Origin of the sequence: Amycolatopsis sp. NPDC051903, assembly GCF_044452505.1 — a bacterium.
Lineage (GTDB): Bacteria > Actinomycetota > Actinomycetes > Mycobacteriales > Pseudonocardiaceae > Amycolatopsis.
Genome location: NZ_JBITBT010000009.1, coordinates 55,817 through 109,984 on the forward strand (window position 1 = coordinate 55,817; position 54,168 = coordinate 109,984).

The 54,168-nt window shown below is 72.6% G+C and carries 58 protein-coding genes and 1 pseudogene (2 of these 59 only partly in view); 33 read left to right on the forward strand and 26 right to left on the reverse strand.

What is annotated here, in order from left to right; genetic code table 11:
• The 5 genes from ACIA77_RS21305 to ACIA77_RS21325 form a co-directional block, all read left to right on the forward strand.
• Positions 1-1,020, forward strand: the end of a protein-coding gene (locus ACIA77_RS21305) for a bifunctional SulP family inorganic anion transporter/carbonic anhydrase (protein WP_395887649.1). Its footprint begins 1,155 nt before the window's first position; the window shows 1,020 of its 2,175 coding nt (coding positions 1,156-2,175); the start codon falls outside the window, past its left edge; its stop codon occupies positions 1,018-1,020.
• Positions 1,021-1,077: 57 nt separating this feature from the next.
• Positions 1,078-1,797: a dethiobiotin synthase gene (bioD, locus tag ACIA77_RS21310; RefSeq protein ID WP_395887829.1), complete on the forward strand. Its 720-nt coding sequence runs from the start codon at positions 1,078-1,080 to the stop codon at positions 1,795-1,797.
• An 85-nt stretch (positions 1,798-1,882) separates the two neighbouring features.
• On the forward strand, positions 1,883-2,914 hold the full coding sequence (bioB, locus tag ACIA77_RS21315) for a biotin synthase BioB (RefSeq protein WP_395887650.1): 1,032 nt from the start codon (positions 1,883-1,885) through the stop codon (positions 2,912-2,914).
• Positions 2,901-3,107 carry a hypothetical protein gene (locus tag ACIA77_RS21320; RefSeq protein ID WP_395887651.1) on the forward strand — a complete coding sequence of 69 codons (207 nt, stop codon included), beginning with the start codon at positions 2,901-2,903 and terminating at the stop codon, positions 3,105-3,107. Before bioB ends, ACIA77_RS21320 begins: the two co-directional genes overlap by 14 nt.
• A gap of 56 nt (positions 3,108-3,163) precedes the next feature.
• Positions 3,164-3,769 (forward strand): DUF2567 domain-containing protein, encoded by a 606-nt coding sequence (locus ACIA77_RS21325; RefSeq protein ID WP_395887652.1) that lies wholly within the window; start codon positions 3,164-3,166, stop codon positions 3,767-3,769.
• Here the strand turns inward: ACIA77_RS21325 and ACIA77_RS21330 are convergent.
• Both ACIA77_RS21330 and ACIA77_RS21335 read right to left on the reverse strand, forming a co-directional pair.
• Positions 3,766-4,488 carry an LON peptidase substrate-binding domain-containing protein gene (locus tag ACIA77_RS21330; protein WP_395887653.1) on the reverse strand — a complete coding sequence of 241 codons (723 nt, stop codon included), beginning with the start codon at positions 4,486-4,488 and terminating at the stop codon, positions 3,766-3,768. The genes ACIA77_RS21325 and ACIA77_RS21330 overlap by 4 nt on opposite strands.
• A gap of 39 nt (positions 4,489-4,527) precedes the next feature.
• On the reverse strand, positions 4,528-5,163 hold the full coding sequence (locus tag ACIA77_RS21335) for an NUDIX domain-containing protein (protein WP_395887830.1): 636 nt from the start codon (positions 5,161-5,163) through the stop codon (positions 4,528-4,530).
• 113 nt (positions 5,164-5,276) lie between these two features.
• Here ACIA77_RS21335 and nadA point away from each other — a divergent pair, with 113 nt between their 5' ends.
• The 4 genes from nadA to ACIA77_RS21355 all read left to right on the forward strand — a co-directional run bounded on the left by nadA (position 5,277) and on the right by ACIA77_RS21355 (position 10,043).
• A complete protein-coding gene (nadA, locus tag ACIA77_RS21340) occupies positions 5,277-6,287 on the forward strand; it encodes a quinolinate synthase NadA (RefSeq protein ID WP_395887654.1) in 1,011 nt (336 codons plus the stop codon).
• Complete coding sequence (locus tag ACIA77_RS21345) at positions 6,284-7,924, forward strand: L-aspartate oxidase (RefSeq protein ID WP_395887655.1); 1,641 nt, start codon at positions 6,284-6,286, stop codon at positions 7,922-7,924. Before nadA ends, ACIA77_RS21345 begins: the two co-directional genes overlap by 4 nt.
• The gene (gene nadC / locus ACIA77_RS21350; protein WP_395887656.1) at positions 7,921-8,820 is read left to right on the forward strand and encodes a carboxylating nicotinate-nucleotide diphosphorylase; all 900 of its coding nucleotides are present in this window, start codon (positions 7,921-7,923) and stop codon (positions 8,818-8,820) included. Before ACIA77_RS21345 ends, nadC begins: the two co-directional genes overlap by 4 nt.
• Positions 8,821-8,894: 74 nt before the next feature.
• A complete protein-coding gene (locus ACIA77_RS21355) occupies positions 8,895-10,043 on the forward strand; it encodes a S8 family serine peptidase (RefSeq protein ID WP_395887657.1) in 1,149 nt (382 codons plus the stop codon).
• 288 nt (positions 10,044-10,331) lie between these two features.
• On the opposite strand, the gene ACIA77_RS21360 is transcribed toward ACIA77_RS21355, so the two are convergent.
• From ACIA77_RS21360 to ACIA77_RS21385, 6 genes are all read right to left on the reverse strand, one after another.
• Positions 10,332-10,700: a hypothetical protein gene (locus ACIA77_RS21360; RefSeq protein WP_395887658.1), complete on the reverse strand. Its 369-nt coding sequence runs from the start codon at positions 10,698-10,700 to the stop codon at positions 10,332-10,334.
• On the reverse strand, positions 10,697-11,962 hold the full coding sequence (locus ACIA77_RS21365) for an alpha/beta hydrolase (protein ID WP_395887659.1): 1,266 nt from the start codon (positions 11,960-11,962) through the stop codon (positions 10,697-10,699). Before ACIA77_RS21365 ends, ACIA77_RS21360 begins: the two co-directional genes overlap by 4 nt.
• A 16-nt stretch (positions 11,963-11,978) precedes the next feature.
• Positions 11,979-13,280 (reverse strand): WXG100 family type VII secretion target, encoded by a 1,302-nt coding sequence (locus ACIA77_RS21370; protein WP_395887660.1) that lies wholly within the window; start codon positions 13,278-13,280, stop codon positions 11,979-11,981.
• Positions 13,277-13,684 (reverse strand): hypothetical protein, encoded by a 408-nt coding sequence (locus tag ACIA77_RS21375; protein WP_395887661.1) that lies wholly within the window; start codon positions 13,682-13,684, stop codon positions 13,277-13,279. The genes ACIA77_RS21370 and ACIA77_RS21375 overlap by 4 nt, the downstream gene beginning before the upstream one ends.
• A 119-nt stretch (positions 13,685-13,803) precedes the next feature.
• Positions 13,804-14,106: a hypothetical protein gene (locus tag ACIA77_RS21380; RefSeq protein WP_395887662.1), complete on the reverse strand. Its 303-nt coding sequence runs from the start codon at positions 14,104-14,106 to the stop codon at positions 13,804-13,806.
• A gap of 21 nt (positions 14,107-14,127) precedes the next feature.
• Complete coding sequence (locus tag ACIA77_RS21385) at positions 14,128-14,472, reverse strand: WXG100 family type VII secretion target (RefSeq protein WP_395887663.1); 345 nt, start codon at positions 14,470-14,472, stop codon at positions 14,128-14,130.
• A 225-nt stretch (positions 14,473-14,697) separates the two neighbouring features.
• On the opposite strand from ACIA77_RS21385, the gene ACIA77_RS21390 reads away from it, so the two are divergent.
• Complete coding sequence (locus ACIA77_RS21390) at positions 14,698-15,654, forward strand: hypothetical protein (protein WP_395887664.1); 957 nt, start codon at positions 14,698-14,700, stop codon at positions 15,652-15,654.
• A gap of 9 nt (positions 15,655-15,663) precedes the next feature.
• Positions 15,664-17,130 (forward strand): class I adenylate-forming enzyme family protein, encoded by a 1,467-nt coding sequence (locus tag ACIA77_RS21395; RefSeq protein ID WP_395887665.1) that lies wholly within the window; start codon positions 15,664-15,666, stop codon positions 17,128-17,130.
• On the opposite strand, the gene ACIA77_RS21400 is transcribed toward ACIA77_RS21395, so the two are convergent.
• Both ACIA77_RS21400 and ACIA77_RS21405 read right to left on the reverse strand, forming a co-directional pair.
• Entirely contained in the window at positions 17,110-17,604 is a 495-nt protein-coding gene (locus ACIA77_RS21400; RefSeq protein ID WP_395887666.1) for a nucleotidyltransferase domain-containing protein, read from the reverse strand. The genes ACIA77_RS21395 and ACIA77_RS21400 overlap by 21 nt on opposite strands.
• A gap of 141 nt (positions 17,605-17,745) precedes the next feature.
• On the reverse strand, positions 17,746-18,453 hold the full coding sequence (locus ACIA77_RS21405) for a S1 family peptidase (protein ID WP_395887667.1): 708 nt from the start codon (positions 18,451-18,453) through the stop codon (positions 17,746-17,748).
• Between the two features lie 349 nt (positions 18,454-18,802).
• Here ACIA77_RS21405 and ACIA77_RS21410 point away from each other — a divergent pair, with 349 nt between their 5' ends.
• Both ACIA77_RS21410 and ACIA77_RS21415 read left to right on the forward strand, forming a co-directional pair.
• Positions 18,803-19,144 carry a hypothetical protein gene (locus tag ACIA77_RS21410; protein WP_395887668.1) on the forward strand — a complete coding sequence of 114 codons (342 nt, stop codon included), beginning with the start codon at positions 18,803-18,805 and terminating at the stop codon, positions 19,142-19,144.
• Between the two features lie 162 nt (positions 19,145-19,306).
• The gene (locus ACIA77_RS21415) at positions 19,307-19,471 is read left to right on the forward strand and encodes a hypothetical protein (RefSeq protein ID WP_395887669.1); all 165 of its coding nucleotides are present in this window, start codon (positions 19,307-19,309) and stop codon (positions 19,469-19,471) included.
• 6 nt (positions 19,472-19,477) lie between these two features.
• Here the strand turns inward: ACIA77_RS21415 and eccCa are convergent, their stop codons facing one another.
• Complete coding sequence (gene eccCa, locus ACIA77_RS21420) at positions 19,478-23,422, reverse strand: type VII secretion protein EccCa (protein WP_395887670.1); 3,945 nt, start codon at positions 23,420-23,422, stop codon at positions 19,478-19,480.
• A gap of 136 nt (positions 23,423-23,558) precedes the next feature.
• Between eccCa and ACIA77_RS21425 the strand changes: the two genes are divergently transcribed.
• The 6 genes from ACIA77_RS21425 to eccD are packed head-to-tail and all read left to right on the forward strand — an operon-like array spanning position 23,559 to position 29,049.
• Positions 23,559-24,332 (forward strand): WXG100 family type VII secretion target, encoded by a 774-nt coding sequence (locus ACIA77_RS21425; RefSeq protein WP_395887671.1) that lies wholly within the window; start codon positions 23,559-23,561, stop codon positions 24,330-24,332.
• A gap of 28 nt (positions 24,333-24,360) precedes the next feature.
• The gene (locus tag ACIA77_RS21430) at positions 24,361-25,491 is read left to right on the forward strand and encodes a hypothetical protein (protein WP_395887672.1); all 1,131 of its coding nucleotides are present in this window, start codon (positions 24,361-24,363) and stop codon (positions 25,489-25,491) included.
• Positions 25,492-25,494: 3 nt separating this feature from the next.
• Positions 25,495-26,847, forward strand: coding sequence for a WXG100 family type VII secretion target (locus ACIA77_RS21435; protein WP_395887673.1), 1,353 nt, complete (start codon positions 25,495-25,497; stop codon positions 26,845-26,847).
• Positions 26,844-27,350 carry a hypothetical protein gene (locus ACIA77_RS21440; protein ID WP_395887674.1) on the forward strand — a complete coding sequence of 169 codons (507 nt, stop codon included), beginning with the start codon at positions 26,844-26,846 and terminating at the stop codon, positions 27,348-27,350. Before ACIA77_RS21435 ends, ACIA77_RS21440 begins: the two co-directional genes overlap by 4 nt.
• Complete coding sequence (locus ACIA77_RS21445) at positions 27,347-27,670, forward strand: YbaB/EbfC family nucleoid-associated protein (RefSeq protein WP_395887675.1); 324 nt, start codon at positions 27,347-27,349, stop codon at positions 27,668-27,670. Before ACIA77_RS21440 ends, ACIA77_RS21445 begins: the two co-directional genes overlap by 4 nt.
• The gene (eccD, locus tag ACIA77_RS21450) at positions 27,667-29,049 is read left to right on the forward strand and encodes a type VII secretion integral membrane protein EccD (RefSeq protein WP_395887676.1); all 1,383 of its coding nucleotides are present in this window, start codon (positions 27,667-27,669) and stop codon (positions 29,047-29,049) included. Before ACIA77_RS21445 ends, eccD begins: the two co-directional genes overlap by 4 nt.
• Here eccD and ACIA77_RS21455 read toward each other — a convergent pair.
• The 3 genes and pseudogenes from ACIA77_RS21455 to ACIA77_RS21465 all read right to left on the reverse strand — a co-directional run bounded on the left by ACIA77_RS21455 (position 29,046) and on the right by ACIA77_RS21465 (position 31,794).
• Positions 29,046-29,855 (reverse strand): annotated as a pseudogene (locus ACIA77_RS21455) (class I SAM-dependent methyltransferase). The gene eccD and the pseudogene ACIA77_RS21455 overlap by 4 nt on opposite strands.
• Positions 29,843-30,544: a GNAT family N-acetyltransferase gene (locus ACIA77_RS21460; RefSeq protein ID WP_395887677.1), complete on the reverse strand. Its 702-nt coding sequence runs from the start codon at positions 30,542-30,544 to the stop codon at positions 29,843-29,845. Before ACIA77_RS21460 ends, ACIA77_RS21455 begins: the two are co-directional and overlap by 13 nt.
• Before the next feature lie 164 nt (positions 30,545-30,708).
• Positions 30,709-31,794, reverse strand: a complete 1,086-nt coding sequence (locus ACIA77_RS21465) for a type VII secretion protein EccE (RefSeq protein WP_395887678.1) — start codon at positions 31,792-31,794, stop codon at positions 30,709-30,711.
• 160 nt (positions 31,795-31,954) lie between these two features.
• Here ACIA77_RS21465 and eccB point away from each other — a divergent pair, with 160 nt between their 5' ends.
• From eccB to ACIA77_RS21480, 3 genes are read left to right on the forward strand one after another with little or no spacing between them, the layout of a single operon-like run.
• Positions 31,955-33,376, forward strand: a complete 1,422-nt coding sequence (gene eccB / locus ACIA77_RS21470) for a type VII secretion protein EccB (RefSeq protein WP_395887679.1) — start codon at positions 31,955-31,957, stop codon at positions 33,374-33,376.
• A gap of 14 nt (positions 33,377-33,390) precedes the next feature.
• On the forward strand, positions 33,391-34,062 hold the full coding sequence (locus ACIA77_RS21475; RefSeq protein ID WP_395887680.1) for a response regulator: 672 nt from the start codon (positions 33,391-33,393) through the stop codon (positions 34,060-34,062).
• Position 34,063: 1 nt separating this feature from the next.
• On the forward strand, positions 34,064-34,702 hold the full coding sequence (locus ACIA77_RS21480) for a response regulator (RefSeq protein WP_395887681.1): 639 nt from the start codon (positions 34,064-34,066) through the stop codon (positions 34,700-34,702).
• A 21-nt stretch (positions 34,703-34,723) separates the two neighbouring features.
• Here ACIA77_RS21480 and ACIA77_RS21485 read toward each other — a convergent pair whose 3' ends face one another.
• From ACIA77_RS21485 to ACIA77_RS21500, 4 genes are all read right to left on the reverse strand, one after another.
• Positions 34,724-35,818 (reverse strand): hypothetical protein, encoded by a 1,095-nt coding sequence (locus ACIA77_RS21485; RefSeq protein ID WP_395887682.1) that lies wholly within the window; start codon positions 35,816-35,818, stop codon positions 34,724-34,726.
• The gene (locus ACIA77_RS21490) at positions 35,815-36,387 is read right to left on the reverse strand and encodes an RNA polymerase sigma factor (RefSeq protein WP_395887683.1); all 573 of its coding nucleotides are present in this window, start codon (positions 36,385-36,387) and stop codon (positions 35,815-35,817) included. The genes ACIA77_RS21485 and ACIA77_RS21490 overlap by 4 nt, the downstream gene beginning before the upstream one ends.
• Positions 36,384-36,653, reverse strand: a complete 270-nt coding sequence (locus tag ACIA77_RS21495; RefSeq protein WP_395887684.1) for a hypothetical protein — start codon at positions 36,651-36,653, stop codon at positions 36,384-36,386. Before ACIA77_RS21495 ends, ACIA77_RS21490 begins: the two co-directional genes overlap by 4 nt.
• Positions 36,654-36,812: 159 nt before the next feature.
• The gene (locus ACIA77_RS21500) at positions 36,813-37,607 is read right to left on the reverse strand and encodes a carbon-nitrogen hydrolase family protein (protein WP_395887831.1); all 795 of its coding nucleotides are present in this window, start codon (positions 37,605-37,607) and stop codon (positions 36,813-36,815) included.
• An 84-nt stretch (positions 37,608-37,691) separates the two neighbouring features.
• On the opposite strand from ACIA77_RS21500, the gene hisD reads away from it, so the two are divergent.
• Genes hisD through hisB form a run of 3 tightly spaced genes read left to right on the forward strand, consistent with a single transcriptional unit; the run spans position 37,692 to position 40,722 of the window.
• Positions 37,692-39,017: a histidinol dehydrogenase gene (gene hisD, locus ACIA77_RS21505; protein ID WP_395887685.1), complete on the forward strand. Its 1,326-nt coding sequence runs from the start codon at positions 37,692-37,694 to the stop codon at positions 39,015-39,017.
• A complete protein-coding gene (locus ACIA77_RS21510; RefSeq protein WP_395887686.1) occupies positions 39,014-40,126 on the forward strand; it encodes a histidinol-phosphate transaminase in 1,113 nt (370 codons plus the stop codon). Before hisD ends, ACIA77_RS21510 begins: the two co-directional genes overlap by 4 nt.
• Positions 40,123-40,722 (forward strand): imidazoleglycerol-phosphate dehydratase HisB, encoded by a 600-nt coding sequence (gene hisB / locus ACIA77_RS21515; protein WP_395887687.1) that lies wholly within the window; start codon positions 40,123-40,125, stop codon positions 40,720-40,722. Before ACIA77_RS21510 ends, hisB begins: the two co-directional genes overlap by 4 nt.
• A gap of 308 nt (positions 40,723-41,030) precedes the next feature.
• On the opposite strand, the gene ACIA77_RS21520 is transcribed toward hisB, so the two are convergent.
• The gene (locus tag ACIA77_RS21520; protein WP_395887688.1) at positions 41,031-41,768 is read right to left on the reverse strand and encodes an MBL fold metallo-hydrolase; all 738 of its coding nucleotides are present in this window, start codon (positions 41,766-41,768) and stop codon (positions 41,031-41,033) included.
• A 17-nt stretch (positions 41,769-41,785) separates the two neighbouring features.
• Here ACIA77_RS21520 and ACIA77_RS21525 point away from each other — a divergent pair, with 17 nt between their 5' ends.
• The gene (locus ACIA77_RS21525) at positions 41,786-41,944 is read left to right on the forward strand and encodes a hypothetical protein (protein ID WP_395887689.1); all 159 of its coding nucleotides are present in this window, start codon (positions 41,786-41,788) and stop codon (positions 41,942-41,944) included.
• Between the two features lie 21 nt (positions 41,945-41,965).
• Here ACIA77_RS21525 and ACIA77_RS21530 read toward each other — a convergent pair whose 3' ends face one another.
• Positions 41,966-44,134: an MMPL family transporter gene (locus ACIA77_RS21530; RefSeq protein ID WP_395887690.1), complete on the reverse strand. Its 2,169-nt coding sequence runs from the start codon at positions 44,132-44,134 to the stop codon at positions 41,966-41,968.
• A gap of 207 nt (positions 44,135-44,341) precedes the next feature.
• On the opposite strand from ACIA77_RS21530, the gene ACIA77_RS21535 reads away from it, so the two are divergent.
• Positions 44,342-44,917, forward strand: coding sequence for a TetR/AcrR family transcriptional regulator (locus ACIA77_RS21535; protein ID WP_395887691.1), 576 nt, complete (start codon positions 44,342-44,344; stop codon positions 44,915-44,917).
• 8 nt (positions 44,918-44,925) lie between these two features.
• On the opposite strand, the gene ACIA77_RS21540 is transcribed toward ACIA77_RS21535, so the two are convergent.
• Positions 44,926-45,474 carry an RNA 2'-phosphotransferase gene (locus ACIA77_RS21540; protein ID WP_395887692.1) on the reverse strand — a complete coding sequence of 183 codons (549 nt, stop codon included), beginning with the start codon at positions 45,472-45,474 and terminating at the stop codon, positions 44,926-44,928.
• 40 nt (positions 45,475-45,514) lie between these two features.
• Positions 45,515-45,976 (reverse strand): redox-sensitive transcriptional activator SoxR, encoded by a 462-nt coding sequence (gene soxR, locus ACIA77_RS21545; RefSeq protein ID WP_395887693.1) that lies wholly within the window; start codon positions 45,974-45,976, stop codon positions 45,515-45,517.
• Between the two features lie 53 nt (positions 45,977-46,029).
• On the opposite strand from soxR, the gene ACIA77_RS21550 reads away from it, so the two are divergent.
• Positions 46,030-46,716: a thiamine pyrophosphate-dependent enzyme gene (locus ACIA77_RS21550; protein WP_395887694.1), complete on the forward strand. Its 687-nt coding sequence runs from the start codon at positions 46,030-46,032 to the stop codon at positions 46,714-46,716.
• 5 nt (positions 46,717-46,721) lie between these two features.
• The gene (locus ACIA77_RS21555) at positions 46,722-47,612 is read left to right on the forward strand and encodes a transketolase family protein (protein ID WP_395887695.1); all 891 of its coding nucleotides are present in this window, start codon (positions 46,722-46,724) and stop codon (positions 47,610-47,612) included.
• 52 nt (positions 47,613-47,664) lie between these two features.
• Here ACIA77_RS21555 and ACIA77_RS21560 read toward each other — a convergent pair whose 3' ends face one another.
• The gene (locus tag ACIA77_RS21560) at positions 47,665-48,837 is read right to left on the reverse strand and encodes an acyl-CoA dehydrogenase family protein (RefSeq protein ID WP_395887696.1); all 1,173 of its coding nucleotides are present in this window, start codon (positions 48,835-48,837) and stop codon (positions 47,665-47,667) included.
• A gap of 380 nt (positions 48,838-49,217) precedes the next feature.
• Here ACIA77_RS21560 and ACIA77_RS21565 point away from each other — a divergent pair, with 380 nt between their 5' ends.
• From ACIA77_RS21565 to priA, 3 genes are read left to right on the forward strand one after another with little or no spacing between them, the layout of a single operon-like run.
• Positions 49,218-50,090 (forward strand): hypothetical protein, encoded by an 873-nt coding sequence (locus ACIA77_RS21565; protein ID WP_395887697.1) that lies wholly within the window; start codon positions 49,218-49,220, stop codon positions 50,088-50,090.
• Positions 50,091-50,132: 42 nt separating this feature from the next.
• Positions 50,133-50,753 carry an imidazole glycerol phosphate synthase subunit HisH gene (gene hisH, locus ACIA77_RS21570; RefSeq protein WP_395887832.1) on the forward strand — a complete coding sequence of 207 codons (621 nt, stop codon included), beginning with the start codon at positions 50,133-50,135 and terminating at the stop codon, positions 50,751-50,753.
• A 35-nt stretch (positions 50,754-50,788) separates the two neighbouring features.
• Complete coding sequence (gene priA / locus ACIA77_RS21575; protein WP_395887698.1) at positions 50,789-51,520, forward strand: bifunctional 1-(5-phosphoribosyl)-5-((5-phosphoribosylamino)methylideneamino)imidazole-4-carboxamide isomerase/phosphoribosylanthranilate isomerase PriA; 732 nt, start codon at positions 50,789-50,791, stop codon at positions 51,518-51,520.
• Positions 51,521-52,178: 658 nt separating this feature from the next.
• Here priA and ACIA77_RS21580 read toward each other — a convergent pair.
• Genes ACIA77_RS21580 through ACIA77_RS21590 form a run of 3 tightly spaced genes read right to left on the reverse strand, consistent with a single transcriptional unit; the run spans position 52,179 to position 54,047 of the window.
• Positions 52,179-52,571: a PPOX class F420-dependent oxidoreductase gene (locus ACIA77_RS21580; protein ID WP_395887699.1), complete on the reverse strand. Its 393-nt coding sequence runs from the start codon at positions 52,569-52,571 to the stop codon at positions 52,179-52,181.
• 19 nt (positions 52,572-52,590) lie between these two features.
• Complete coding sequence (locus ACIA77_RS21585) at positions 52,591-53,541, reverse strand: hypothetical protein (RefSeq protein ID WP_395887700.1); 951 nt, start codon at positions 53,539-53,541, stop codon at positions 52,591-52,593.
• Positions 53,538-54,047, reverse strand: coding sequence for a SigE family RNA polymerase sigma factor (locus ACIA77_RS21590; RefSeq protein WP_395887701.1), 510 nt, complete (start codon positions 54,045-54,047; stop codon positions 53,538-53,540). The genes ACIA77_RS21585 and ACIA77_RS21590 overlap by 4 nt, the downstream gene beginning before the upstream one ends.
• Before the next feature lie 77 nt (positions 54,048-54,124).
• On the opposite strand from ACIA77_RS21590, the gene ACIA77_RS21595 reads away from it, so the two are divergent.
• Positions 54,125-54,168, forward strand: partial view of a GbsR/MarR family transcriptional regulator gene (locus ACIA77_RS21595; RefSeq protein ID WP_395887703.1) — the start only. It continues 397 nt past the right edge of the window; 44 of the gene's 441 nt are visible here — the first part of the coding sequence; its start codon is at positions 54,125-54,127; the stop codon falls past the right edge of the window.

Sequence of the window (54,168 nt, forward strand, 5' to 3'; positions counted from 1 at the left end):
GTGCTCCTGGTGGTGCGCCGCACCGTCTGGACCGGGGTGCACGCCGAACGCGACGGCGAGCAGTGGCGCGTGGTGATCGAGGGCGTGCTCACGTTCCTGTCCGTGCCGCGCCTGTCGAAGGTGCTCGGCGACGTCCCGGCCGGCTCGACGGTGACGCTCGAGCTCGTGGCCGACTACCTCGACCACGCGGCCTTCGAGAGCCTCTCGAGCTGGCAGCAGGCGCACGAACGGGCCGGTGGCACGGTGGTCGTCGACGAGGTCGGCCACCCGTGGTTCGGCCAGGGCAAGCGGGGCACGCCCACACTGCGGCGCACGGCGGCCGCCCGGGCGGTGCCGCGCTGGCTCGCACCGTGGTCGGTCTGGCAGGCCGCCGACGTCCGCCTGCCGGGCCAGCGCACCCACCGCGGCGCCACGGAGTTCCAGCGCCGCACGGCGCCGTTGCTCCACGACACGCTGCGCGGCCTCGCGGACGGCCAACGCCCGCACACGCTGTTCATCACCTGCGGCGACTCGCGGATCGTGCCGAACCTGATCACCACGTCCGGGCCCGGCGACCTGTTCACCGTGCGCAACATCGGCAACCTCGTGCCGCCCGATCAGGCCGATCCGTCGATGAACGCGGCGGTCGAGTACGCGGTGGGCGTGCTGAACGTGCGCGAGATCGTGGTCTGCGGCCACTCGTCGTGCGGCGCGATGGGCGCGCTCGCCGACGGCCCGCCGGAGGGGACGGCGCTGGCGGGCTGGCTTCGGCACGCCGAGCCGAGCCTGCACCGCCAGGGCGCGGTGGCGCTCGGCGGCGAGGTCCCGGCGCGTGAAGCCGACCGGCTGGCCCTGCACAACGTGCTGCAGCAACTCGACCACCTACGGGCTTATCCGCTGGTCGCGGCGGCCGAAGCCCGGGGTGAGCTGCTGCTGAGCGGCCTGTACTTCGACGTCGGCGCGGCGCAGGTCTACCTGTCCGATCCGGCGGCCGGTGCGTTCGTCGCGGCAGGCAAGCCCGTGGCCCCGCATCGTGGGTGATCCCACCCGGACGTGGTGCGGTCCCGGTGGGGGTGACTAAGTTGATGGCCCGTGACCATGCTGGTGATGACGGGGACCGGGACCGGCGTCGGCAAGACGATCACCACGGCGGCGATCGCGGCGCTGGCGCTCGAGCAGGGGCAGCGCGTCGCCGTGCTCAAACCGGCGCAGACCGGCGTCGCACCCGGCGAGGCCGGTGACCTCGACGACGTCGTGCGGCTGGCCGGCAAGGACGTGACCACCCGCGAGCTGCGCCGCTACCCGGATCCGCTGTCGCCGGAGGCGGCGGCGCGGCGCAGCGGCCTGCCGACGCTCGGCCCCGGCGAGATCGCGGCCGCGGCGGCCGAGCTCGACGCCGGGCACGACCTCACGCTCATCGAGGGTGCCGGTGGCCTGCTGGTCCGCTTCGACACCCAGGGCAGCGGGCTCGCCGAAGTGGCGTGGTCGCTGGGCGCCCCGGTCGTGGTCGTCGCCCAGCCCGGGCTCGGCACGCTCAACGCGACGGCCCTCACCGCTGAAGTAGCCACGCGCCGCGGGCTCAACGTCGTGGGCGTGGTCGTCGGCGCGTGGCCCGCCGAGCCGGACCTCGCGTCCGTGGAGAACCTCCAGGACCTGCCGAACGCGGCAGGGGCACCCCTGCTCGGGGTGCTGCCCGAAGGGCTGGGCGCGGTGGATCGCGATACGTTCGTCGAACGGGCCAGGTCGGGCCTCTCGCCGTGGTTCGGCGGGGAGTTCGACCCCGAGTCGTTCGCGGGGAGCGCGACCGTCGGGAAGTGACGGGAGTCGCACCCCGCGCGGCCCGCGGTGGGGGACGATGGCCGGGCCCGTACCGGAGTCAGGCAGCCGAGGAGAAGGAGACGTCGTGACCGCAGTCCCGGAGAAGCTCGACCAGGACACCGGTGACGTGCTCACCGTCGCCCGCGAACAGGTGCTCGAGCGCGGTGTCGGGCTGTCGGAGGAGCAGGTGCTGGCCGTGCTGCGGCTGCCCGACGAGCGGCTCGCCGAGGCCCTGCAGCTCGCGCACGAGGTGCGCATGCGCTGGTGCGGCCCGGAGGTCGAGGTCGAGGGCATCGTCAGCCTCAAGACCGGCGGCTGCCCGGAGGACTGCCACTTCTGCTCGCAGTCGGGCCGCTTCCCGTCGCCGGTGCGCTCCGCGTGGCTCGACATCCCGGGCCTCGTCAAGGCCGCGCGCCAGACCGCCGAAACGGGCGCCACGGAGTTCTGCATCGTCGCCGCCGTGCGCGGGCCGGACCAGCGGCTGCTCTCGCAGGTCCGCGAGGGCGTCGAGGCGATCCGCGCCGACGGCAACGACATCCAGATCGCGTGCTCGCTCGGCATGCTCACCCAGGAGCAGGTCGACGAACTCGTCGAGATGGGCGTGCACCGCTACAACCACAACCTCGAGACGGCGCGCTCGCACTTCCCGGAGGTCGTGACCACGCACTCGTGGGAAGAGCGCTGGGACACGCTGAAGATGGTCGCCGACGCCGGCATGGAGGTCTGCTGCGGCGGCATCATCGGCATGGGGGAGACGGTGGAGCAGCGCGCGGAGTTCGCGGTGCAGCTCGCCGAGCTGAGCCCGCACGAGGTGCCGATGAACTTCCTCATCCCGCAGCCGGGCACGCCCTACGAGCACTTCGAGATCGTCGAGGGCAAGGATGCGCTGCGCACCGTCGCCGCGTTCCGGCTCGCGATGCCGCGCACGATGCTGCGCTTCGCCGGTGGGCGCGAGCTCACCCTGGGCGACCTCGGCGCGGAGCAGGGCATGCTGGGCGGTATCAACGCGATCATCGTCGGCAACTACCTGACCAACCTCGGCCGGCCCGCCAGCGCGGACCTCAAGATGCTCGACGAGCTCAAGATGCCCGTCAAGGCGCTCAGTGACACCCTCTGACGAACCCGGTTGCTGCGTCCACTGTGGACAGCCGTCGCCCGGCGGTGCCGACCACGCCGCGTGCCACAACCCGCGCACGGCGCTGGAACCGCCGCGGTACTGCGTGTTCTGCGCCCGCCGGATGGTCGTGCAGGTGACGCCCGTCGGCTGGACCGCGCGGTGCAGCCGGCACGGGGAGACCGCCAGTCGTTGACCGCGGGTGCTGACCGGTTACGCTCGGTCCGCACACGCGCAGGGAGGGAGTCCGGGGTGGTCGATTCCGCGGGTAAGGCAGCACACCGGTCGAGCGCCGTGACCGACCCGTGGTCGGTGCCGAACCTGTTCCCGCCCCACCGGGTGCGGCCCAAGGTGGTGGTGAAGGCGGACCTGCTGCCCGCCGTCAGCGTGCTCTCGACGGCCGGCCTGCTCGGCATCCCGCTCGGCTGGCTGTGGTCGCTCATGGCGCCGCCGCAGCACGAACGCGTGGTGACGGCCGACGGCCAGCGCGTGCCGCTGGAGCTGGAGAGCTGGCACCGCTTCGACGACCTCGCCATCTACGGTTTCCTGGCGCTCGCGCTGGGCCTGGTGATCGGCATCGTGGTGTGGCTGCTGCGCGAACGCCGTGGTCCGGTCGTGTTCCTGGCCGCCGCGGGCGGTGCCGCGCTCGCGGGCTGGCTCGGCACGCAGGTCGGCGTGGCCTTCGTGAACGCGAAGTACGCGATCGACGCGCCGCCCGCACTGGGCGCCGTCATCGCGGAAGCGCCGCGCCTGGAGTCCGGCTGGGTGTGGCTGGCGGCGCCGCTGATGACGTCGCTGGTGTACGCGTTGCTGACGGCGTGGAACGGTCGCGAGGACCTCGGGCGCCGGCTCGCTTAGTTCAGGTTCGCCGGTTTCGAGTAGTCCGCGAGCTCCGTCGGGGGCAGCGGCACGGCGCTGAGCGTTTCGAGGAACCAGGCCTCCCGCGTGAGCAGCCGGCAGATGATCCGCAGGCGCCGCAACGGGTGCGTCTCCTCGAGCAGGTGCTGGCGGTCTTCCAGTGGCAGCAGGCAGTCGGCGGCGAGCTGGTACGCGAGCTCGGCGAGGTCTGCTTCCTCGCCGGGGGTCTGCCAGTCGTCGGCGTGCCAGGCGGCCTCGCAATAGCGGCGGTGGGCGGTGCGGGCGACGTCGGCGAGGCGCTGGCCGGTCTCGGCCGCGGCGGCCGGCACCGGGTCGTCCGGCAGCCAATCGACGACGCCGATGAGGTACGGCGCCGACGTGCAGTCGAGCTCACGCAGGCGGAAGCGGCGGGCGGCCTTGGTGACCACGTCGTAGCGGCCGTCGGGCAGGCGCTTCGCCTCGCGCAGCACGGTGCTGCAGCCCACGTCGTACACGTGGTCTAGACCACGAACTTCACGGACGAGCGGCGCCCGCAACGCGACCACGCCGAATTCGCGCCCCGGCACCGTGCCGCCGACGAGGTCGGCGATCAGCTGGCGGTAGCGCGGTTCGAAGATGTGCAGCGGGAGGTGCGTGCCGGGCAGCAGCACAGTCTGCAGCGGGAACAACGGCAGTGTCGCTGTCCCACTGGGGTTCTGCTCTTGTTCCGGCTCGGTCACGCGTCCACCGTACGGGTAGCGGCGCGCGCCCGCAGTCCGTCAACGCCCGGGCGGCGGCTTCAGCACCGCGAAGGGGTCAGTGACCTGCATCCCTTTGCCCGCGAAGGAGAACAGCGCCGCGGGGCGGCCGCCCGCGCGGCCGGGGGAGGCCGTGTGCCCGGTGGGCACGAGCAGTCCGCGGCGGGCCAGCACGCGCTGCAGGTTGGTGGCCGACACTCGGTAACCGAGCGCGGCGGAGTACAGCCCGCGCAGCGCCGAGATCGTGAATTCCTCGGGCGCCAGCGCGAAACCGAGGTTGGTGTAGCTCAGTTTCGAGCGCAGCCGGTCGCGGGCGCGCAGCACGATCGCCTCGTGGTCGAACGCGGTGCGCGGCAACGCGGTCACGTCGTGCCACTGCGTGTCTTCCGGGACCTCGGGGTCGACGTCCGAGGGCACCAGGCCCAGGAACGCCGTGGCCACCACGCGCGGGCCCGGCACGCGCTCGGGTGCGCTGAACACCGCGAGCTGCTCTACGTGCTTGAGCTGGCGCACGTCCACCTTCTCCGCGAGCTGGCGGCGGATGGACGTTTCGACGTCCTCGTCGGGGCGCAGCCGGCCGCCGGGCAGCGACCACCGGCCCAGGTGCGGGTCGAGCGCGCGGCGCCACAGGAGCACTCGCAGTGTGTCCGAGCGCACTTGCAGGACGGCGCACAGAACCTCGTGGGCCAAGGGGGTCTGGGTGTTAAGATGACTCCGCACGGTTTTCGATTATAAGGCGAAAACCCGTCCACGGTCCAGGAGGGCCAGACATGACTTCCACGGTTGAGCAGGACCTGACCCCCTACGGCGGGGTGGCGGCGAACGCGGACTGGGCAGAGGAGGTTCGCGAGCTCGCGCGCAAGCGCGACGCGGTGCTGCTGGCGCACAACTACCAGGTCCCCGAGATCCAGGACATCGCCGACTTCACGGGTGACTCCCTGGCGCTGAGCCGCATCGCGGCGAGCAGCGACGCCTCCACGATCGTCTTCTGCGGCGTGCACTTCATGGCCGAGACGGCGAAGATCCTCGCGCCGGAGAAGACGGTGCTGATCCCCGACGCGCGGGCCGGCTGCTCGCTCGCCGACTCCATCACCGGTGCCGAGCTGCGCGCCTGGAAGGCCGAGCACCCGGGCGCGGTGGTGGTGTCGTACGTGAACACCACAGCCGAGGTGAAGGCCGAGACGGACATCTGCTGCACGTCGTCCAACGCCGTCGACGTGGTGGCTTCGATCCCCGCTGACCAGGAAGTTCTCTTCCTGCCGGACCAGTTCCTGGGTGCGCACGTGAAGCGCACGCTCGGCCGGGAGAACCTGCGCGTGTGGGCCGGCGAGTGCCACGTCCACGCGGGGATCAACGGTGCCGAGCTGGCCGCCCGGGCCGAGGAGAACCCCGAAGCCGACCTGTTCATCCACCCCGAGTGCGGCTGCGCGACGTCGGCCCTCTACCTCGCCGGCGAGGGTGCGGTGGCGCCGGAGCGCGTGAAGATCCTCTCCACCGGCGACATGGTGCACGCGGCGCGCGACACCAAGGCCCGTTCGGTGCTCGTGGCCACGGAGATCGGCATGATCCACCAGCTGCGCAAGGCCGCGCCGGAGATCGACTTCCGCGCCGTGAACGACCGAGCGTCGTGCCGGTACATGAAGATGATCACGCCGGCCGCCCTGCTGCGGAGCCTGCGCGAGGGCGCCGACGAGGTCCACGTGGACGCCGACACGGCCGCCCGGGCGCGCGCTTCGGTGCAGCGGATGATCGAAATCGGGCAGCCCGGCGGCGGCGAATGACCACGCCGGTTAACGCTCCCCAGGCGAAAACTCCGGTGTGGGAAGCCCGCGCGGACCTCGTCGTGGTGGGCAGCGGGGTGGCCGGGCTGACGGCCGCGCTGCGGGCGCAGGAGCTCGGGCTCCACGTGCTCGTGGTGACCAAGGCGGCCGTGTCCGACGGCAACACGCGCTGGGCCCAGGGCGGGGTCGCGGTGGTCCTGGAGAGCGACCACGACCTCGACGATTCCGTCGCGAAGCACGCCGAGGACACCTTCACCGCGGGCGCCGGGCTGTGCGACGAGGACGCGGCGCGGTCGATCCTCGCCGGGGGGCCGGGGGCCGTGGAGTGGCTGCGGGACAGCGGGGCGCAGTTCGACCCGGGCACCGACGGGCTGGCGCGTGCGCGCGAGGGCGGGCACAGCGCGTTCCGCGTGATCCACGCGGGCGGCGACGCCACCGGCGCCGAGGTCGAGCGCACCCTCGTGGCGCAGGCGGGCGACCGGCGCGTGCCCGTGCTGCAGCACCACATCGCGGTCGACGCGCTGCGCACGCCCGCGGGTGAAGTGGCGGGCGTGACCGTGCTCGACCGCGACGGCGTGCCCGGTGTGGTGCGCGCGTCGGCTGTGCTGCTGGCCAGCGGCGGGTTCGGGCAGCTGTACCAGGCGACGTCGAACCCGGAGATCGCGACGGGCGACGGCCTGGCGCTCGCGCTGCGGGCCGGGGCGACGGTGGCCGACGTCGAGTTCGTGCAGTTCCACCCGACCGTGCTCTACACGCCCGGCGCGCGCGGGCGGTGCCCGCTGGTCACCGAGGCCGTGCGCGGCGAGGGGGCCACGCTCGTCGACGGCGCCGGTGCGCCGGTCATGGCGGGCGTGCACCCGCTCGGCGACCTGGCCCCGCGCGACGTGGTAGCTGCCGCGATCACGCGGCGGGCGGCGCTGGCGCCGGGCGGGATCGACGACCACGTGTTCCTCGACGCCACCGGCATCGCCGGCTTCGCGAAGCGGTTCCCGACCGTCCACGCGGCCTGCGCGGCGCTGGGGATCGACCCGGCCGTCGACGCGATCCCGGTGACCCCGGCGGCGCACTTCGCGTGCGGCGGTGTGGTGACCACTGTGGACGGACGGTCGAGCGTGACCGGCCTGTACGCCGCCGGCGAGGTGGCGCGGACCGGGCTGCACGGTGCGAACCGGCTGGCGTCCAACAGCTTGCTCGAAGGGCTCGTCGTCGGGCACCGGGTGGCCGCGGCAGTGGCGGCGGACCTCGCGGCCGGGCTGCTGCCCGATCCGTCGCGCGGTCGGTTGCCGTCGCAGACTTCGGCGCCGGCGGCCCAGCGCGACGCGCTGCAGCGCGTGATGAGCCGGTACGCGGCGATCGGCCGCGACGCCGACGGCCTGGCGGCTGCGGGTTCCGTGCTCGACCTGGCCACGCAGGACAGTCCGTTGTGGACGCACGCCGCCGTGGAGGACGCGGCGCTCACCGTGGTGGCGCAGGCGTTGCTGGCGGCCGCCCAGCGGCGCACCGAATCGCGCGGGTGCCACGTGCGGACCGACTTCCCCGAGCGGTCCGGGCACTGGCGGCGCAGCCAGCTGATCCGGCTCAGCCCCTCCGGCCAGCCCGTGCTGGCCGACCCGATCACCCTGGAGGGTGTGGCATGACCGAGCTCTACCCGTTTTCCGAGGCCGTCGAGCGCGCGCTGGTCGCGGCCGGGCTGGAAGTGGCCGACGTCCGGCGTGTCGTGACCACGGCGCTCGAAGAGGACCTGCGGTACGGCCCCGACGCCACCACGGCGTCGACGGTGCCGGCCTCGGCGCGGGCCGTCGCGGAGCTGACGCCGCGCTCACCCGGGGTCGTCGCCGGCCTGCCGGTGATGCTCGCGGTGTTCGACGCGGTGCTGGGTGCCGACTACGAGGTCGTGTCGTCGGCACCGGACGGTTCGCGGCTGCCTGCGGGGGAGCCCGCGCTCGTGGTGCGCGGCCCCGTGCGAGGGCTGCTGACGGCCGAACGGACGGCGCTGAACCTCGTCTGCCGCCTGTCCGGCATCGCGACGGCCACGGCCGCGTGGGTGTCCGAAGTGGAGGGTACGGGCGCGGCGATCCGGGACTCCCGCAAGACGACGCCGGGCCTGCGGCTGCTGGAGAAGTACGCGGTGCGCTGCGGCGGCGGCGTGAACCACCGCCTGGGCCTCGGCGACGCCGTGCTGATCAAGGACAACCACGTCGTCGCGGCGGGCTCGGTGACGGCCGCGCTGGCGGCGGCGCGCGAGCACGCGCCGGAGCTGCCGTGCGAGGTCGAGGTCGACGATCTGGTGCAGCTGGAGGAGGCGCTCGCGGCGGGCGCGGACGAGGTGCTGCTGGACAACTTCACGCCCGCGCAGTGCGCCGAGGCGGTGGCGCGGCGGGACGCGGTTTCCCCGAAAACGCGGCTGGAATCCTCTGGTGGGCTCACCCTCGACCGTGGTAGGGCCTACGCCGAGTCCGGTGTGGACTTCCTGTCGGTGGGTGCGTTGACGCACTCTTCGCCCGCTCTGGACCTCGGGATGGACCTGCGCTGAACCTGTTGCCGCGGCGCCCGCTCGACTAGAATCCCGTTGTCGGACAGCGAGATTCTCTCCGGGAGGGTGCCGCGGTGAGGTGGCCAGCCGTCGTCGCCGCGGCGGCGCTCGTGGCGGTGTCGTCGGTCTCGGCCGAGGGGACCGCGAACGCGGTGGGAGCGTGCGCGAACCCGTCCGGCACGTACGGCGGTGCGGTGCCGTGGGGCCAGCGGCTCGTCGACCCGCAGCGGCTGTGGCCCCTGACCCGCGGCGACGGTCAGGTCGTCGCCGTGATCGGCACGGGCGTCGACGCGCGGAACAGTCAGTTCGCACCCGGCCAGGTCCTCGGCGGCGACACCTCCGACTGCGACGGGCGCGGCACGATCGCCGCGGGGATCGTCGGCGCGCAGCCGTCGGACGAAACGACGTTCGCGGGCGTGGCGCCGGGCGCGAAACTGCTCGCGCTGCGGTACGTGGACGGCTCCGGCGGCGGCGACCCGGGTGCGCTCGCGGGCGCGGTGGACACCGCGGTGGACCGCGGCGCCGGGGTGCTCCTCGTGGCCGTGCCCGCGGTGGCGGACAGCCCGGCGCTGGATTCCGCCGTTTCCCGCGCGCGCTCCCGCGGCGCGGTCGTCGTCTCCGCTGCCGCCGCGACGCAGCAGGGCGCGCACACCTACCCCACCGCGTCGCCCGGCGTGCTGGCCGTCGGCTCCACCGACGAGGCGGGCGCCCCCGTCCAGCCGGAAGCAGGGGACTACCTCGGCATCGCCGCCCCGGGCGCCAACCTCGTCAGCACTTCCGCCGGCGGGGGCGGCGCGGTCGCCCACCGCTGGCCCGTGACGGACCCGTCGCTGGCCGCCGCGTACGTCGCCGGCGTCGCGGCTCTCGTGCGCGCCGCCCATCCGTCGCTGACCGGCGACCAGGTGGTGACCCGGCTGACCCTCACCGCGTCCCGCCCGCCGTCGGGCACCCGCGACCCCCGCCGGGGCTGGGGCGTGGTGGACGCTTACGCCGCCGTGTCCTCGACCCTGCCCGCTTCCGTTGCGGGGCCCGGTGGTTCCGCCGCTCCGGCGGCCCTGCCGGCCGTCGTCGCGGCCGCCGCGCCACCCGCGCCCCCGGCGAACCTCCCCGCGGGCCTCCTCGCCGTCGGCGGCGTGGCCCTCGCCGCCGCGGCGGGCGTCGCGGTCGCCACCCTTCGCCGTGGGCGACGGCGGGGCTGGCGGGCGTCGCGGTTCACGTCGTAGGGCAATTGCACTGAGCCCGTTGCGCAGCTCGCCACTTCTTCGATGAACCTGTTCAGGCATCGGTGATCGCGGGGCCTGGCGCTCCGGTTGCCGCCTGCTGTGCTCACCGTTCCTCTCGATGAAGCCGCGCCGATGGCGATCAGCGCGGAGCCAGAGCAATTCGGCGACCGTGGTCTGGTGTGGTTTTCAGTCGCCGCGGCGTTCTGCTCCGTCAGCGAACGTCCTCTCGGCGGCGTGGCCCTCGCCGCCGCGGCGGGCGTCGCGGTTTACGCCGTAGGCGGGTGGCGGTCAGCGGTTCTGGACGCAGCGCGTCGACCCGATGATCGCCACCGCGCCGCCGGCGCGGGCGACGTGCACGGTGAAATCCGCGCCCTCGCGGGAGAAGCGCGCGATCAGTTCCCGGGTAGTGCTGCGGTCGTGCGCTTGCCAGCCGGCGGCTTCGAGCGCCGGCAGCACCGCGTCCGCGAGGAGGTGCTCGGCGCCGGTGCAGTGGTCGACGCGCACGCCGTACTGCCAGCACACCACGCGGCCCGGGTGGGCGGGGTCGCAGTCGAGTTCGCCGTCGACGGTGGGGGTGGCGAGGGGGCCGAAGGAGGCGGCGACGCCGTCGATGACGGTCGCGAGGTCGCCGGCCAGGGTGTCCAAAGTGGAGTTCACGGCCGGGTCCCCGTGAGCACGCGGTAGATGTTCGTCCACGAGTCGGAGCCGGGCTTGAGGACGTCGTTGTGCGACGAGAGGCCCCAGAGTTCGTTGCCGGCCGCGTCGGCGCCCGTCGCGAGGTCCGTGACACCCGGGAAGCCGTCGGGGTCGGCGCCGTGGCCGATACCGGTCCACTCGGCGCCCCACGCGTTGCCCTGGGCGAGCACGATCGGGTCGAGCGGCGCCGTCATCGAGTAGCGCTGCACACCCGTCTGGCTCGCGGGCAGATCGGCCGGGCTCCACACCCCGTGGCCCATGCCGGCCGACTCGACGTGCACCACGCGGTCGACGGCCAGCCCCTGCTGGTCGGCGAGTCCGACGGTCGCGCCGCCGTAGCTGTGGCCGATCGCGGTGATCGTCGCGGCGCCGCCGGTCTGCGCGTCGACCTGGGTGCGCAGCTGGTCGCCGAACGCCTTGAGGTCCGGGGCCATCGCCTGCGCGTAGCTCGCGTCCGGGCCCTCGAGCACGGGGTTCTGCGGGAAGTCGCCGTCGGCCCACACCACCACGGCCGTGCGGCCGGTCGGGTCGGCGGCGACGAGGCTGCGGCCGAGGTCGGCGTAGCCCTGGAAGTCGTCCAGGCGCGTGTTCACGCCGGGCACGAACAGCCCGACGTTGCGCGTGCCCGGCCGGATCGCGCCGACGAGCTCGACGATCCGGCCGTCGCCGGCCGGATCGAACTTCAGAATCTGCCGGTTGTTCGCCAGGACGTCCTGGTACAGCGCGATCCGCCGCTGCGACTGGGCGATGGCGGACGCGTCGCGCAAGGTGGACAACCGCTTCTGCTCGGCCGCCAGCGCGCCGGACACCTCGGTGCGGTTCGCCGCGATCGCGCTCGCCCACGGCCCGCTCGCCGTCGCTCCGGCCGGACCCGAGACCGGCGGCAACGGGTCCTCCGGCAGCAGCGCGCGGTACCACGACGCCACCTGCTCGTCCGCCCGCCGGTAGCCCGCGGCCGACGCGGTGAGCCCGCTCTGCAGCACTTTCGCCCGCTGCGCCTGCGAACCGATCTTCTCGCTGAGCTCGGTCAGCGTTTTCGTCACCGTCGCCGCGCAGCCGGCGGAGGCGGACACCTGGCCGAAAGCCGTGGCGGGCACGGAAACGCCCGCCACGTCCTTCTGCGCCGTCTCGAGCGCGCCCGACCGCCCGCCGAGCTCCGTCGCCGCGGCGTCGAGCCTCGCGGGTGCGACCCGGTAACCCCCGGAGGTCACTGCAGCAGTCACCGAGCCGTCCTCCCGTTCAGAGCGTTTCCGGCTCTTCGCCGATCACCGACGGAGCCACGGGCGCCTGCTGGCCCCACACGTTCTCCGTCTCCACGAGCCACGCGGGGATCCGCCGGCCCGAACCGAGGTCGGATCCCGCGCCCATGCCCATCGGCATCATGGGCATCATCGGCATCGCGCTCTTCGCCGCCGCGCCCGCGGCGCCGGCCGCGCCGCCCGCGAGTCCACTGAGGACTTTCGAGGCACCGCCGTCGCCGGCGAGCCCGGAGTGCGCCGCCGGCGCGTCGCTGCCGCCGGAGAGACCACCGCCGGTCGGGATCCCGCCACCGTCGAGCGACGGCGCGTCGCCGCCGCCGACCGGGATTCCGCCGCCGCTGCCCCCGGTGCCGGCGCCGCCCCCGAGCTTGGTGCCGGGCTGCTCGTCCTTCTTCTTGTCGCCGGGGTCCTTGCCGGTGGCCCACGAAGGCACCTTCGGCATGATCGATCCGAACCGCCCGAACGCGGCCGCCGAAGCCGCCGCGAGACCTGCCGTGAACATGTCGCCGAACAGCGGACTGCCCGAAGTGGACGGTGCGGTCCCGGGCACCCCCGCCGCGGGCGTCGCGGTGCCGCCGCTCGGCAGCGGGTGCGAGTCACCCGGCGTGCCGAGCACGACGCCCGGGCCGGCGAGCCCCGTGCCCGCCGCACCGCCACCGGACGCGCCGCCGCCTGAAGGAGGTGCGGGCGGGGCGTCGACCGCGTTGGGCGACACGGGGATCGCGTCCTCGGCCGAGGTGTAGTCCGTCGCCAGCGCGGTCATCACGGCGACCGCCTTCGCGTGCGCGGAACCGGCGGCGCTCGCCGCCTGTTGCTGCGCCTCGACGTTCGCGATCGCCTGCTGCCGCTGCTGGGCCGCGGCCGCCACCGTCGCGGGCGACGACTCGGCCGGGAGCAGTGGCGGGTTCACGGCGAGCGCGACGTCGCCGGGGGAGACGTCGGGTACCGCGACCGGCGGCGGCATCTGCGCCTTCGCGGTCACGAGTGCGTCGGCCGCGTCGTCGAGCATGTGCTGCATGCCCTGCGCCGTCTCGGCGACCTTGCGGATGCCGCCGACGAGGTCGGTGATCATCGTCTTGTACTGGTCGGCCGCGCCACCGGTCCACTCACCGGAGAAGTCCGTGAGTTCCTTCGAGAGGTTCTCGGCCTGCTCGTGCAGCCCGATGGCCGCGGAGTTCCACTGGTCCGCCGCGGCCTGCGCGCTGCTGGGGTCACCGGCCTGAAGCATCGCGTACAACTGCTGGTGCGTGTACGCGGCGAAGTTGGTGTGCGCCCCGCTCATGCGTCTGTCCCCTGGTCGTTCCCGGAGCCACCGGAGCCGCCGGAACCGAGGCCCAGCAGCGACAGCAGCGGATCGAGCAGCCCGGTCTCCTGACCCGACTGGTGCAGGTCGCCGGCCACCGACTGGTCGGCCTGCTCGTAACCGTCGGCGACGGTGGTGGTCACGTCCTGCGCGAACGTGATCGCGCCGCGGACCTGTTCCAGCAGGCCGCGCATCTCCGCGACGGCGGCGCGGTGCGCGTCGACGAGCGAGGTGGCTTCGCCGAACTCCCCGAACAGCAGCGGGTGGTCGCCGAGCGTGCTGAGGAAGTCGTTGGGCTTGGACATCGCGTGGATCTGGGTTTCCAGCTCCCGCACGAAGTCCTTCAGCGAATCGAGGTGAACGTAGTACGACTGGTCGTGCATCGGTCCCGACCCTCTCGTGCGCGCGGGCCGCGACCCGCGCCGTTCCGGAAGCTGGCAAGCCGGTCGGCCGGTACGAGCGGGGGGTTCCTCGCACCGGCCGACCGACGTCGGGAGCGCGGTCAGCCCGCGAACAGACCCTGGTTGCGGTTCTCCAGCTGCGACTGGAGGTCGTGGGCGTCGCCGACCTTGCCGCCGAACTGCGCGATGATCGCGACGATGTCGGCGGTGGCCTGCCGCAGGCGCGTCTCGGCCTGGCGGGCGGCCTCACCGGCGGAGCTGCCGGAGGCGTACCAGGTGGCCGTGATCGGCTGCAGGTTCTGGTGCAGCTGCTCGAGCTGCGACGTGAGCGCCTTGGCCTTGGCGGCCAGCGACGCCGAGCTGTGCTGCAGCGCGGCGAAGTTGATTTCGACGACGTCAGCCATTTTCTCGGTCCTTCCCGTGGGTCAGGGGTTGAGGCGAGGGATCACCGAGGTGCCCTCGAGGTTGTGGCCGACGCCGGCGAAGCTCTGGTGCACGTCGGAGTCGCCGGTGTTGTAGTTCGTGTGGCTCGTGTGCACGAGCTGCGACATGGTGTCGAGCTCCTTCACGGCGGCCGTCATCTTCTCCTGGAGCCGGCGCTGCAGGTCCCAGAACGCCACGGCCTGGTCGCCCTTGTAGTTGCGGAGCGTCTCGGTGAGCTCCGACTCCAGGCTGGCCATGGTCGTCTTGGCGCTCGACGCGGTTTCCTCGAAGCCCTGGACGGCGCGCGTCATCGCAGCGGAATCTGCCTGGAACCCCGGACTGGACATGACGGGCCACCTCCTTCCCTCTCGCGGAAAAATCCCGGTGCGCGAGAGGCTGCCCCTGCCCGCGCGTTGTGAATGTCACGCTAGAAAAAGGCGAGGTGTGGTTGAACGGCACAACTGCCGGTCGTGCTGACGGCACTATTACCGACAGGGGTGGGGCGGGCCCCACCACGCGGACGGGGGCGCGCGCCAGTGCTGTTCGCCGGCGCCGCCGCGACGCTGGTGAGCATGACTCTCGGGGGAACGACTCTTGCCCGGCTGCACCGGCCGCTCGTGGTGCTGGCCGGGACGATGGCGGTGCTGCTCGTGGTGTCCGCGGCCGGACTGCTGGTCGATGATCGCACGCTCGTCAACGCGCCGCTGTGGGCGAAACCGTTCAAGTTTTCGGTGTCGGTGGGGATGTACGCGCTGACGCTCGCGTGGCTGCTCACGTTGCTGCAACGCGGGCGGCGGGTGGGCTGGTGGATAGGCACGGTGTTCGCGGTGGGCATCGGTGCCGACATGACGTTGCTGGTCTGGCAGATCGTGGTCCGCGACCGGACCCTGCACTTCAACCACGCGACGCCCGCGGACATCCAGATCAACAACCTCGTGGCGACGGGCGCGTTCACGGCGTGGGGCGCGACGGCCGCGGTGGTGGTGCTCCTGCTGTGGCAGAAGCTGCCGGACCGGGCGCTCGCGTCGGCCCTGCGGTGGGGGACGGCGCTGGCGGCCGTCGGCATGGGCTTGGCGCTGCTGATGTTCTCGCCGACGCCGGCTCAACAGGCCGTGCTCTCGACCGGCGTGAAGCCGCCGGTGATCGGCGGCCACACCGTCGGCCTCGCCGACGGCGGACCGGGGCTGCCGCTGCTCGGCTGGAGCACCGCCGGCGGCGATCTGCGGATCCCGCACTTCGTGGGCATCCACGCGATCCAGGTGATCCCGCTCGTCGCGCTCGCGCTGGCGGCACTGGCGCGGCGCTACCCGGCGCTGTCGTCGGACTTCGTGCGCCGGCGCCTGGTCTGGACCGCGACCCTCGGCTACGCGGGAACGATGGCGATCGTGACGTGGCAGGCGCTGCGCGGGCAGTCGATCGTCCGGCCGGACTTCTGGACGCTCGCCGCGGTGGCGGGCCTCGTCGTGGTGGTGGCGTCGGGGGTGAAGGTGTCGCTGCGTTCTGACCGATTTCTGAGAACTCTGGGGTAAGACGGGGTGATGGTCTACCCGCAGGCAGTGCTCGACGCGCTCACCCAGGACCCGGACGCGGTCGCGTTCGAGCACGGCCCGCGGCGGGTCACGCGTGCCGAAGCGTTCGACTTGATCGGCCGGTTCACCGCCGCGCTGCGCGGCGCGGGGGTCTCGCGCGGAGACGGCGTCGGCCTCGCCACCGCCGTCACTCCCGAGGGGTGGGCCGCGCTGATCGCCGCGCAGGCGCTGGGGTGCCGCGCGGTCGGCATCCGGGCGGGCCTGCCGGTCGGGCACCTGCGCGAAGTCGTGGGCGACCTCTCGGCCGTGGTGGTCGACGCGGCTTCCGAAACCCCGGAACTGCGCGCGACAGCCGCGGGCGCGAAGCTGCTGCGGATCGAACCGTCGTTGCTCGAAGTGTTCGAAGAGCCGGTGCCGAGCGGGCGACCGGACGACCCCGGCTGGGTGGTCTTCACCAGCGGCAGCACGGGGTTGCCGAAGGGCGTCGCGTACTCCTTCGCCGCGCTGACGGCGCAGGGGGTTGAGCACCGCCCGGACGAGAGCGCCGCGGACCTGACCGCCCGCTACCGGCGGTTCCTCCTGTTCGGCACCCTGACGAGCGCGGTGATGATCACGCACCTGCGCTCGTGCCTGCTCGCGGGCGGCACGGTGGTGATCCCGGAGGATCTGCCGGACTTCCCGTGGATCCTGCCGCGCCTGGACATCACGGCCGCGTTGACCACCGTCCCGCGGTTGTACCGGATCCTGGACGTGCTGCGCACTTCTGCCGTGGACCTGAGCGGTGTGCGCATGCTGGTGGTGGCCGGTTCGCCCGTCGCGCAGGGCCTGATGGCGGAGGCGTTTTCCCGCGTGGGGCCGGGGATGCAGCAGGCGTACGGGCAGACGGAGGCGGGGAAGCTGACCGTGCTGACGCCGGCTGACGTGGCTGCGTTCCCGGGTGCTGTGGGCTCGGTGGGCCGCCCGTGTGCCGGCGTGGAGATCTCCGTTCGTTCCTCGTCGGGCGCTTCGCTGCCGGCGGGTTCGTCCGGTGAGATCTTCGTGCGCACGCCCGGGTTGTTCACCGAGTACTGGCGCAACCCCGCCCAGACCGCTTCCGTGCTGCAGGACGGGTGGCTCCGCACGCAGGACGTCGGGAGCGTGGACGACGCCGGCTTCCTGTACCTGACCGGCCGGACGCGAGACGTGGTGATCGTGAACGCGGTGATCCACTACGCGGGGCCGATCGAGCGCGCGTTGACCGAGCACCCGGACGTGGACCAGGCCTACGTCGTGGCGGTTCCCCACGAGGACACGGGCGAGGCGGCGCGCGCGTTCGTGGTCGCGGCGCCGGGGCGGAGCCCGGATGTGGTGGCGTTGCGCGGGGTGGTGGCGTCCTTCGTGGGCGAGGCCGCGGCTTCGGTGACGGTGATCGACGAGGTTCCCGTTGCGCCGTCGGGAAAACCGGACAAGGCGGCGTTACCGGGGCTGGTGCGCTGATCGGCCGAACGCCGCGTGGAGAGCCGCTACGTCGGCGAGGTCGTGCGCGCGCGGTTCGTAGCCCTGGTGGAACAGGAGTTGCTGCGCGACCGACAGGCACGGCACGGTGACGCCCTCGACGGTGCCCGTGGCGAAGCAGTCCGCGGGGTAGCGAAAGGTCCCGCCGGTGTCGTCGGCGGCTTGGGTGGCGGAGCCGTCGGCGGCGAAGTGCAGGGGGTGCAGGTCGAGGGATGCGCTGTCGGGGCGGGTGAGGACGAAGCGGACGGGGCGGAGGTTCTCGGCCTCGGTGAAGTCCGAGAGCGCCGCTAGCACGTCGGCTTCTTCGTCGGCGCGGTGGAGGAGGTCGAGGTCGGTGTGGTCGCGCGTCTGGCGGCCCAGGAGCGCGTCGACGCCCCAGCCGCCGGCGAGCCAGACGTGGCAGCCGGCCGAGTGCAGGCGGGACAGGACGTCCAGGGCGGTTTCGGCGGTGAGCACGGGGTGGAGTGTGCCGAACGGGCCCGGGCTGCGCACGGAAATTACGGGTGGCGACGGAATCCGCGGGCGGTCGGGAGCCCGCCCGCGACGGAAACCGCCCGCCGCGTGGAAGGACGCGGCGGGCGGTGGGCCGGGGGTGGGTCAGACGCCCGCGGTCTGCTTGATCCAGTCGCGGCTCGCGGCGACGCTCGCGTAGTTCTGCTTGCCGTTCTTGTCGCTGCCGGAGTTCTCGCCCGTGGAGCAGACGCCGACCTGCACGCCGTCGGAGAGCTCGGGGCCGCCGGAGTCGCCGTGCCAGGAGGAGCCCGTGACGCCCTCGCTGGCGATGGCGGTGCCGTTGAAGGCGTCGGTGCCCTTGCCGGTGACCTTGACGTCCGCGGTCTTCAGCGTGTCGGACGGCGGGTTGTTGCCCTCGGTGCGGCCCCAGCCGTAGATCTGGTTGGTGGCACCGGTTTCCGGGTCCGCGTCGGCGAGCTTCATGTACATCGCGTCGACCGACGTCGACAGGTGCAGCAGGGCGATGTCGCCGTTGGGCGAGGCCTTCTGCTGGTCCACGGCCGCCTCGGTGCCCTTGCCGAGCGCGACGTCACCGACCTTGACGTGCATGCCCGGCTGGTTGAGGCAGTGCTGCGCCGTCAGCACCCACTGCGCCGCGATGATCGTGCCGGAGCACTCGAACCCGCCGAACTCGGTCGCGTCGTCCCAGAACACCTGCGCACCCCACGGCGCCGAGTCCACGGTCTCCCCGCCGATGATCCGCGGCCCGGACGCGCTCGCCGCCCCCGCGGACACCACCCCCAGCACCGCAGCCGCGCCGGCCACCACGGCCACTGCCTTCGCGAAACGCATCCGAACCCCTCCGTCGATGAAATGATTTCACCAACGTAGGAGTCGGGTGGAAATTCCATAACCGACTTCAGTCGGGTCTCGATGGGCATTCCGTTGTAGGCCATTCGGCCTAGTGATGTCGCGCCACCAAGGGATCGCGGTCGTGGTGCAGACTGGTGCGGCCGTAGGCGAGGATCAGCATCGCCGGGCCGGGTGGCGATGATCCGCTGTGGAGCGTCGTGAGGGGTGGGTGCGGGTGAGCGAGTTCCGGTGGCCCGATTGGCTGCGGTGGCCCCGCGGCCCGAGATGGGACAGCGACCCGCCGGAACCGACTGCCGAGCCGGAGGAGCGGCGGCCGGTCAGGATCAGGGTGTCCGTGGAGGCGAGGGCGTGGCCGCTGTGGGTGCTCGGGCCAGAGGGGGTCGGGGTCGATGAGGTGGATCCGGCGTCGCCGGAGCTGGGGTTGAGTGTGGAGCTGGCGCGAGACCTGCTGGCGTGGCAGTCCGACTTCGACGCCCTGTTCGACTGGGACGACCCGGGCTCAGCCGAGTTTTCCGCACCTGAGGCCGAACGCGAGTTCGCCGAGCGCGGCTGGGAACTCGCCCGGCGGGTACGACGCGAGCTCGACGAGAATTGGGAAGTGACCTACCACAACGGCCCGCCCTACGGCGAAGTCGTCATCCGGAAGACGTCGGCGCCGGGGGAAACTTGATGCTGAGTTTCAGAGCTGCCAACACCTTGTGGCGCCGCGCTCCGTTCCCGGCTACCACAACGAATCGAGCGCTGGCCCCACTTGCAGCGACTTGGCGGAAATTGACGAGCACGTGATTGCCTGATCAAGTTCGTCGAACGAGGTATTTTTGATCCATCTCCGGTGGACGTGCTGCCACCACTGCAAGAGATCATGGAGCGCATCGAGGCGGCGAGCGCCGAGGTGAGGGCCGATGAGCGGGCTTTCGCGGACCATCAGCACACCTACGTTGCGTTGATGCATCTCGGCTGCTCCCAGTTTCTCAGCCAGGATCCGTCGACGAGCTGACCAGGGCTAAGCCTCCACGGGCTTCGTCCACGCCACCTGCACCAGCCCCGCCCCGTGGCGGCGCGACACCAGCGTCCCCCGGCCCGGTGGTTGCGGCGAAGGCTTCACGTCGCCCAGCAACGGGCCCTCCTCCTTGGCACCGGACATGATCAACCCCGGCGACCCCAGCTCCCGGACGCGCTGCAGCACCGGTTCGTACAACCCCCGCCCAGCCCCACCCGAAGCGCGGGCGATGATCAAATGCAACCCGATGTCCCGGGCCTGCGGCAGGAACTCCAGCAGCGGCAGCAAGGGGTTCTTCCCTGCGGTGGCAACGAGTTCGTAGTCGTCGATCAACACGTACAGGTCCGGTCCCCGCCACCACGACCGCGTACGGAGCTGCTCCGGCGTCACGTCCGGGCCGGGCAAGCGATTGCGCATCGCCGTGGCGCATTGGCCGACGAGGTCCGTCAGGGTGTTCTCCGCGCCCGCGTAACCCAGCAGGTGGGGCTGGTCCACGGCGCCCAGCAGGCCACGTCGGTAGTCGCCCACCAGAAGAAGGGCCTCGTCGGGCGGGAAAGCAGAAGAAATGCCCAGGGCGAGAGCCCGCAGCGAAGAACTCTTCCCCGACTCCACATCCCCGAACGCCAGGAAATGGGGATCCGCAGCGAAGTCCAGGTGCACCGGCCTCAGGTTCGACTCCGCGATCCCCAGCACAACCCGCGAAGAAGCCGGCAACGACTCCAACGGCACCTCGGACGGCAGCAACCGCACCTGAGGCGCCCGCGCGCCCGGCCAAGCCGCCGTAACCCGGTGCACTAGGTCCAGACCACCGGCACCGATGGTCTCCGGCCGTTGATCACCGTCGACGCGGGGCAAAGCGGCCAAGAAGTGCAGCTTGTCGGAAGTCAACCCCCGCCCCGGCCGGTCGGCAGGGACGTTCAAAGCCACTTTCCGATCGATCGACGAATCCGCCGGATCACCCAGCCGCAGCTCGAACCGAGTGCCGATGGCGTCACGAAGCTGGGCGCGGACGCCGATCCACTGGTTCACCGTGACGATCACGTGAATCCCGAACCCCAGGCCCCGCGCGGCCAGCCCGGTGATCTGCTCCTCGAGCTGCTCGTACTCCTGCCGGATGGTGGTCCAGTTGTCCACGAACAGGAACACGTCGCCGAATTCGCGGCCGTCGGTGCTTTCCGTGAACTCCGCGCGCCGCGAACGGAACGCGGCCATCGACTCGAGCCCGTGCGCGGCGAAGAACTCCTCACGCTGCTCCAGCAACGTCGTCAGTTCGGCCACGACCCGGCGGCAGCGCTGCGCGTCGCGGCGGGTGGCGTAGCCCGAGACGTGCGGCAGGCCGGCGATCGGGGCCAGGGCACCGCCGCCCATGTCCAGGATGAAGAGCTGGACTTCCGAAGGGGTGTGGGTCAACGCCAGCATCGCGGCGATGTCCTTGAGCAAAGTCGACTTGCCGCTTTGCGGTGCGCCCACGACGAGGGCGTGACCGGCCGCGCCGGAGAAGTCGGCCCAGAGCATGTCTCGCCGTTGCTCGAAGGGCTTGTCGACCAGGGCGACGGGAATGGTCAGCTTCCCGTTGCCACCCCAGCCGAGCGGGCACAACCCGCGAGCAGGATCTGCACCCAGCGGCGGCAGCAGCTGGTCCACAGTGGGCGGTTCGGCCAGCGGCGGCAGCCAGATCTGGTGCGCCTCCGGGCCGCGGCCGGTCAGCCGCGACAGCATCGCGTGGATGATCGTCTCGCCGGTGCCCTTCTCCGGCACCGGAGCCGGAACCTCGGCCGACAGCGGCACCTCGACCGCGTCCAACGTGAACGGCAGCACGCCCAGCTGCTGCCCGTCCTCCCGCACGATCGTGCTGCGCGGCGGCAGTTCGCCCGAGACGTACGCGGCCTTGAACCGCGTCAGCGTGTCGTTGTCGGACTTCAGGTAGGCCGAACCCGGCACCGGCGGCAGCTGGTACGCGTCGGCCACCCCGAGCACCGCGCGGCTCTCCGACGCCGAGAACGTGCGCAGCCCGATCCGGTACGACAGGTGCGAGTCGAGCCCGCGCAGGCGCCCCTCCTCCAGCCGCTGCGACGCGAGCAGCAGGTGGATCCCCAGCGAACGCCCGAGCCGCCCGATCGCCACGAACAGGTCGATGAACTCCGGCCGTGACGACAGCAGCTCCGAGAACTCGTCGATGATCACCAGCAGTGAAGGCAACTGCTGCAGCGGCACGCCGTCGGCGCGCGCCTTTTCGTAGTCGCGCACCGACGCGTAGTTCCCCGCCGCGTGCAGCAGTTCCTGGCGCCGCAGCAGCTCGCCGTTGAGCGCGTCGGCCATGCGGTCGACGAGCGCGAGGTCGTCGGACAGGTTGGTGATCACCGCGCACACGTGCGGCAGCCCGGTCATGCCGGCGAACGTCGCACCGCCCTTGAAGTCGATGAGCGCCAGGTTCAGCTTCTCCGACGAGTGCGTCACGGCCAGCGCGGTCACGAGCGTGCGCAGCAGTTCGCTCTTGCCCGAACCGGTCGCGCCGATCACGAGCCCGTGCGGGCCCATGCCGCCCTCGGCCGATTCCTTGAGGTCCAGGTCCACGGGCCGGCCCTCGGGGTTCACGCCCAGCGGGATGCGCAGCCGGTCACGGGCCGCGCGCGGCGCCCACGTGACGGTGGTGTCGGTGTCGCGCGGGTCGCCGATGCCGAGCAGCCCGGACAGCCCGAACGTCGCCGACATCGGCTTCTCGCTCACCACGGCCGTGCCCTGGTGCAGCGGGGTCAGCGTGCGCGCGAGCGCCTCGGCCGCGCCGTGGTCCAGCCGGTCCGGCGTGCCGAGGAACCCGAGCCGCGCCTCCGTGCCGCCGTCGAGCACGACCATGCCGAGCTGGTCCGGCGCGACGTGCAGGCTCAGCAGCTGCTCGTTCGACGCCGTCCGCGGCTGCTCGCCGCCGACCTCCAGCACGGTGACCCCGAGCCGGCCCTCCTCGGCCAGCAGCCGCGGTTCGCCCTGCGTGCCGCCGCCGTCGACGACCACCACCACGTGCGGCACGTCGTGCGGCGTGCCGGGCCGCCGCGTGAACGGCGGACGGTCGCCGAGGTCCGGGCCGAGCAGCTCCGCCAGCTCGGCCGGTCCGGCCGCCACGAGCCGGCGCGGGCCCGCCGCATCGGAGCGGGCGGGCGCGGTGGCGTGCGGGAGCCACTTCGCCCATTCCCAGTCGTGCCGGCGGTCCGGGTGCACGCACAACGCGACGCGCAGGTCGGCGGGGGAGTGGAACGTGACGAGCTGGGCCAGCACCGCGCGCACGAGCCCGAGCACGTCCGGGCGCCGGCCCGACAGCGTCGCCGCCGCGTAGGAGCGCAGCGACAGGGAAACCGGCAGGCCCTCCACAGTGGAGTACGTGCGGATGAAGTACTTCAGGTTCGTCGACGAGACCGGGTCGAGGTCCTCCAGCGGCACGGTCTGCGGCGCGCGCAGCGGCGTCGCGAGCGGCTGCGGCCCGCTGGCCGCGCGCACGAGCGCGAAGTGCCGGTCGCCGCGGCGGCGGTCCCAGTACTGGCCGGTTTCGACGTAGGCCCACAGGTCGGCGGGGTCGGGCTGCTGCGCGATCAGCGCCGCGCGCTGTTCGTCGGCGACCGCCCGCACCTTCGTGCGCAGGCCCGCGAGGTAGCGCTGGTAGTCGCGGCGCTCCTCGTTGATCTGCGCCTTCTTCGCCATCCCGCCGCGCCCGAGCGACAGCACGACCATCCCGCCCATGGCGGTCACGAACAGGGCGCCGAAGATCCAGGTCATCACCCCGCCGTCGCGTCCGATGTAGACGAACGACATCGCGCCCATGCCCAGCATCATCGGCAGGAACATCATGAGCTGCAGCAGACCGCCCGGGCCGCTCTTCGGGAGCATCGGCGGAGACTGCAGCATGATCTCGCCGGGCTGCTCCCCGAGCAGGTCGAGGCGGTCACGGGACGGGCTCATACCCCGTATTTTCGCCACCCCCGGCGCCGTCGCGGTGGGTACTTTTGCCGTCCGCTCGCCGCCGCGCGCGAACCTACGCTCTCCCGAGCCCCCCTCATCCGGGGGAGGCGGCACGACGTTCCCGGGAGGGAGAGCCATGGTCACCGCGGGCGAGTACCGGGCCGAGCCCGAGGCCATGCGCTCGATCGTCGGCAACGTCGGCGGCATCGTCGCCCACGGGATCAACGCGGTCGCCGACCTCGAACGGCTCGTGGTGCAGCCCACGTCGTTCGCCGGCCTCGGCAGCGTGGTCGCGGCGGCCAACGCGGCGCTGCACTCCGGCCAGGTCTCGGCGGTGCGCACGCTGCTGCAGCTGCTGCAGCAGATCAACGGCCTGGTCAAGACCAGCGCCGACGCCTACCAAGCCGGCGACGAGGCGGTCGCGAGCGGTTACGGCGGCTCGGCCACGACGAGCGCCCCGTCGACGTCGATCTGGGGCACCCCGCACGCCGCCGAACTCGCCACCATCGCGAGCAACGACAGCGCCGGCGCGCCCGGTGATCCGGGTTCCGTCGGCACCGTGCTGCGCTACCTCGGCGACGCGGGCCTCGGCCGGCTCGGCGAGCACCCGGTCACCGGCGCCCGCTTCCACGGCGTCGCCGACTTCAACGACTGGCTCGCCGGCGACGCCGGCAACCAGGCCCGGGTCGGTCTGATCGAGGTCTACGCCGGCACCGCGCGCACCTTCTCCGACGTGCCCGGCGGCGTGCACGCCGGTGACGTCGTGGTGGTCGAGCCACTGCTGTTCTCCGACAGCGGCCCGGTGATCGGCGTGGCCGGCGACGGCGGCGTCCTCTACAACCACGGGCTCGTCGCCCCCGGCCTCGGCGGCCTGGCCAAGGTCAGCGTGTACCGGCCCGCGTCCGTCTGACCCCCGACTCCCGACCAAGTGAGGTCCGATGCTGACTTTCCCGAACTCCAGCGCGATGGACGCCACCGCGTCCTCGGGCGGCCCGATCACCGTGCTGCCGCAGATCGTCACCGGGCAGCCCGAGCAGATCGCCAAGCACGTGCTCGACCTGCTGCACAAGGCCACCGAGTTCGCGTCGCTCTACCAGGAGCTGAGCAAGGCGGCCGACCAGCTCGGCAAGGTGTGGTCCGGTGCGGCGTCGGAGTCGGCGCTGAAGAAGATCTCCGATTCGCTCGACCAGCTCACGAAGATCATCGGCGTGATCGAGAAGGGCGCGCAGCTGCTCGGGGTGTCGGGCACGCTGGTCAAGACCGCTCAGGAGGCCTACCGCTCGGTGGTCGCGGCCGTGAACCCGACCGTCGCGTCGCTCATGTCGAACTGGTGGACGTACGGCGCGGCCGTCGCGCTGTCGACGGCCACGAGTGCTTCGCTCAAGGCGTTCATCACCGCGATCGGCGCGTTGCTCAAGGCGCTCGGCGCGGGTGACCTGGCCAACCAGATCACGCAGGTCGCGCAGATCATCGGCGAGATCGAGAAGCTCTTCACCGGTGGCGACGCCGGTTCGGCCGCCACCGCCGGCGCGGCGGGCAACTCGGCCGTGTCGAGCACGCCGGTCACCGCGCCGCAGGCGCCGCCGCCGGTCGCGAGCGCGGCCGGGCAGCAGGCGACAGCGGGCTGTCCCGGCGGTGGCGTCGGTGGCGGCGCGACGACTCCGTCGGGACAGCCGTCGTTCACGAACTACACCCCGCCCGCGCTCGCGGGCGCCACCGGGACGACGCCGACGACGCCGACGACACCGACCTCGCCGGCCACACCGACCACGCCGGTCACCGCGAACGGCACACCGCTCGACCCGGCGAACAGCTGGATGGCCGTGGACCCGGCGACGACGGCGCCCGCCGGCACCGCCCCCGTCACCACCGCCCCCGCCGGTGGTTCGGTCACTCCGCTCGCCCCCGCCGGTGCCGGCGAAGTCGTGATCCACACCGACCTGGCCACGGGCCAGTCGACGGTCGAGGCGCCCGCGGGCCAGGACCTCGACCTCGACCTCGACCTGGACCTCACCTACAACGGCAGCCACTTCCAGCAGCACGTCGACATCGACGCGAAGGGCGCTTAGGCGATGGCCGTCGACGCCTCCGGGGTCGTCAGCTCGGTCCTGTCGTCCTACCGGCAGGTCCTGGTGGAGTACCAGCGCCGGGTCACGGGTGACCCGGCGGCGCTGACGTCCGCCGCACAGCGGTGTAGCACGCAGGCGTCGGCGGTCACCGGCAAGGCGACCGAAATCGCCCAGGCGGCCCAGGAACTCCACGCCGGCTGGGACGGCGCCGCCTACGTGGCGTACGCCGAAGCCGCGCGGAAGGTCGCGGACGAGCTGACCGGCCACGCCACGAAGCTCGGCGACCTGGCGCGGCGCCTCACGTCGGCAGCGCAACTGCTGCAGTGGGCCCGCACAGCGCTCGATTCGCTGCTCGCGCAGTACGACCAGTACGGTGCCCAGCTCACGAGCCAGGCCCGGGCGGCCGACCCCAACGCCGTCGGCGCCTTCATCTCAGCCGCGCGGCAGCTCGGCGAACAGGCCGTCGCCATGGCCAAGCAGGTCGCCGACGAGCTGTCCGAGGCCCTGGAACAGCTTTTCCCGCCGGAAGGTGTGGGCCGGCTCGAACACGAGCTCGGCAAGTGGGGCGGCGGCGCGCTGCACTGGCTCAACGGGGAACCGCTCGACGGCCGCAAGCGTCCGCGCACGGTGCCGTCGTGGTTCGGCAACTCCGGCTGGCAGAAGCTGACCTGGAACGGCCTGCAGGGCACGCGGGCGCCGAAGAAGACCGACACCCCGTTCGGTCAGCCCGAGCCGGAATCGGTGAAGGACAAGGCTTTCCGCAACACCGAGATCACCTACGCCAAGTGGCAGCACGAGCAGGACGGCTTCTCCCCGGAATACGACGCGAAGATCACCTCCGAAGGCTGGGACGCCAAGGCCTCCGGTCACGCCGAGCTCGCCGCGCTGCACGAGGACGTCGACCGGAAGCTGGAGTACGGCGTCGCCGGGGCCGAGGCGAAGGGCACGGTCTTCGCCGGTGGTGAGGTCAGCGGTTCCGCGCAGCTGGGCGAGCACGGGCTGGGCCTGCACGGCAACGCGTTCGTCGGCGGCAAAGTCGAAGGGGAGGTCTCGGCCGACGTCGCCGGCGTGGGGGTCGGCGCGAACGGTTCGCTGCAGTACGGCCTCGGCGCGCAGCTCGACGGCCAGGCGGTGTACGACGCGGGACACCTCAAAGTCACCTTCAAGGCCGGCGTCGCGCTCGGGCTCGGCGCGGGCGTGGGGGCGAAGATCGACGTCGACCTGCCGAAGCTGGGCCACACCATCAGCGAGTACGGCGGCGCGGCCGCCGACGCCGTCAGCAGCGCCGCGGGCCAGGCCGCCGACTACGTCGGGCAGACGTGGGCCGACGCCGTGCACTCCGTGGGGTCCTGGTGAGCGCCGGGGAAACCGTCTCGCTCCCGCTGGGTTTCGCTGTCCCGGACGGGTGGACACCGGTCGATCCCGCGGGAGCGGGCGCACCGGGTGTCGCGTTCGTCGCCGTGCACCGCGAACCCGGGTTCACGCCCAACATCACGCTCGGGGTGCGGCAGCGCCCCGACCCCGCGACGCTGCCCGAGATCGCGGACGAGGCCGCGGAACGGCTCGGCCGCACGATGGCGCTGCTCGACGTCGTCAGCCGCCACGAAGTCGGCAACGCGGCGGCGCCCGGGCTCACGCAGGTGCTGCGGATGCGCACGGGCGAGGGCGCCGATCTGGTGCAGACGCAGGTGTTCCTCACCGTGCCGGGCCCGGACGGCCCGGTCGACCGCGTGGTGCTGGAGCTCGTCTTCACGGCCGAACCCGAGGCGGCGCAGCGCCTCGTCCCCGATTTCCGGCGGTTCGCCGCCAGCGTGCACGTGCGCCGGAACCACCCCGCAGGAGAAGGAGAACCGCAGTGACCGACCCGTACGCCGTGCCGGACATGGACGAGCTGCTGGCGCAGGTCCGCCGCCAGACCGAGGAGGTGCAGCGCATCCAGCGCTCGGTCGAGGCCATGGAGGTCAAGGCGGCCTCGCGGCAGAACGAGGTGACGGTGTCGTTGCGCGGCGACGGCCGGTTCACCTCGATCGACATCGACCCACGCGCGATCCGCGAGTACGACGCGCGGAACCTGTCGGAGATCGTGCTCGAGGCCGTGAACGCCGGGCTGCGGAAGCTGGCCGAGGCGAGCAGCGCGAAGTTCGCCCCGGTGATCGAGGCGTCCAGGTCCGGGCGGTGAGCGCGCCGGCCGGGCTCGCCGGCTCGACCCGGCGCGTGACGATCGTGACGCCGCGCGCCCGGGTGGACGTCGCGCTGCCGCAGCAGAGCACGTTCGCCGAGCTGGTGCCGCAGCTCGTGCGGCTCGCCGGCGCGTCGGGCCAGGCGGCGGCCGAGCATCCGGGCTGGGTCCTGTCGCGGCTCGGCGGGGCGCCGCTCGCGCTCGGGCTCACCGTCGCGGCCGCGCAGGTGCGCGACGGCGAGGTGCTGCACTTGACCCCGCGCGAGCGGCCGCGTGGTCCGTTGCTGTTCGACGACGTCGTGGACTCGATCGCGAGCGTCGGGGACGCCGCTTCGACGGCGTGGGGCCCGCGAATCGCGCGGCGGGCGGGGATCGGCGCCGCCGTGGTGCTGCTGGCGGCGGGTGGCCTGCTCGTCCAGGCGTCGACCGCGGGCAGTGTGCTCGCGCCCGTCGCGACCGGGCTGCTGGCCGTCGTGCTGCTGCTCGCCGGTGGGGCGCTGAGCCGGGCGTACGGGGATTCGGGCACCGGCGCGGCGGGGGCGCTGGCGGGGGTGTTCGTCGCGCTGCTGGCCGGGATGTCGATCCTGCCGCCGCACGCGGTGTTCTCGGCCTCGGCCGGTCCGCTCGCCGCGGGGCTGGCGGCGGTGACGGTGTACGGCGTGCTGGCCGCGGTGTCGGTCGCGGACCGGCTGCCGTATTTCGTCGCCGTGACGGGTGCGGCCGGGCTCGGCGCGATCACCACGGGCGTGGTGTTGCTGAGCGGGGTGAAGCCCGTGGCCGCGGCCGCCGTGGCGGCCGTGCTGGCGACGGCTCTGGCTGCTGTGGCACCGATGCTGGCGCTGCGCCTGGCGCGGCTGCCGCTGCCCCGCGTGCCGGACGACATGGAATCCTTCCGCGCCGACGAACAGCCCTCGCTCGGCGAAGACGTCCTCGGGCGGACCACGTACGCGCAGGCGTTGCTGACCGGACTGCTCGTGGCGCTCGGGCTCGTGGTGCTGGCGTCGGCTGTCGCGCTCGCCGCTTCGGGCGGGCCGTGGGAGGCCGGGCTGGTGGCGCTCGTGGGCCTCGCGTGGGTGCAGCGCTCGCGCTCGTACGCGGGCCGCGCGCAGCGGCTCGTGCTCGTCGGCTTCGGCGTGGCGACCCTGCTCACGGCGGGCGCGTGGCTGCTCGCCGAGGACAACCGCGTGGTGCTGCTGGCCGCCGGGGGCGCGTCGCTCGTCGCCGCGGTCGTTTCGCTGAGCTACGCGACGCGCGTGGCGCGCGGGGTGCGGTCGCCGTACTGGTCGCGGCTGCTGGACGTCTCGGAGTTCCTGGTGCTGCTCGCGCTCGTCCCGTTCGTGGCGATGATCGCGGGCGTGTACGAAGCGGTGCGCGGTTAGCCGAGCCGGCCCGTCACGAAGTGGGTGCGGCCCGGGACCAGCCCGCCGGGCCGCGGGTGGAGGCGGCCGTGGTTCGCGTCCGGCGCGCCTGGCGCGGTGATCCGCTCCGGCTCCCAGCCACCGGCGCGCAGCAGCTCGCCGGGCTCGTCCGACCCGAACGGCGGCGGGTGGGCGTGGTCGGCGCACCACCGGCGATACGGCTGCAGCGCGGGCGAGTCCAGCCCGGCGGTGCCGGTGACGTCGGCGCCGAAGCGGTTCGCCGGTCCGGACAACCGCGCCGCCGTCGTCAGCAGCGTGCCGATCTGCTCCCCGGCCAGGGAGAAGAACAGGCCTTCGGCGAGCCAGAGCGTCGGTGCGCCCGGCGTGAACCCGGTGTCGCGCAAGGGCGTGGCCCAGTCGGTGGCGAGGTCGGCGACGACCGGGTGGCGGCGGCACCGCGGCGCGGCCGAGGCGAGGACGGGTTCCTAGGCGGCGAAGACTTCCGCACGGTCCACTTCGTACCAGTCGGTGCCGGCCGGGAGGTCGAGCCGGTGCGGGCGCGTGTCCAGACCGGCGCCGAGCAGCACGACCTGGCGCACGCCGCCGGCCGTCGCGGTCGTGGCCAGGTCGTCGAACCAGCGCACGCGCACCGGGATGACGGGATTCTCGCCGCCGCTCGCCCGCTCCGACGCCGTCATCATCGACACCCCGCGTTCGCCGGCCAGCTCACGGGCGAAGGGGTCGGCGAAGAGCCGGTCGGCGCGCTCGGACTCGCGAGCTCGCACGGCGGCGATCCAGAACGCGCTGTCGGCCGTCACGCCCACCACGTGGCTATGGCGACGGTGGTGAACCCCAGGGAGTCGTACAGCGGTCTGCCCGGTTTCGAGGCGGTGAGCGTGACCAGTTCACCGTCTACTTCGGACAGCAAGGCGTGCATCAGGGCCCGGCCGATCCCGCGCGAGCGGAACGCCGGCAGCGTCGTCACCCAGTACACCCCCACGGCCCCGCCACCGCGCACGACGAGGCACGCGCCGGCCGGTTCGCCGTCGCGCAGGAGCAGCCGCGCGGAGACGTCGTCGCGCTCCAGCAGACCGGGCGGGAACACCTCGCCGCGGACGTAGGGCTGGTGGCGCCCGAGCGGGAACCCGTGCACGACCACGTTTTCCACCGCCGCGAGCAGCACCGGCGTGTCGGCTCGCACAACGCCGCCGGCAGTGAAGCCGGGCCCCCTGCGCGTCATCACGGGCAACTGCCGCGCCCTCAACCCGAGCGGCTCGAGGTCGACGCACCCGTACGCGTCCTCCACCACCACGGTCGCGGCGTTTTTCGCCAACTCGGTCAGCTCGGCGACGTCTTCCGCGCTCGGCGCGCCGGTCCGCAGCACGATCCGCATTCCGCTGCGCTCGCTGCCGTGCACGCACACGAATCCCGGCCGCGTGGTGACCTCGTGCCCCCGGCTCTCCGCGAGGGCACTCCAAAACGCGGCGGCATTGGCAACGGCGAGGTCGAGGGTCATGCCGTCGACCCTAAGCCGCCGGGAACGCCTCCAGAAGGGCCGATTCACGTCGCTGCCGGAGGGCCAATCGGGCTGGTGGCTTGTGGCCGGCGTTCGCAGCGCCGGGCTCCGGACCGCTCGCCGGAGGTGCGGCAGCGCTCGCCCGACGCCGCCACCGGCAAGGATCAGGTCAGCGCCAGTGGCAACGTCCGCCGCACCGCCGCTTCGTGGCCGCCGTGCAGTGGGACGGCCGAAACTCCTTGCGGCGCGGGCGGTTCGGTGCCCGGGCGGGCGCCGACGCGGACGGTGACGTCGATGCGCTCCCGGCCGCCGGGGGTGCGGCGCAGGGTGGCCGACGTGGCGGTGAACGAGGCGTCCGGTACGGACAACAGCAGCGTGCGGGCCAGGCCGCGCGTCGACCGGGGCCGGTAGCAGGCCTGGGTGACGCCGCCCCACGACCAGCCGCGCCAGCCGTCGCCGTCGGGCTCGGCGGGCGCGGGGGCCGAAGCCGGCACGCCCAAGGCCACGCGCAGTTCCGTCGTCAGTTCACCGGCTTCGAGGACCGTCGACGCGTAGCCCGCCTCGGCGAGCGCGACCATCAAGCTCAGCGCGGCGCTCGCGGTGCTGCGCAACGCACCCAGCTCGCCGCCGCCCCGAGCGAGGGCGGCGATCGGCGCGTCTTCGGGGCGGTAGCGGACCGCGAGCCAGCGCACCCGGTACACCTGCGAGCCGCGGGGCACGGCCCACGTGAGCAGCTGCACGGCGGCGAGCGGGATGTCCGTGCCGCGGAAGGCCGTGCGCAGGATGTCGAGCAGCGCCTCGGCGGGCGGTTGGCTCGCACCGGGGGTGAGCCGGACGATGGCGCTCCAGTCGCCGTCGAGTTCGGCGACGCCGAAGCGGTTGCCCGCGCGGTCCACGTGCTGGCGCACCCGCACGGGCCCGGCGACGCGGTGCAGCGGGTCGGGACTGTCGCGGCGGCTGTCGTGGCGCCGCAACCGGAAGGCGAGCCACGCGCCCGCCCACGCGGCGAAGTGCCGTCCGCCCAAGCGCACCGAAGTGGTCAGCACCAGCAGGCCCGCGACGACCGCGACGGCGATCCGCACCGGCTGCGAAACCCCGCCGACGCCGAACACCAGCAGCACCGCGATCGCCGCGAGCTCCCACAGCGCGGCCTGCGCCGCGCGGATCGGCAGCAACCAGGCCAGCGCTGCCGTGCCCGAAGGCGCCGGTGCGGCCACGACCGCCGGAGCGGGCGGTGCTGACACGGACACGGGCGTCCCCTTCCCCGGGCGGCCACCCCTGGGCCCGGTACCGGCGACGCTAGCGCTCCACACACCGGCGCGTGGGCGTAAAAATTACCCTCGCCGTCCCGGAGCGCGCGCTCTTAACATCCCGCGCGGAACAGGCACGAGCCGCAGGGAGCCGGAACACGTGTGGACGCAGCGGGACCAGATCCAGGCGTACCAGTTCCTCCGCCGCAGGCTCGTGTCCGCGCTCGTCGCCGCCGACGCCAACCACCCCGTTTCGCCCAGCCGAAGGCTCGTGCTCGGCACGGTGCTCGGCTTGGCCGCCGCGCTGCTGGTGACCGCCGTGTTCGGGGTGATCGGCCTGCTGAACCCCTCGGGTGGCAAGGATTGGCTCGCCGGCGGGCACGTGATCGTCGAGGAGGGCACGGGCGCGCGGTTCGTGCTCGGCGCCGACGGCGCGGTGCACCCGGTGCTCAACTACGCGTCGGCGCGGCTGCTCGCGGGCGGCAACGGCGACGCGACGGTCTCCGTCTCGTCCGAAGACCTGGGCAAGGCTCCGCGTGGCACGGAAATCGGCATCTCCGGCGCCCCCGATTCGCTGCCCGCCGCCGGCGCGCTCGTGGCGGCGCCGTGGACGAGCTGCAGCCGTACGACGCAGGACGCGCCCGCGTCGGCCGAACCGCTCGTGGCCGTGCTGCTCGGCGCGCCCGCCGCGGGGACGCGGCTGCCGCGCGGCTCGGGCGTGATCGTCCGGCTGCCCAGCGGGGAGCGCTACCTCCTCACCGACGGCCGCCGCTACCGGCTCGGCGACGAGGCCGCGGCCGCGCTGCAGTTCGACAGCTACCCGACGATCGCCGTGTCGTCGCGCTGGATCGACACGGTGCCCGCCGGTCGCGATCTCGGCGAGATCCCGGTGCCCGGTGCGGGCGGGCCCGGGCCGCGCGTCGGCCCGGCGGACACGCGCGTCGGCGAGGTGCTGGCCGTGGTCGACGCGATGGCGAGCCCCGGCGACGCCACGTCCTACTACCTCGTGCACCCCGACGGCCTCGAGCCCGTGGGCCAGACCGAGGCGAGCCTGCTCGTCACCACGCCCGCCAACGACGCCGCGTACGACGGCAACCCCGCGCCGGTGCGCGTACGCGCGGCCGACGTCGCTTCGGTGCGCAAGGTGACGCCGTCGCGTTCCGGCGGCGCCGATCCCGCCGCGTACCCGGACCGCATCCCGGGCAAGGCGCCGGTCACCGGCTCGTCGGTGACGCTGTGCGCGCAGGGCGGCGAAGTGCTCGTCTCCGCCGCGGTGCCGGTGCCGCCGGGCGGGCGCGCGCTACCGGTCACCAGCCACCGCGACGCGCGCGTGGCCGACGAGGTGTACGTGCCGCCTTCGGGCGGTGCTCTGGTGTCCGACAGCGGTTCCGGTACGACCTACCTGGTCACGGACGCGGGGCGAAAATATCCGGTCGCGACCGCCCCGGCGCTCGCTTCGCTCGGTTACGGTTCCGTGGCCGGGCAAGCGCTTCCGAGCGGTCTTCTGGCACTGGTGCCGACGGGTCCGGCGCTCGATCCGGCCACGGCCGGGCAGCCGGCACCGTCGGGTGGAACGGGGTGAGCGAGTCGGTGCACATGACAGAGGAACGGCCCAGCGCGGGGGAGACGGAGTCCGCGCGGATCCGGGTGGCGGTGATCGAGGACCACCCGCTGTACCGCCGGTCGGTGGAGCGCGTGCTCGCCGAGGCGGCGGACGTCGAACTGGGCGCGGTGGTGGATTCCGTGGCCCGCTTCCACGTCGAACGGCAGGCGCCGGGTTCGGTGGTGCTGCTCGACCTGGGGCTGCCGGGCGTCGCGGGCGCGGCCGCGGTGCTGGAGGTCTGCGAGCTCGGTCACCACGTGCTCGTGGTCTCCGCGCAGGCCGAATCGGAGCAGGTGCTGGCCGCGATCTCGGCCGGGGCCAAGGGTTTCCTGTCCAAGGACGTCGACGTCGACGAGCTGCTGATCGCGATCCGCGCCGTCGCCGAGGGTGGTTCGTACGTGTCGGCGGTGGTCGCCGGGATGATCATCAAGGACAACACCGAGCGGCCGGTCGCGCGGCCGGAGATGGAGCTCTCGCCGCGCGAGGAGCAGGTGCTGCGCCTGGTCGCGGCCGGCGAGCGGGACATCGACATCGCCCGCATCCTCGACATCGGCGTCCGCACGGTGCGCGGTTACCTCGACCGCATCCGCGACAAAACGGGCGAACGCCGCCGCCCGGGGCTGGTCAAGGAGGCCATCCGCCGGGGCCTCGTGGGCGGGTCCTGACATGACCACGGCCGGGGGCCCGATCCACGTCGGGGTGATCGAAGACCACCCGCTCTACCGCGACGCCGTCGCCCGCGTGCTCACCGAAGCCCCCGACATCGAACTCGGCGCCGTCGCCGACTCCGTCGCCCGCTTCGCCGTGCAGGACCAGCCCCCGGGCAGCGTCGTCGTCCTCGACCTCAAGCTCCGCGGCGTCCAGGACGCGGCCGCCGTCCTGGAGGTGGGCCACCTGGGCCACAAGGTCCTCGTGGTCTCCGCCCACGCCGAACAACCGGAAGTCCTCGGCGCCATGCAAGCGGGCGCCAAGGGCTTCCTCTCCAAGGACGTCGACGGCGACGAGCTGCTACGCGCCATCCGCACCATCGCCCAGGACAACGCCTACGTCTCACCCACCCTGGCCGGCATGATCATCCAGGACACCGACGACCGCCACGCGGGCCCCAAGATCATCCTGTCGGAACGCGAAAAGCAGGTCCTGCGCCTCGTCGCCGCCGGCGAACGCGACGTGGACGTCGCCGAAATCCTCAACATCAGCGTCCGCACCGTCCGCTCCTACCTGGACCGCATCCGCGACAAAACCGGCGAACGCCGCCGCGCGGGCTTCGTCCGGGTCGCCATCCGCGAGGGCCTGCTCCGCTGACGAAGTCGCCGCCCACCCCGATCAGGCGGCGTTGATCAACGCGAGGTCCCTGGGGACGAGCGAGTTCGACCGCAGCAGCTCTTCGAGCAGGTTGTGGTTCAGCTGCGCCCCGACGGGCTCTCCGACCTCTTCTCCGGTGAGCCCGGCGATTCCGGACCGGGACAGCCTCGTCCGGACCTGCGCGACCCGGTGTTCGACGCGCTTCGCCGTCCAGCCGGCCGCCGGTTGCAGTTCGGCCAGGACCTCGGTCACCTCGCGCCACGACAGCGGCCGGGCCGCGGGGTGCTGCTCCAGGTACTGCCGCCCGAGCGCGGTCAGCACGAGACGTTCTTCGTCGCTCAGAGGCCAGGTCAACGGCGGCCGGGTGACTTCGTCCCGGGCCAGCGGGTGCTCGCGCTCGCGGCCCGCGATGTGGATCTCGAGCAGGTGCTGCCGCTCGCCGGTGCGGATCAGCACCTGGGTGTAACCGTCCGCCAGCGGGAACGGCCCGTCACCGGGGTTGAGCGGGTGGTGTGAGATCCGGATCGGCAGTCGCCCGGTGTTCCGGAGCTGCCACCGGCCGTCTTCGTACGTCAACGTCCCTTGGCGCCGGCTGACGCGCGGATCGTCTTCGCCGAGCACGAGGTGGACCGCGGCGTGCCCGCGGCCGAACACGATCTGCCGCCCCTCGCCAGGACCGCTGGAGAGGCCACCGCTCTGGCCGAGGACGAAGATCGTCCCAGGTGCGGAGGCGGGCACGCCGTGGGCGAGGGTCGAGTGCGACGCCGGGAGCGCGACACCACCCACCGCCGCTCGCGTCGGCGCCGTGCCGGCATCGGCCGCCGGGTCGTCCCGGTCCTTCTCGAGTTCTTCCAACGCCCGGCGCGCGCCCGTGACGTGGTGGCGATCCGCCGTCTGCAGCCAGTAGGCGGCCCGGTCGAGGTTGCCGCGCGCCCGCAGGTCGAGCCCGAGTGCGTACGCCTCGTGGCCGAGTTCGGCCGCGTCCGCCTGCAGCGACAGCCCCGCGACGTCATGCGGGGCCAGGCGGTCCAGGTGCGCCATGACCGCGTCGAAACCCTCGTCGAGGTCGGGTTCGGTCGCTTCGGACCCAGCAGCCGGCTCGTCGTGTCGGTTCATCCGCGGTCCTCCCGCCGGTATGCCTCGAGAACGGTCATCGTGCGCAGCGCCTCCAGCCCTCTCGTGCGGAGCGACTTCACCGTGGTGGCGGCGATGCCCATGAGCGTCGCGGTCTGGTCGATCTTGAGGTCGTCGACGTAGTGCAGGTGCAGTGCCTCGCGCTGCCGGGCCGGGAGAACCGCCAGCGCGCGCTCGAGATCCATCCTGACCGTGGTGTTCACCGCGACCTCGGGGCTCGACCGCAGTGATTCCGCCAGCAGCGTCAGGCTTTCGTCGCGCACGGCGTTCTCCCGTAGCCGGCCGCGGCGCCGCCGGTAATCGGCGATCTTGATGCGCGCGATCGGGAACAGCACGTTGGCCGCGTGCTCGTCCGTCACCGCGGCTCGGGAGTATTTGGCGAAGAACACCAGCCAGACCTCCTGGCACACGTCCTCCGCGTCGACCGGCGCCACCCGGCGGCCCACGAACTTGAGCACCACCCCGTGGTGCTGGTGGTAGAAGCGGCGCAACCGCTTCTGCAGATCTTCCGGATGATCGTCTTCGGCGTCACCGCTTCCCCCAGGTGTCACCGCTCCCGAAGACCCCCGTTGCGACGGTCGAGCCGAACCGCCGTCGCCTGAGCGGGCGCCACGTCGACGAACCACCCGTTCTCACGCGTCCACTGCCCCGCTCGCACCGCCGCCCCGGCCACGGAGGACTCGACCGCCGCGGTCATCGCCCGTCGCTGGTGCCGGGCGAGGGCGACCCGGCCCCAGACGCGCACACCGATCGTTGCCAGGCCGAGCAGCCCCGAGACCACTGCCGCCACCGCCCCGGGACTCACCGCCTCGAGCACAGCGACCACCACCTTTTGCCGTAGGAGAACCGTCGTACCCACTAGATCGTTCGAGACGGGAAAAACGGATGCGCTCGATCGGGTAATCGGTGATTCCTCAACGCGGTCCGGACGACCGGCGGTTCCGGGTGCCGCTGACCCCGGGGGACGGCCGGGTGCTCACAACCGCCGGTTGGCCAACGCCCCCGTCGCCACTCGAGCCTTCCCCGAAACCGCCGGATCCACCTCCACCACAACCATCTCCGGCGCCGCCCCCAGCTCCACCAGCACGTGCCCGAACCCATCAGCCACCACCGAATGCCCGATCCCCGTCGGCGCCTTCGGATTCACCTGCACACCGGTAGCCGCCGGATCAGCCTGCCCGCACCCCACAACCCAGCACCCGGAATCCAACGCCCGCGCCCGCACCAGCACCCGCCACTGGTCCAGCTTCCCCTCACCAGCCCCCCACGACGTCGGCATCAGCACCACGTCCGCCCCGTCATCCGCCAGCCGCCGGAACAGCTCCGGGAACCGCACGTCGTAACACGTCGCCACCCCGAACACGGTCCCCTCGACTTCGAAGGTCACCGGACGGTCCCCCGGCGCCACCGTGTCCGACTCCGCGAACCCGAACGCGTCGTACAGGTGGATCTTGTCGTACCCCGTCGACACCCCGAGGCCGGTGATCAGCAACGTGTTCCGCACCCGGCCGTCGTCGGCCGGTGTGAACATGCCCGCCACCACCAGCACCCCGTGCTCGTCCGCGATCGCCGACACCGCCGAGGCCCACGGGCCGTCCAGGGGCTGCGCGACCGGCGCGAGCGGCCGCCCGAACCGCGCCATCGTCGCCTCGGGGAAGACCACGATGCGGGCCCCGTCCGCGGCCGCGGCTTCGACGCCGGCGCGAACGAGTTTCAGGTTCTCCTCCGCATCGTCGCCCGAGTTGAGCTGGCACAACGCGATCCGCGGCACGGCGTCCTCCCTCATCGTGGGACAGCAGGTCATCACCGAGTATCCCTGCCGGGGCGTGCGGAGCCACCTCGTACCCTGGTGACCATGCTGAACCGCACCGACCTGCGTGGGCAGGTCCCGACCGTCGCCGAACTGCGAGCCGCGCTGCCGCGCGCCGAATACGACGTGGACGCGGCCCTGCATCACGTTCGGCCGGTGGTCGAGGCGGTTCGCGACCGCGGGGTGGCCGCGGTGCTCGAGTACACCGAGCAGTTCGACAAGGTCCGCCCGCAGTCCGTGCGCGTGCCCGCGGCGGAGCTGACGAAGGCCCTCGACGCCCTCGACCCGCAGGTCCGCGCCGCGCTCGAGGAGTCGATCGCGCGCGCCCGCAAGGTGCACGCCGACCAGCGCCGCCAGGACGTGACCACGCAGGTGGTCCCCGGTGGCACGGTCACGGAGCGCTGGGTGCCGGTGGACCGCGTCGGGCTGTACGCGCCGGGCGGGCTGGCGGTGTACCCGTCGACTGTGGTCATGAACGTGGTGCCGGCGCAGCTCGCGGGCGTCCGCTCGCTGGTGGTCTGCTCGCCGCCGCAGGTGGCGTTCGGCGGCCTGCCGCACCCGACGATCCTCGCGGCCGCCGCGCTGCTGGGTGTCGACGAGGTGTGGGCCGTCGGCGGGGCGCAGGCCGTGGCGCTGCTCGCGTACGGCGGCACGGACACCGATGGCGCCGAGCTCACGCCCGTGGACATCGTCACCGGGCCGGGCAACATCTACCTCACCGCCGCGAAGCGCCTGGTCCGCGGCGTGATCGGCATCGACTCCGAGGCCGGGCCCACGGAGATCGCGATCCTCGCCGACGAGACGGCCGACCCGGTCCACGTGGCGGCCGACCTCATCAGCCAGGCCGAACACGACCCGCTCGCGGCCAGCGTGCTCGTGACCACGTCCGAGGAGCTCGCCGACGCCGTCGAGAAGGAGCTCACCGGGCGCGTCGCCGCGACGAAGCACTCGGAGCGCGTGACGCAGGCGCTGAGCGGAACGCAGTCGGGCGTCATCCTGGTGTCCACTGTGGACGATGGACTCCGGGTCGTGGACGCCTACGCCGCCGAGCACCTCGAGATCCAGACGGCCAACGCCCGGGAGGTCGCAGCGCGCGTGCGCAACGCCGGGGCGGTGTTCGTCGGGGCGTACGCGCCGGTCTCGCTCGGCGACTACTGCGCCGGCTCCAACCACGTGCTGCCCACCGGCGGCTTCGCCCGGCACTCGTCGGGCCTGTCGGTGCAAAGCTTCCTCAAGGGCGTGCACGTCGTCGACTACAGCCAGGACGCGCTGCGCGAGGTCGCCGGCCGCGTCGTCGCGCTGGCCGACGCCGAGGACCTGCCCGCCCACGGCGAAGCCGTGACCGCCCGATTCGCGGGGGAGACCCGATGACCGACCAGGCCGTGCCGGGCGCCGAGGTGACGCTCGACGCCCTGCCGCTGCGCGAGGATCTGCGCGGCAAGAGCCCCTACGGCGCGCCGCAGCTCGACGTGCCCGTGCGGCTCAACACCAACGAGAACCCGTACCCGCCGCCGCCCGAGCTCGTGGCTGACGTGGCGGAAGCCGTGCGCACCGAAGCCGCTTCGCTGCACCGCTACCCGGACCGCGACGCCGTCGCGCTGCGCACGGACCTCGCCGACTACCTCACGGTGTCGACGCGGGTCGTGCTGTCCGAGGCGAACGTGTGGGCGGCCAACGGGTCCAACGAGATCCTGCAGCAGATCCTGCAGGCGTTCGGCGGGCCGGGGCGCAGCGCGCTCGGCTTCGAGCCGTCGTACTCGATGCACCCGATCATCTCCTCCGGCACGCGCACGGACTGGGTGCCGGTGCCGCGCCGGCCCGACTTCACGCTCGACACCGCGCGCGCCGCCGAGCTGGTGGCCGAGCGGCGCCCCGATGTCGTGTTCGTGACCAGCCCGAACAACCCGACCGGCGGATCGATCCCGTTCGACCAGCTGCGCGGGATCCTCGACGCCGCGCCGGGCATCGTCGTGGTGGACGAGGCGTACGCGGAGTTCTCGTCGCAGCCCAGCGCGGTCGGGCTGATCGAGGAGTACCCGGCGAAGCTGATCGTGTCGCGCACGATGAGCAAGGCGTTCGCCTTCGCGGGCGGCCGGCTCGGGTACCTCGCGGCCGCCCCGGCGATCGTCGACGCGCTGCAGCTCGTGCGGCTGCCGTACCACCTGTCCAAGCTCACCCAGGCCGCCGCGCGCGCCGCGCTGCGCCACGCCGACGCGACGCTCGGCACCGTGCAGAAGCTCGCCGCCGAACGCGACCGCGTCGTGGAAGCCCTGCTGGGGCTGGGTTTCACGCCCGTGCCGAGCGACGCGAACTTCGTCCTCTTCGGACGGTTCGCCGACGCGAAGGCCACCTGGCAGTCCTATCTGGACAACGGCGTCCTGATCCGCGACGTCGGCATCGAAGGCCACCTGCGCGTGACCATCGGCACCCCGGAAGAGAACGACGCCTTCCTCGAGGCCAGTAAGGAAGTACCGCGATGACTCGCATCGGCAAGGTGGAGCGCACGACCAAGGAGTCGTCGATCCTGGTCCAGCTGGACCTCGACGGCACGGGCCAGGTCGACATCTCCACGGGCGTCCCGTTCTACGACCACATGCTCACGGCGTTCGGCGTGCACGGCTCGCTGGACCTCAAGGTCGAAGCCACGGGCGACATCCACATCGACGCCCACCACACCGTCGAGGACACCGCCATCGTCCTGGGCCAGGCGCTGCGCCAGGCCCTCGGCGACAAGAGCGGCATCCGCCGCTTCGGCGACGCCTGGATCCCCATGGACGAGACGCTCGCCCACGCCGCCATCGACGTTTCGGGCCGTCCGTACTGCGTCCACGTCGGCGAGCCTGAGCAGTTCAACACCTTCACGATCGGCAGCAACTACCCGTTCGTCCTGACGCGCCACGTGTTCGACTCCCTGTCGTTCCACGCGCAGATCGCGCTGCACGTCCGCGTGATCCACGGCCGTGACCCCCACCACATCGCCGAGGCGGAATACAAGGCCGTCGCGCGCGCCCTCCGCGCCGCGACCGAGCCCGACCCGCGGGCGGGCGGCATCCCGTCGACGAAGGGCGTGCTCTAGCCGCCGGGCTCGTGCCGGGGGAGGTGTTGTTGCTCCTCCGGCACAGTGTCGGGTTTCTGGCTTCGTGGCCGGTTCGGCGGTAGCGGTCGGCCTCTCGCTGCCGTGTGCCGCGCTGTGTTGCACCGGCGTCGGCTGCGTTCGTTCCGGTGCATCGCGTGCTTCGTGGCGCTGCGCCAAGCTGTGTCGCGCTGGCATCGCCCGGCGCTGGGAAGACGCCCCACCTGCGGTCGCTGGAAGAGAGCCGTCCCCCGCGCCGCGACCGAGCCCGACCCGCGCGCCTCCGGTATCCCGTCGACGAAGGGCGTGCTCTAGACGCCGAACACCGCGCGCGGCGTGGCGTACGCGACGGGGCCCGGGAAGTGGGTCGCGGCTTGGGTGACGGCGTCGCGCGGGGTGACGGTGTGGCTCATGTGCGTGAGGACGAGCCGGGCGGCGCCCGCGGCGGCGCGGCCGGCCTCGGCGGGCGTGAGGTGCACTGTGGACGGTTCCGAGCCGTCGGCTTCGCACAGGAACAGGTCCGCGCCGTCGGCCAGGCGGGTCAGCGCCGGGCAGGGGCCGGTGTCGCCCGAGTAGGCCAGGGTGCGGCGGCCGTCGGTGATGCGGAGGCCGAACGCGGGGAAGCCGTGGTCCACGGCCACCGACGTGAGGCGCAGGTCGCCGACACGGGCGCGGTGGCCGTCGTGCAGTTCGTGCACCGCGAAGGCCTGCTCGATGGGCGCGCGGCCGGTGTTCGACAGGAACGCCGAGATCCGCGCGGCCGTGCCCGGTGGACCGTACAGCGGGATGGGCGGGCGCGGCCGCAGGTCGGCGAACAGCAGGGCGTACACGGCGGGTAGCAGGTCGGCCACGTGATCGGCGTGCAGGTGCGAGACCCACACGGCGTCGAGCTCGTCGGGGCTCGTGTGCTCCTGCAGGGCGGCGAGGGTGCCGGGACCGGCGTCGACCCAGATCTTGCTGGTGCCGTGTCTGACCAGGTAGCCGGAGCACGGGTTGCCCGGGCGGGGGTACGGGGTGGCGTTGCCCAGTACCGTCAGGGTGAAGGCCATGTGGCACGCTAACCCTCGTGAGCAAAGAGGTGATCGCCGTCCTGCTGCTGGCCCTCGGCGGCTTCCTGGCCGGCGGCGTGTACTCGACGTGGAAGACCGCCAAGTTCATCGCCGTCGTCCTCGGTCTCGCGGCGGTGCTGGCGATCGGCGGCGCCGTCGTCTGGCTCGTCAGCTGAACCGGACGACGGCACCTTCCCTCACACCCGGGCCGGTTCGCGTTCGTCCAGGGCCTTCTTGAGCCCTTCGCCCTCGACGTCCACGTTCGGCAGCACCTTGTGCAGCTTGCGCGGCAGCCACCACGCGCCGCGCCCGAGCAGTGACATCACCGCCGGCACGATCGTCATCCGGATCACGAACGCGTCGACCAGCACGCCGAAGGCCAGCGCGAACCCGATCGACTGGATCAGCGTCGACTCCGCCAGCACGAAGCCCGCGAACACGCTGATCATGATCAGCGCCGCCGCCGTCACCACCCGCGAACCGTGCCGGAAGCCGGTGACCATGGCCTCCTGCGGATCGGCGCCGTGCACGTGCTCTTCGCGCATCCGCGTCACCAGGAACACCTGGTAGTCCATCGCGAGTCCGAAGAGGACACCGATGAGCAGGATCGGCAGCATGCTCATGATCGGTCCGGTCGACTCGACGCCGAGCAGCTCGGTGAGCCAGCCCCACTGGAAGACCGCGACCACGGCGCCGAACGTCGCGACCACCGAGCCGAGGAACCCGAGCGTCGCCTTGAGCGGCACCACGATCGAGCGGAACACCAGCATCAGCAGGATGAACGCGAGCCCGACGATCAGCGCGAGGTAGGGCAGCATCGCGTCGGACAGCTTCTCGGACACGTCGATGTTCGCGGCCGTCTGACCGGTGACGGCGAGGCTCGCCCCGGTCGTCTCGTGCAACGGCCCGGACTGCGCGCGGATCGCCGACACGAGGTGCTCGGTCTGCTCGCTGCTCGGGCCGCTCTTCGGGATCACGGTCAGCAGCGCGGTGTCGCCCGCGGCGTTGACGCGCGGCGGCGTGACGGCCGCGACGTCCGGCAGCGTGCTGATCCCCGCGACAGCCTGCTTGAGGCCCTCGGGATCGTGGTTCGCGCCGGTGTCGACCACCACGAGCAGCGGGCCGTTGGCGCCGGCCCCGAAGCTCCGGCTCACGAGGTCGTAGGCCTTGCGCTGCGTCGAATCCGGCGCCGCCGTGCTGTCGTTGGGCAGGCCGAGCTGCATGCTCAGCGCCGGGAGCGCGACGACGATCAGCCCGGCCAGCGCGGTCAGCAGCACGGGCCCGCGGTGGCGGGCCACGAACCGCGCCCAGCGCTCGCCGTGCGACTGCTCGACGGGCTTGCGGCGCAAGCGGATGCGGTTGCTGAGCACTCGCGTCCCGGCGAAGCCGAGCACGGCCGGCAGCAGCGTGAGGGCGATGAGCACGGCGATCGCGACGGTCGCGGCCGCGGCGAGGCCCATCTGGCCGAGGAACGGGATGCCGACGACGGTGAGCCCGGCCAGCGCGATGATCACGGTGAGACCGGCGAACACCACGGCGGACCCGGCCGTGCCCGCCGCGCGCCCGGCGGCTTCCTCCGGCTCCCGGCCCAGGCTGAGTTCATGCCGGTAGCGGGAGACGATGAACAACGCGTAGTCGATGCCGACGGCGAGCCCGATCATCAGCGCGAGCACCGGGGTGTTGGAGTTCAATTCGAGCCCGGCCGACGCGAAGTAGATGCCCGCCATGCCGATGCCGACGCCGACGAGCGCGGTCAGCAGCGGGATGCCCGCGGCCAGCAGGGAGCCGAACGTGATGATCAGCACGACGGCCGCCACGGCCACGCCGAGGCCCTCGGTCGCGCCGGTTTCGGGGATCGCCTGCACCGCGTCGCCGCCGAACTCGACCTCGAACCCGCTCTGTTCGGCGGCGGCACCGCTGTCCAGCAGCGCCTGGCGGTCGCTGTCCGTGAGCTCGAAACCCTTGACCTGGTAGCTCACCTGGGCCAGCGCGACGCGGCCGTCGGGTGAGATGGACTTCGCCTGGAACGGGTCGGCGACGTTCGCGACCTTCGGTGCGGTCTTGAGCTTCGCGACCGTCGCCTCGACGGCGGCCTTGCCCGCGGCGTCGGTCACGGTGTGGCCCGGCGGCGCCGCGAGCACGACGCGCGCGGTCGCCCCACCGGCCGCGGCCTGCGGGAACTTCTCCTGGAGCCGGTCGATCGCCTGCTGCGACTCGGTGCCGGGGATCGTCACCGAGTCCGACAGCTGGCCGGACAGCGTGAGCGCCCCGAGGCCGAGCGCCAGCAGCACGGCCGCCCACACGGCCGAGACGAGGGCGCGCCGCCGGAACGACAACCGGCCGAGCCGGTACAGGAATGTCGCCACGAGTGTTTCTCCGTTTCGCCCGGGTAGGGCCTTCCGCACACGAACCAGTGGGGCCGAAGCTAGCCGATCGGCAAGGAGGGTGCCAAGCCGATCGGCAAGTATGTGACTAGCCGCACGGCTAGGGTTTCACTTGTCGATCGGCTAGTAACTCCGTTTGCCGATCGGCAGGTTGTCGCGTACGCTTCCCCCGCTTGACGAGGAGGAACGATGACTACCGCCGTCCCGGCCGAGGACACTCGGACGCGGCTGCTCGGCACCGCGCTGAAGCTGTTCGCCGAACACGGCGTGGAGGGCACGTCGCTGCAGATGATCGCCGACGCGCTCGGGGTCACCAAGGCGGCCGTGTACTACCACTTCAAGACGAAAGCGGAGATCACGGAGGCCGTCGCCGCGCCCGCGATCCGGGAGCTCGACGCTCTCGTGTCCGAAGCCGCCACCCAGCGCCGCCGCGGTGCCCAGGTCGACCACCTGCTCGACGGGTTCGTCGACCTCGTGGTGCGCCACCGCGTGCTCGTCGCGCTGTTCTCCAGCGACCCTGGCATCAACCGCGCCATCGAGAACTCGACGCGCGGCATGGAGGGCTTCAAGAACGCCCTCATCGACATCCTCGCCGGCCCCCACCCCGACATCTCGTCGCGCGTGTCGGCGCTGGTGACCCTCACGGGCCTCGCCATGACGGGCGGCTCGCCGGACATCGCGCACCTCGACGACGAAAGCCTGCGCCGGGAGCTCGTGGACGTCGGCCGCCGGCTCCTCGGCCGCCCGCGGCGGCACTGGGACTGAAGCGCTCGTCAGTCGTCGAGCGCCAGGAACCGCGGCGGGACCTCGGCCGTCAGCCAGACGCCGTTGTCGCTGCGCTGGAATTCGTGACCGGTCAGGGCCAGTTCGCCCGCGGCGACCCGCAGCACCACCGGACGGCCGTGCCGCGCGCCGACCTTGCGGGCGGTTTCGCGGTCGGCCGACAGGTGCACGGCGTGGCGGCGCACGGGGCGCAGGCCCTCGGTGAAGATCACCGGCACGGTCGTGGCCGCCGTGCCGTGGTAGAGCACCGCGGGCGGGGTGCGCACGGCCAGCCCCAGTTCGACCTCGACGCTGTGGCCCTGGTTGGCCCGGATCCGCGTGCCGGTTTCGTCGAACCCGAAGCGCTGCTTGGTGTTGCGCTCCACCACTTCGTCGAGCTCCGCGCGCGTGACGCCGAACCCGTGCTCGCGCAGCGCCGCCAGCAGCACGCCGACGGACACCCAGCCCGCGGGGTCGAGGACGAGCCCCAGCGAACCCGGGTCGTGGCGGAGGTGGCGGGACAGGCGCTTGGAGATGCGCGTCAGGTGGTTCTCGTTCATGTCGCGGACCAGAGACCACAACCCGGGACGGCCGGGCAACTCAGATCCCGCCCTCCGAGACCGGTCGCAGTTTGCTCGCACCCGGTCCGAAGCGGGCCAGTTCGTCATCCGCGTTGTAGAGGCTGCAGCTGCGCAGCGACAGGCACCCGCACCCGACGCAGCCCGTGAGGCGGTCGCGCAGGCGCTGCAGGGCGTCGATGCGGGCGTCGAGTTCGTGCTGCCACTCGCGCGACAGGCGGGCCCAGTCGGCCTTCGTCGGGGCGTGGTCTGCGGGCAGCGTGGCCAGCGCGTTGCTGATGTCCTCCAGCGAGAGGCCCACGCGCTGCGCCGCGCGGATGAACGCGATCCGCCGCAGCACCGAGCGCGGGTACCGGCGCTGGTTGCCCGCCGAGCGCTCCGAGGAGATGAGGCCCTTGTCCTCGTAGAAGCGCAGCGCCGTGTGCGGAACGCCGCTGCGTTCGGCGACCTGCCCGATGCTCAAGTGTTCCGCCAACCTCGTCATTGGTCCAGGTTAGCGCTTGACCTAGACATTGGTCGAGGTTGCACTGTGGTCGCATGACCACCACCGCAACGGGTTACGCTGATCTGCCCCGGCTGATCTCGCTGATGACGGGCGACGACAAACACCAGGCCGCCGCCGAGTCCACAGTGGACGTCATCTGGGTGCTCTACGACCGCGTGCTCGCCATCTCGTCCGAGACCTTCTGCGACCCGGCCCGCGACCGTTTCCTGCTGTCCAAGGGCCACGGCCCGATGGCCTACTACGCCGTCCTGGCGGCCAAGGGATTCCTCGGTGAAGCCGAACTCGCCGACTGGTCGTCCGCGCGCTCGCGCCTCGGCCACCACCCCGACCGCAAACGCGCGCCCGGCGTCGAGATCTCCAGCGGTTCACTCGGCCACGGCCTGCCCATCGCCATCGGTACCGCGCTCGGCGTGCGCGCCCGCGGGTACGCCGGGCGCGTCGTCACGCTCGTCGGCGACGCCGAACTCGACGAGGGCTCCAACTCCGAAGCCATCGTCGTCGGCGCGCGGCTCGGCCTGGCGAACCTGACCACCGTGGTCGTCGACAACCAGTCCTCGACGCATGGCTGGCCCGGTGGCGTCGCCCGGCGTTTCGAGGTCGAAGGCTGGGCCACGCGCACCGTCTCCGGGCGCGACCACGAGGCGCTCTACGAAGCGTTCACCACCGCACACCCGGGGCGCCCGCTCGCCGTGGTCGCCGTCGTCGAACCGAAGGGCTGACGAACATGCTGTCGATGCGCGAAACGTTCCTCGCCACCGCCGAGGAGATCGTGGACGCCGATCCGGACGTCGCGGTCGTGCTGGCCGACATCTCCGCCGCCCAGCTCGCCGCCGCGGCGCGGCGCCACCCGGACCGGGTCGTCAACGTCGGCATCCGCGAGCAGCTGCTCGTGAGCACCGGCGCGGGCCTCGCCCTGGCCGGGCTGCGCCCGATCGTGCACACGTTCTCGGCGTTCCTCGTGGAGCGCGCGTTCGAGCAGATCAAGCTCGACCTGGGCCACCAGGACGCCGGCGCGGTGCTCGTGTCCTACGGCGCGTCCTACGACATGCCCGCCGAGGGCCGCACGCACCAGTCCCCGGGCGACGTCGCGCTCATCGACTCCCTGCCCTGCTGGCAGGTCCACGTGCCCGGCCACCCGGCCGAAGCCCGGCGCCTGCTCCTCGACTCGGTGCCCGGCGACAGCCGCGTGTACCTGCGGCTCTCGGCCGACGAGAACTCCGAACCGCACCTCGGCGTCGGGTTCCAGCGCCTCCGCACCGGCACGCGCGGAGTCGTGCTCGCCGTCGGGCCGGTGCTCGACCGCGTGCTCGCGGCGGCCGGACCGCTCGACGTCACGGTGCTGTACGCGTCGACCATCCGCCCGTTCGACACCGCGGGCCTGCGCGCCGCAGTGGGGGACGTCGCCGACGTCGTGCTCGTCGAGCCGTACCTCAAGGGCACCTCGGCGCACCACGTGAGCGACGCGCTGATCGACGTCCCGCACCGCCTGCTGTCCCTGGGCACGCTGCGCGACACCGAGGTGCGCACCTACGGCACGCGCGCCGACCACGACCTGGCCCACGGGCTCGACGCGGGTTCGATCGCGTTGTCCCTCAAGGACTTCTTCCGGGGGTGAGCGGCGGCCCGCCGGCGCTGGGGGTGCCGGCGGGCCGGATGTCCGAAGTGGCTCAGCGGAACGCGGGGATCCCCGTCACCGCCTGGCCGAGCGACAGTGCGTGCATCTCCTCGGTGCCCTCGTAGGTGAGCACCGTCTCGAGGTTGGCCATGTGCCGCATCACCGGGTACTCGAGCGAAATCCCGTTGGCACCGAGCATCGACCGCGCGGTGCGGGCGACGTCGAGCGCCGAGCGGACGTTCGCGAGCTTGCCGAAGCTCACGTGGTTGTGGTGCAGCGCGCCAGCGTCCTTGAGCCGGCCGATCTGCAGCGCCACCAGGCCCGCGCGGTTCACCTCGACCAGGAGGTCGGCCAGTTTGCGTTGCGTCAGCTGGAAACCGGCGAGCGGCTTGCCGAACTGTTCGCGCGAGAGCGTGTAGTCCAGCGCGGTTTCGTAGCAGGCGCGGGCGGCGCCGACGACCCCGAAGAGGATGCCGTAGCGGGCTTCGTTGAGGCAGGACAGCGGACCGCGCAGGCCACGGACCTCGGGGAACGCCGCGGACTCGGGCAGCCGCACGCCGTCGAGCACCAGCTCGGCGGTGAGCGACGCGCGCAGCGACAGCTTGTGCTTCACCTCGTTGGCGGTGAAGCCCGGCGTCGACGTCGGGACCACGAACCCGCGGATGCCGTCGTCGGTCTGCGCCCACACCACCGCGACGTCGGCGACGGTGCCGTTGGTGATCCACATCTTCGTGCCGGTGAGCACCCAGTCGGAGCCGTCGCGCACGGCGCGGGTGCGCATGCTGCCCGGGTCGCTGCCGGCGTCGGGTTCGGTGAGGCCGAAGCAGCCCAGCGCCTCGCCGGCGGCCATCTTCGGCAGCCACTCCCGGCGGTGCTCTTCGCTGCCCCAGCGGTGGATCGCGAACATCGCGAGCGAGCCCTGCACCGAGACGAAGCTGCGCAGCCCCGAGTCGACGGCCTCCAGCTCGCGGCACGCGACGCCGTAGGCCACCGCGCTCGTGCCGGCGCAGCCGTAGCCCTCGAGGTGCATGCCCAGCAGGCCGAGCTGGCCGAAGCCCTTCGCGAGCTCACGCGCGGGCAGTGAACCCGACTCGTACCAGCCGGCGACGTTGTCGAGGAGCTGGTCGCGCGCGTAGTCGCGCACGGCGTCCCGGATGGCCCGTTCCTCCTCGGACAGGCCCGCGTCGAGGTCGAGGAAGTCGTGTGGGTCCGGGGTCGTGCTCATCGGCTGCTCCTACTGGCTCGCGGCGATGCGGTGCCAGCAGGAAATCACAGATGACGCCCGTACCACCTCGTGGGATTCATCACGTTCATTTTGCGAGCGTCACGAGAGCGACATGAGTCAACCTCGGCCCGCGATGGTTGCAGGGGAATCGCCAGGTCCGTGAACTGCGGAAACGGGACGCTGTTGATGTCGTCACGCCACGCGTCGAACATTTGGCGGAGGAGGTCCGACTCGGACATCTCTTCCTCTTCTGGGGGTCCGGGGGCACCGGCGGTGCCTCAGCCGAACGGGTGAATACCCCAACGGACCTCGGGTGAAACGGGGTCGCGTGCAAAAATTCGCGGGCCGCCGCCAAGGTCACGTTCGCGAAGGAGCGAACCATGCGTCTGTTGACGACGGCGGCGAAAGCGCTCGCCATTTCCGCGGCTGCCGTGCTGGGCTGCGCGAGCCTCGCGTCGGCCTCGCCCGCCGGCTGGCGGGTGATCGGGAAGACCTCGGTCGCCAACTCGATCAGCGGTGAGGGCATCACCACGCTGCGGCTGCCGGGCCGGGCCCCGCAGACCGTCTACCGCAACGGCACCACCATCCCGCAGGCGCTGAAGGACGAGGGCTGGGGCCACGTCGGCGACCCGGACTCGCTGCGCGGCTACACGTTCGACGTCTACCAGGACACCGTCACGAACCCGCCGACGTCGAAGATGTACCTGGTCACCGCACCGTCGGGAGAGACGACGGAGTTCGTGCACCCGCTGCGGGCCGATGAGCCCGCGGCCAACGCCAACGCGCAGGTCGCGGTGACCCCGGACGGCCAGTGGCTCGTCTCGGGCGCGCTGGGTGATGCGACGGAGCTGTACGTCTCTCCGACGCCGTTCCTCAACCGCCGTGCCCCGCGCGTGGCGGGCGACCTGCCGCTCGCGGCGCGCATCCACCTCGACCACCCCGTCCGGTCGGCCCAGGGCTGCGACTTCGTGTCCCCGGCCCGGCTGCTGTGCGCGACGTCGGACTCCGCCAACGACCTGTACCCGACGAGCTACCAGCTCCTGCAGGTCGACCTGCCGCACGCGGTGACCGGGCACGACGTCACGGCGCACGTGACCGAGCTCGGGCAGCTGCCCCTGTCGAGCACCTGCACCGGCGCGTTCACGCCCGAGGGCGTGGACTACGACGCGCCCACGGGGACCTTGCGCGTGGAGGTCGTGCCGCCGGCGCCGTGCAACACCGTGACGGACGTCTACTCGTTGCGCCGCCGCTGACGTGCGCTCCCGCCCCGGGACTAGGCTTGTGGTGTGTCTCGTGTGGTGATCCTCGACTACGGTTCCGGCAACCTCCGCTCCGCCGAACGCGCCGTCGCGCGCGCGGGCGCCGAGGTGGAGGTCACCGCCGACCCGCATGCCGCGGTCGAGGCCGACGGGCTGGTCGTGCCCGGGGTGGGGGCGTTCTCCGCGTGCATGGCGGGGCTGCTCGACGTGAAGGGGCACCGCATCATCGGCAAGCGCCTCGCCGGCGGCCGTCCCGTGCTGGGCATCTGCGTGGGCATGCAGATCCTCTTCGCGCGCGGTGTCGAGCACGGCGAGGAGACCGAGGGCACGGGCGAGTGGCCCGGCACGGTCGAGCAGCTGCAGGCCGACGTGCTGCCCCACATGGGCTGGAACACCGTCCGCGCGCCGGTGGACTCGCAGCTGTTCGCCGGGATCGATCCCGCCGAGCGGTTCTACTTCGTGCACTCCTACGCCGCGCGCAAGTGGGAGCTGGAGTCGGGCCTGCCCGGGCGGCAGCCGAAGGTCACGTGGGCCAACCACGGCGAGGACTTCGTGGCCGCCGTGGAGAACGGCCCGCTGTGGGCCACGCAGTTCCACCCGGAGAAGTCGGGTGACGCGGGCGCGAAGCTGCTGCGCAACTGGCTCGACACCCTGTAGCTTCCTTCGCGTTTTGGCGGCTCTAGGCTGTCGCGGTGACTTTCACGCTGTTTCCCGCAGTTGATGTGGCCGATGGTCAGGCCGTGCGCCTCGTGCAGGGCGAGGCCGGCACCGAGACGTCCTACGGCAGCCCGCTGGACGCGGCGCTCGCCTGGCAGCGCGACGGCGCCGAGTGGATCCACCTCGTAGACCTCGACGCGGCCTTCGGCAAGGGCTCGAACCGCGCCCTCCTCGCGGAGGTGATCGGCCGGCTCGACGTGCAGGTCGAACTCTCCGGCGGCATCCGCGACGACGCCTCGCTGGAAGCCGCCCTCGGCACGGGCGCCCGCCGCGTGAACCTCGGGACGGCGGCCCTCGAAGACCCCGAGTGGACGGCCAAGGTCGTCTCGTCGTACGGCGACCGCGTGGCGATCGGCCTGGACGTGCGGATCACCGCCGCCGGCCACCGCGTCGCCGCGCGCGGCTGGACCTCCGACGGCGGGGACCTGTGGGAGGTGCTGGAGCGCCTGGACCGCGACGGCGCCGCACGCTACGTCGTGACGGACGTCAGCAAGGACGGGACGCTGCGCGGGCCGAACCTGGACCTGCTGCGGGAAGTGACGGCCCGCACGGACGCACCGGTGATCGCCTCCGGCGGGGTGTCCAGTGTGGATGACCTCCGGGCCCTGGCCGGGCTGGCTTGCGACGGTGTCGAAGGTGCGATCGTGGGGAAGGCGTTGTACGCCGGGGCGTTCACGTTGCCGGAGGCGTTGGCCGCGGTTCGCTGATTCTGCGGTGTGGGGGCGGCTCGTTGTTGGCCGGGCGGCTCGTCGCGCGGGGCGCGACGTTGCGCCTGGGGTGGTGCGTGGGGGCACCCCGATCTTTGATTGTGACGACGGTCTGGATCACCTTGTCAAGGCTGGGAAGCGTGCCTTGACAAGGTGATCCAGACCGCGTGAAGAGCGGGGATCGAGGTGCAGGGCCGGGTCTGGGTGCTGGGGTGCCTGGCGTAGATCGGCCGCGGTGGGCGCGTGGGTTGGTTCTGGGGCCTGGTTGCGTAGGCGTCGCCGGCTGGGCGTGGGGAAGTGCGAGGTTTGGGGTCGGGCTGGCTTCGGTGTTCTTGTGCCAGACCCCAGAACTCACCAGACAAACCCCCGCCCTCCCAAGGGGGGCGTCCCTTGTCCATTCTATCGGCCACCACCGACGAAAACGTCTCCAAGCGAGGTCGGAGGCGAACCTGTCCACAACTCGGCAACCCTGTGGACAACCGTGTTCGGGGGCCCGCTACCGCGCGCCGACACGGCCAGCTGACATCGCCCCAAGCCCAAGCCCAAGCCCAAGCCCAAGCCCAAGCCCAAGCCCAAGCCCAAGCCCAAGCCCAAGCCCAAGCCCAAGCCCAAGCCCAAGCCCAAGCCAGCGCCTCCCGAACGCGCCGCGCCTCTCCGCCTAATCCGAGGCCTTCTCCTCCACCTTGATCGCGATCCCGATCGTCCGCTGAGCACCCCGCAAGCGGCTGAAGAACATGGTCACCCGGCCGACCACACCGTACTGGCGGGCGATCGCCTTGCGGACGCGGTCGCTGGCGGCGTCGTCGAGGAGGCGGGCGGTGCCGGTCGCGGTGGGGCCGTGGGTGCGGCCGCGGAAGTCGCTCGGCTGGATCTCGACGCGGCCGCTGTTGCGGATGCGTTTGACCTTGCCCGCGTGGCGTTCGGACGACACCACGAGTTCGTCGCCGTCGCGGGTGAACCAGACGGGGGTGGGCACGGCGCGGCCGTCGCGGCGGAAGGTGGTGAGGACGACGTACTTCTCGGCTGCGAGGCGGTCCAGTTCCGTCGGCACGTGTCCACAGTAGTCCGGGTCAGGCCCCGCCGAGCCAGTCGTAGTCCGGGGCCGGGTCGAGGACCACGCCGTCGGCGACGGCGAGCAGGTCGGCGCGCGGCAGCTTGCCCGAGACGGTGAGCCAGCGGCCCGACGGCAACCGCACGGTCACCAGGTCGGGCAGCGCGGCGCCGGGTACGCCGCGGATCGTGGCCGGGACCGAGCCGCCCAGGCCGGGGGAGGCGGGGCCGACCGTGGCCTGCACCGACGACGCCGGGGCGCGCGCCTCGAGCGTCGTGGTGCCGTCGGCGGGGGTGGCACCGCTGACGGTGGTCGCGGCTTCGCGCAGGCCGTCGGGCAGGGGGCCGAAGCGGGCTTCCCCGCGGATCGGGGTGGGCTCGGAAGCCGTCACGTCCTCGGCGATGCGCTGGGCGACCTCGCGCGCGCCGGGCACGGCGTCGACCTCGGCGCGCAGCACGTGGGTGTCGTCGGGGGACCAGGTCAGGACCGCGGACGTCGCCGAGCCCGTGACCATCGCGACGCGCCCGTGCACCACGATCTGGTCGCGCAGCGCGGCGATGCGCAGGGCCGTCGCGGACCAGTCGGGGTCCGCCGTCGAAAAGGCCGACAGCTCGATGCGGCTCGGCCCGGCGAACCAGCGGCGCACCTGCGGCGTCGTGCCCGGCCCGGCCGAGCGGTACTGCTCGGTGAACCCGTCGGGCAGCCAGCCGGGCGCATAACCGAGCACCGGGCGGCTCGCCGCGGCGGTGACCTGCTCGTCGGGCACCGAACCCACCACGACCGACACCCCGACCGTCGCCACGACCACGGCGGCGGCCACCGCGGCCAGCGCCAGCCGCGCCCGGCGCCGGCGCGACTGCCGCGCCCTCACGAGCGCGTTGCGGACCTCGTGGCCGTCGGGAGCGCGTTCGGCCAGCCGCTCGAGGCTGTCGCGCAGCAGCGTCTCGGTGTCGTGCTCGGGCTGGCTCATTCTCCGGCTCCGGTGGTCAGGGCGGTGGGCAAGGGGCGCACGGCGGCGCGCAGCGTGGCCAGTCCGCGCGAGATCTGGCTGCGCACGGTCGAGGTGCCGCAGCGCAGGACCTCGGCGATCTCCTCGTCGGAGTAGCTCTCGTAGTAGCGCAGTACGAGCGCCGCGCGCTGCTTGCGCGGCAGCGTCGCGAGGCGGGCCAGCATCTCGTCCCGCTCGTCGTAGGCCGTCGACGGGTCGGCTTCCGGCGGGCTGATCGCGTCGAGCACCTCGTGGCTCGACGGGACCACGCGCCGGATCGCGCGCCGCCGCCAGGACAGGTACTCGTTGGTGACCATCCGCCGCACGTACGTGGGCGCCGACTCGATCTTCGCCCAGCGTTCCTGGGCGCGCAGCAGCACGTCCTGCACGATGTCCTGCGCCAGGTGCGGATCGTCGGTCAGGACGGTCGCGTAGCGCAGGAGCCCGTCGAGACGCTCCGCCACGAACTCGTCGAAGCTGGTGGTCACGTTCCTCAGACGCGCGACCACGCCGTTTTGATGCATCGCGAGCCAATTTCAGTTGTGACTAGCCTATGCTGACGCTCGTGGACGGCGAAGTGGGCGAGTGGGTCGAGCGGGTCGCGGCCTT

Bases quoted from the DNA above. Each gene is read 5' to 3' on its own strand.
- bioD (WP_395887829.1), top strand. From the start codon at position 1,078: ATGCTGGTGATGACGGGGACCGGGACCGGCGTCGGCAAGACGATCACC.
- nadA (WP_395887654.1), top strand. From the start codon at position 5,277: ATGACTTCCACGGTTGAGCAGGACCTGACCCCCTACGGCGGGGTGGCG.
- ACIA77_RS21345 (WP_395887655.1), top strand. From the start codon at position 6,284: ATGACCACGCCGGTTAACGCTCCCCAGGCGAAAACTCCGGTGTGGGAA.
- nadC (WP_395887656.1), top strand. From the start codon at position 7,921: ATGACCGAGCTCTACCCGTTTTCCGAGGCCGTCGAGCGCGCGCTGGTC.
- ACIA77_RS21370 (WP_395887660.1), bottom strand. From the start codon at position 13,280: ATGAGCGGGGCGCACACCAACTTCGCCGCGTACACGCACCAGCAGTTG.
- ACIA77_RS21375 (WP_395887661.1), bottom strand. From the start codon at position 13,684: ATGCACGACCAGTCGTACTACGTTCACCTCGATTCGCTGAAGGACTTC.
- ACIA77_RS21380 (WP_395887662.1), bottom strand. From the start codon at position 14,106: ATGGCTGACGTCGTCGAAATCAACTTCGCCGCGCTGCAGCACAGCTCG.
- ACIA77_RS21385 (WP_395887663.1), bottom strand. From the start codon at position 14,472: ATGTCCAGTCCGGGGTTCCAGGCAGATTCCGCTGCGATGACGCGCGCC.
- ACIA77_RS21390 (WP_395887664.1), top strand. From the start codon at position 14,698: ATGACTCTCGGGGGAACGACTCTTGCCCGGCTGCACCGGCCGCTCGTG.
- ACIA77_RS21395 (WP_395887665.1), top strand. From the start codon at position 15,664: ATGGTCTACCCGCAGGCAGTGCTCGACGCGCTCACCCAGGACCCGGAC.
- ACIA77_RS21405 (WP_395887667.1), bottom strand. From the start codon at position 18,453: ATGCGTTTCGCGAAGGCAGTGGCCGTGGTGGCCGGCGCGGCTGCGGTG.
- eccCa (WP_395887670.1), bottom strand. From the start codon at position 23,422: ATGAGCCCGTCCCGTGACCGCCTCGACCTGCTCGGGGAGCAGCCCGGC.
- ACIA77_RS21425 (WP_395887671.1), top strand. From the start codon at position 23,559: ATGGTCACCGCGGGCGAGTACCGGGCCGAGCCCGAGGCCATGCGCTCG.
- ACIA77_RS21430 (WP_395887672.1), top strand. From the start codon at position 24,361: ATGCTGACTTTCCCGAACTCCAGCGCGATGGACGCCACCGCGTCCTCG.
- ACIA77_RS21435 (WP_395887673.1), top strand. From the start codon at position 25,495: ATGGCCGTCGACGCCTCCGGGGTCGTCAGCTCGGTCCTGTCGTCCTAC.
- ACIA77_RS21460 (WP_395887677.1), bottom strand. From the start codon at position 30,544: ATGACCCTCGACCTCGCCGTTGCCAATGCCGCCGCGTTTTGGAGTGCC.
- ACIA77_RS21475 (WP_395887680.1), top strand. From the start codon at position 33,391: ATGACAGAGGAACGGCCCAGCGCGGGGGAGACGGAGTCCGCGCGGATC.
- ACIA77_RS21480 (WP_395887681.1), top strand. From the start codon at position 34,064: ATGACCACGGCCGGGGGCCCGATCCACGTCGGGGTGATCGAAGACCAC.
- ACIA77_RS21485 (WP_395887682.1), bottom strand. From the start codon at position 35,818: ATGAACCGACACGACGAGCCGGCTGCTGGGTCCGAAGCGACCGAACCC.
- hisD (WP_395887685.1), top strand. From the start codon at position 37,692: ATGCTGAACCGCACCGACCTGCGTGGGCAGGTCCCGACCGTCGCCGAA.
- ACIA77_RS21510 (WP_395887686.1), top strand. From the start codon at position 39,014: ATGACCGACCAGGCCGTGCCGGGCGCCGAGGTGACGCTCGACGCCCTG.
- hisB (WP_395887687.1), top strand. From the start codon at position 40,123: ATGACTCGCATCGGCAAGGTGGAGCGCACGACCAAGGAGTCGTCGATC.
- ACIA77_RS21520 (WP_395887688.1), bottom strand. From the start codon at position 41,768: ATGGCCTTCACCCTGACGGTACTGGGCAACGCCACCCCGTACCCCCGC.
- ACIA77_RS21535 (WP_395887691.1), top strand. From the start codon at position 44,342: ATGACTACCGCCGTCCCGGCCGAGGACACTCGGACGCGGCTGCTCGGC.
- ACIA77_RS21540 (WP_395887692.1), bottom strand. From the start codon at position 45,474: ATGAACGAGAACCACCTGACGCGCATCTCCAAGCGCCTGTCCCGCCAC.
- soxR (WP_395887693.1), bottom strand. From the start codon at position 45,976: ATGACGAGGTTGGCGGAACACTTGAGCATCGGGCAGGTCGCCGAACGC.
- ACIA77_RS21550 (WP_395887694.1), top strand. From the start codon at position 46,030: ATGACCACCACCGCAACGGGTTACGCTGATCTGCCCCGGCTGATCTCG.
- ACIA77_RS21555 (WP_395887695.1), top strand. From the start codon at position 46,722: ATGCTGTCGATGCGCGAAACGTTCCTCGCCACCGCCGAGGAGATCGTG.
- ACIA77_RS21560 (WP_395887696.1), bottom strand. From the start codon at position 48,837: ATGAGCACGACCCCGGACCCACACGACTTCCTCGACCTCGACGCGGGC.
- ACIA77_RS21565 (WP_395887697.1), top strand. From the start codon at position 49,218: ATGCGTCTGTTGACGACGGCGGCGAAAGCGCTCGCCATTTCCGCGGCT.
- ACIA77_RS21585 (WP_395887700.1), bottom strand. From the start codon at position 53,541: ATGAGCCAGCCCGAGCACGACACCGAGACGCTGCTGCGCGACAGCCTC.